We start from the raw sequence: 57,671 nt of genomic DNA on the forward strand, positions 1-57,671 counted from the left end.
CGGCTCGGGGGCGAAGAGCCACTCCTTCTGCGCGATGTACTCCTTGAAGATGTCGGTCTGCAGGGTGCCGTCCAGCTTGGACAGGTCGGCGCCCTGCCGCTCGGCGGCGACCAGGTACATGCAGAAGACCGGGACGGCCGGGCCCGAGATGGTCATCGAGGTGGTGGTGCCGGCCAGGTCGATGCCGTCGAAGAGGTTCTCCATGTCGACGGCCGAGTCGACGGCGACCCCGCAGTGCCCGACCTCGCCGAGCGACTGGGCGTCGTCGGAGTCGCGTCCCATCAGGGTCGGCATGTCGAAGGCGACGGAGAGGCCGCCACCGCCGGCGCCGAGGATCATCTTGTAGCGCTCGTTGGTCTGCTGGGCGTTGCCGAAGCCGGCGAACTGCCGGATGGTCCAGGTCCGGCCCCGGTAGCCGGTCGGATAGAGACCCCGGGTGTACGGGTACTCGCCCGGCCAGCCGATCCGCTCGAAGCCGGGGTGGTCGGTGCCGGCTGGCGGTCCGTAGACCGGTTCGACGGGCATGCCGGACAGGGTGGTGAAGTCGGCGTCGCGTTTGCGGGCCGTGTCATACCGGGCCTGCCAACGGGCCCGGCCGGCATCGATCTCGTCGGCGTTCATCCGGAGTGCTCCTCCTCGAGTCCTCGACTGCAGGTCGAGCATAGAGGGCGTTCCTGAACGATCGCTAAGCCAGCATGCCGGTCAGGACCTTCCGCCACCGGATCGGCGGAGATCCGGGGGCGAAAGGTCCCAGAACAATGGCAATTAGGTAACTGGCCGACCTACCGGCGTACCGGCTCAGGCTCCGGCTGCCGGCGCCGGCAGTTCGATGTCGTCGACGTTCACGTTCACCTCGGTCACCTGGAGGCCGTACTTCTCGACCGCCTCGATCACCTTGACCCGTACCGCCTCGGTCACCTCGCCCACGACCTGGCCAGCCTCGATCACGATGACGATGTTGATGACGGCGGCGGTGCCCTTCACCTCCACCGAGACGCCGCGTCCGGCGTCCCCCACCTCGTCCAGCCCGACCCGGTCCAGCACGCTGTTGAAGAACCGGGACACGTCCCCACCGAGATCGGCGACGCCCGGCACCTCGCGGGCCGCCGTACCGGCGATCTTCTCCACGACCTCCTCGGAGATCGCGGTGGTGCCGCGCGGCGCCGCAGTGGCCTCCGCTGCGGTCCCGGCGTCGCCCGTGGTGTTCTGCACAACCTCGCTCATGCTTGCTTCTCCCCTGGTCTCGGCGCCGACCCGGCGCCCTGCGCGATCAGGGAGCCTACTCGCCAGTCCCCGGGCACGGAGTCACCTGACGGACAGTGTCCACCTGGGACGGAGCTGTCCTGGCAGGTCCGGGACCGTCCTCAGGCGCCGGTCGGCGCCGCCCGCCCCGGTGCCGGCGCCCCGACGCGGACGCCGACGGCCCGGACCGGACGAGTTCGGCGGCACCGTCCAACAGGGCGGTTCGGCGTCGCGGGTGCCGCCGCCTCCACCTCAGCCGGCGGCGCGCTGGTCCAGCTCCGCGAGCAGGTCACCGGCGGCGGCGTACGGATCCAGCGAACCGTCGGCGACCTTGGCGGCGAGGGTGGCGAGTCCGGTGCCGGCGTGCAACGAGCCGATCCGGGCCCGCAACACACCGAGCGCGATCGCCTCCACCTCGGCGGCGGCCCGCGCCTCGCGGCGACGCCGCAGTTCGTCGTGCTCGACCAGCCAGGCCCGGTGCCGTTCGACCGCGCCGAGGATGTCGTCGATCCCCTCGGGGCGGGCCGCGACCGCGCGGACCACCTGCGGACGCCACTGCCCGGGGCCACGCTCGCCGAGGGCGATCATCCCCTGGATGTCGCGGACCGTGGCGTCGGCGCCGTCCCGGTCGGCCTTGTTGATGACAAAGACGTCGGCGATCTCCAGGATGCCCGCCTTGACCGCCTGGATCGCGTCGCCCATGCCGGGCGCGAGCAGCACCAGCGTGGTGTCCGCGAGCGAGGCGACCTCGACCTCGGCCTGTCCGACGCCGACCGTCTCGACCAGCACCACGTCGCAGCCGGCCCCCTCCAGCACCCGTACCGCCTGGGGCGTCGCCGCGGCCAGTCCGCCGAGGTGCCCCCGGCTGGACATGGACCGGATGAAGACACCCGGGTCGGTGGCGTGCTCCTGCATCCGTACCCGGTCGCCGAGGATCGCCCCGCCGGTGAACGGACTCGACGGGTCGACGGCGAGCACCCCGACCCGGCGGCCCTCGGCCCGCAGGGACCGGACCAGCTCGTTGGTGGTGGTCGACTTGCCCACCCCGGGCGCGCCGGTCAGCCCGATCACCTGGGCCCGCCCGGTGTACGGCGCGAGTGCCGCGGCCACCTGCGGCAGCAGTTCGTCGCCGGACTCGACCAGGGTGATCAGACGCGCCACCGCCCGGGCATCACCGTCGCGTGCCCGGGCGACCAGCAGCGGTACGTCGCGACCGCGTCGCACCGTCACTTTCGCTCGCCGGCACCGCTCGGTACGTGAATGATCAACGCGTCGCCCTGGCCACCGCCGCCGCAGAGCGCCGCCGCGCCGGTGCCGCCGCCCCGCCGACGCAGCTCCAACGCGAGCGTCAGGACCAGCCGCGCGCCGGACATGCCGATCGGGTGACCGAGGGCGATCGCGCCGCCGTTGACGTTGACGATCTCGTCACTGATCCCCAGGTCACGGGTGGACTTGATGCCGACCGCCGCGAACGCCTCGTTGATCTCGACAAGGTCCAGGTCGGCGATGCCGAGACCGGCCTTGCGCAGCGCCTGGTTGATCGCGTTGGACGGCTGCGAGTGCAGCGAGTTGTCCGGGCCGGCCACGTTGCCGTGTGCGCCGATCTCGGCCAGCCAGGTGACCCCGAGCTCGATCGCCTTGGCCTTGCTCATCACCACGACCGCCGCCGCGCCGTCCGAGATCGGCGAGGAACTGCCCGCGGTGATCGTGCCGTCCGGGGTGAAGGCGGGCCGCAGCCGGGCCAGCGTCTCGACCGTCGTCTCCGGGCGGATCCCCTCGTCGGCGCTGATCACCAGCGGGTCACCCTTGCGCTGCGGCAGGTGGATCGGGACGATCTCGTCGGCGAAGATGCCGTTCTTCTGTGCGGCGGCGGCCCGCTGGTGGCTGGCCGCCGCGAAGGCGTCCTGCTCCTGCCGGGTGATGCCGTGCCGGGCCCCGTGCCGCTCGGTCGACTCCCCCATCGCGCAGCAGTCCCAGGGATCGGTGAGCCCGTCCAGCGCCATGTGGTCCTTGACCACCACGTCGCCGTACTTGTAGCCGGCGCGCTGGTTGAGGAGCAGGTGCGGGGCGTTGGTCATCGACTCCATGCCGCCGGCCACCACCACGTCGAACTCACCGGCCCGGATCAACTGGTCGGCGAGGGCGATCGCGTCAAGCCCGGAGAGACAGACCTTGTTGATCGTCAGGGCCGGTACGGACATCGGGATGCCGGCCTCGACCGCGGCCTGGCGGGCGGGGATCTGACCGGCCCCGGCCTGGAGCACCTGCCCCATGATCACGTACTGCACCTGCTCCGGGGCCACCCCGGAACGCTCCAGGGCACCCCGGATGGCGATCCCGCCGAGCTTGGTGGCGGGCAGGTCCTTGAGGTTGCCCAGAAGCCGCCCCATCGGGGTACGCGCACCGCTGACGATCACCGAAGCCATGACTCTCCGCCTCCGAGGGGTGGGCCGATCGTGCACCTTAACGATTGTTCGGCCAGACTAGCGCCATGGCAGAAGAGCACCCCGACGAGACCGCTGCGGACTACGTCACAGACATCGGCCTCCGACGTATCGACCACGTCGGTGTAGCGGTCGCCGACCTTGACACCGCGATCGAGTTCTACCAGCGGGTCTTCGGCATGAGGTGCGTACACACCGAAGTCAACGCCGAACAGGGCGTACGCGAGGCGATGCTCCAGGTCGGGCCGACCCCCGACGGCGGCCACCTGCAGCTACTCGCACCGCTGTCATCGGAGTCGACGATCGCGAAGTTCCTCGACCGGTCCGGGCCGGGCGTGCAGCAGGTGGCGTACACGGTGGTGGACGTGGACGTGGCCAGCGCCGTCCTGCGCGAGCGGGGCATGCGCCTGCTCTTCGACACCCCGCGACGCGGCACCGCCGGCTCGCGGATCAACTTCGTGCACCCGAAGGACGCCGGCGGGGTGCTGGTCGAACTGGTGGAACCCGCCGCCCAGCACTGAACCGGCGCACGGCGCTGAACCCACGCACGGCACTGAACCGCGTACGTGCTGGGGCACCGCTGGCGGACCGGTCGGGGGGAGCCGGCCGGTCCGCCAGCGGGCTGCGGTGGGGCCGGGTCAGGCCGGCACGGTGTCGTACGAGCGGATCAGGTCGGCCGGCAGCGGCTCCAGGTCGGTCGCGCGCAGGAAGTCGCCGAGGGTGGTGCCGGTGCACTCGGAGTCGACGTTGCGCGCACCCGCGCGTACCTCGACGTCACGGCGGTTCACCGCCCGGAAGTCGATGGAGAAGCGCGTCCTGCCGGAGGTGTTCGGCACGGTGGTGTGCAGTTGTGCACCGGAGAAGAGCAGCACACCGCCGGGCGGGGTGATGACCCGGATGTCCGGCTCGCGGTTGATCTGTTCCTCGGCCTCCGGCTGCTTGCGCGTCTCCATGTCGACCTGCTGCGCGGCGGCGGTACGCCCGTGCGCCACCCACTGCGCGTAGTTGTAGTCGCGGGAACTGTTGCGCACCCCGGCGTCGAAGTACGGCGGATGGAAGGCCATCACGTTGGCCTCTTCGACGTCGTACACCGGCATCCAGAAGTTGAGCTGCGACATCGGGGCGGAGAACCAGGTGTCCCGGTGGGACTCGAACTGGAGGGTGAGGCCGGCGTTGAGGTACTCGCTGGTCATGCTCCGCAACCGGGGTACGTCGAAGTAGGTCTGCTCCAGGTCGGCGCCGAGATCGGCGAGCATGCCCCGGACCAGTTCCTTGCTACGCGGGTGGTTGATGAAGGTCGGTTTGAGGTCGGCCAGCACCCGTACGTAGTCGGGTCCGGCGAGGTGGTGTTGCGCGTCCGGCGGGAAGTGCGGCGCGAACGCCGACTCCGCCATCTCCCGGGCGAAGGCGACCAGTGCCATCGAGTGCGGGGTGGGCGAGTAGACGAACAGGTCTCCGCCGAAAAGCTTGCGCCGCCGCTCGTCGTCGGACATGGGCGAATCGAAGTACACCACCGTCATAGCGGCCTCCTGCGCGAAGGGATCCCAGCCGGGGGTCACGGTAAGCCGCACCACCGTGAACCCGAAAGGACCTCCGGGACGGACCTGAGCCGGTTGTCGACAATCCGACTTGGGCGCGACCGTCGCCGCGAAGACCGGCCGTAGGTCGCACCGGTCCGCCTACAGTCTGGCGATGCCCCCGCTCCCGTTCCGCTTCACCGCCTCGATGCCGCCGCTGAACCGGCCGGTGCCGCAGTGGCGCGACGAGATCCGCCGGATCGAACAGCTCGGCTTCAGCTCGGTGTCGGTCTCCGACCACTTCACCGGCGGCTGGGCGATGGACCCGCTGGTGGCGATGACCGTGGCGGCCGAGGCGACCACCCGGCTCCGGGTGCTCGGCATGGTCTTCTGCAACGACTTCCGGCACCCGGTGCTGCTGCACAAGTCGATGGCGAACCTCGACGTCTTCTCCGGTGGCCGGGTGGAGGTCGGGCTCGGCGCCGGCTGGCTACGCGACGACCACGACGCGGCCGGGCTCCCGTTCGACCCGGCCGGGGTACGCGTCGACCGCCTGGCCGAGGCGATCGAGGTGGTCACCGGCCTCTTCGGCGACAAGCCGGTGACCTTCACCGGCCAGCACTACCAGCTCACCGAACTCGACGGCCTGCCCAAGCCGGTGCAGCGGCCCCGGCCTCCCCTGTTGGTCGGTGGTGGCAGCCGTCGGGTGCTCGAACTGGCCGGCCGCACGGCCGACATCGTCGGGGTCAACCCACGGCTCGCGCCGGACGTGGACCCGCTCGCCGCCGTCGCCGAGATGAGCCCGGAGCGGATGGACCGGAAGGTGGCCTGGGCCCGGGACGCCGCGCTCGCCGCCGGCCGCGATCCGGGCGCGCTCGAGTTCCAGTTGCGGATGTTCGACGTACGGGTGAACCACCGAGGGGTCGAGCACCGCTCCACGTCGAGCCACGCCGCACTCGCCGACCCGGCCGCGCTCGCCGCCTCCCCGTCGGTGCTGCACGGCGAGGTCGAGGAGTGTGTGGAGAAGTTGCTCGCCCTGCGCGAGCGGTACGGCATCAACTACCTGCACCTCGGCGGCAACCTGGAGGCGGCGGCCCCGATCGTGGCGCGGCTCGCCGGCCGCTGATCCGCCGACCGGTGACCTGGTACGTGACAACTATTCCGGTGATCGACTGATTGCCTTTCCACCGGTTCGATCGAGGTCTATTCGCTCGTTCAGGCAAACGTCGGTGTCCGTTGGGACCTACGACGGGAAAGGAACGGCACCTGGTCTCGTCGATCCCCGCCGGGCAGCCGGAACACCCGTCGCCGACCCCGGGAGCTGGCAAGATCACGCCAGCGTACGCCAGGCCGGGCGTCCCTCGTTGACCATGTGAACGGCGCGTGATAACGCCGGTCAGCTCTTGCGAAGGCCCCCGGTGTGTCTGCAAGTATGTCCCAATGCCCCAGCAGCAGTCCTCCCCTCTTACGTTCTTCGAGAACGCGAACTCTCAGCCCGACTTCACGGTCGCCCTTCGTGGCTACGACCGGGAGCAGGTCAACGGCCACCTCGGGCGGCTGACCGCGGCGCTGGCCCAGTCCGAGCAGGCACGCGCCGAGGCCGAGCAGCGGATGAACGACGCCCAGCGTCGGCTCCGCCAGGCCGAACAGCGCCTCACCTCGGTCGAGCAGAAGCTCACCGACACCAACAAGCAGCTTGAAGAGAACAGCCGGCCCACCCTCTCGGGGCTCGGCACTCGGGTCGAGCAGATCCTCCGGCTCGCCGAGGAGCAGGCGAACGACCACCGCAGCGAGGCCAAGCGCGAATCCGAGGGCATCCTCTCGGCCGCCCGGCTCGAGGCCCGTGAGATCACTGACAAGGCGCGGGCTGAGGCTGCCGCGATGAAGGCGACCGCCGAGCGGGAGGCGGGCGCCGTCCGTACCACCGCCGAGCGGGAAGCCGCCGAGGTCCGGGTGCAGGCCCGTCGCGAGGCCGACACGCTGCGTGCGGACGCGGATCGGGAGACCAAGCAGCTTCGTACGGTCACCGCGCACGAGGTGGCCGAGCTGAAGTCCACGGTCGAGCGCGAGGTCGCCACCCTGCGGGCGACCGCCGAGCGGGAGATCACCCAGCAGCGCGCGAAGGCCGCTCGGGAGGCCGAGGAGAAGCGCGCCGAGGCGACGAAGCTGCTCACCGATGCCCGCGACAAGCGGGACAAGGACCTGCAGGCGTTGGAACTCCAACTGGCCGAGCGCCGGGAGAAGTCCGAGCGCGAGGAGTCGGAGCGGCACGCCGCCCAGGTGGCGCAGACCCAGAAGCTGGTCGGCGAGGCCGAACAGCGGGCTCGTGCGGCCCAGGAACGGGCCAAGGAGATCGAGCAGCGCGCCGAGGCGCGGCGAATCGAGTCCGAGCGCAGCGCGCAGGAGACCGTGGAGAAGGCGAAGGCGCTGGCCGACAAGACCCTGAACGAGGCGCGGGCCGAGTCGAACCGGCTGCTCAACGAGGCGCGTACCGAGGCGGACCTGACCACGCAGGCGGCTCGCCGCGAGGTCGAGGACCTGACCCGGCAGAAGGACGCGGTCACCTCCCAGCTCGGGCAGATGCTGTCCGGCCTGGCCGGGATCGTGCCGACCGCGCCGCCGAAGGCGGAGGTCAAGCAGGACGACGCCGAGGAGCGGAAGACCGCGGACACGGCGAGCTGACCTGGTTCATCCGGCGGTCGCCGGACTGGTCGGACGGATTGTCGGGCCGGCTCCGTCCCGTTCCTCGGGACGGAGCCGCCGAGCGGGGCAGGAGAGTACGTGGGGCCGTACCGGACATGACCGGTACGGCCCTGCGGCCTGTCCGGGTTCAGCCGCGCGCTGGCGGGCAAGAACGACCCACCCTACCGAATCGGGCAGACGGTACAATAAGGAAGTAGTTACCTTCATCCCATCGGGCCGGACCGTATCGCCGCGAGACGACACAGCGCATGTGAGGATGGTGACATGTCGCACGGCGAGGAACTGTTTGCTCTTGGCGGGGAAGTGGCTACGGAGCCCAGCTTCGAGTCGGCCCTGAGGGGCTATGACAAACGGCAGGTGGACCGGTACGTCGTTCGGGCGGAGAACGAGATCACCACGCTCGCCGCCGAACGCGAACAGGCGTTCACCCAGATCCACAAGCTCGCCGGCCAGGTCGAGCAGCTACAACGAGAGCTCGCCGAGGTCCGGCGCCAGTCCGGCACGGTCGACCCGATGTCGCTACGGCACCTCGGCCCCGTCGTCGGGCAGATGCTGGCCCTGGCCGAGGAACAAGCCAAGATCGTCCAGTCGGACGCCATGCGGGTCGCCGAGGCACAGCGTACGGAGGCCGACCGCATCCTCACCGAGGCCCGCGATCACGCGGCCACCGCCCTACGCGACTTCGAACTCGCCCTCGCCGCCCGCCGCCGCGAGGAGGAACAGACCGCCGCGAACCGCAAGTCCAAGGCCGACGCGGAGGTGGCCGCCGCGACCCAGGAGGCCACCCGCCTCCGGGAGGCCGGCAAGGCCGCGCACGAGCAGGGGCACCGGGAGGGCGCGATGCTGCGCCAGGCCGGCGAGGCGGCCCTGGCCAAGGCGCGGCAGGAGAGCGAAGCCACCCTGGCCAAGGCCCGTAAGGAGAGCGAGGCGACCCGAGCCAAGGGCAAGCAGGACAGCGAGGCCGCGCTCGCCAAGGCCCGGCAGGAGAGCGAGGCCACCCTGACCAAGGCCCGCAAGGAGAGCGAGGCGACCCTCGCCAGGGCCCAGCAGGAGGCGACCCGGCTGCGCGATGCCGCCAAGGCCGCGCTTGCCAAGGCCAAGCAGGACAGCGAAGCGACCCTGGCCAAGGCCCGCCAGGACGGCGAGACCTCGCTGTCCCAGGCCCGCCAGGAGGCGACCCGGCTGCGCGACATCGCCCAGGCCACGCTCGCCAAGGCCAAGCAGGACAGCGAAGCCGCCCTGGCCAAGGCGAAACAGGACAGCGAAGCGGCCCTGGCCAAGGCGCGGCACCAGTGCGAGGCGATGACCACCAAGGCCCGGCAGGACGGCGAGGCGACCCTCGCCGAGGCCCAGCGGCAGGCCGCGCAGCTCCGCGAGGCCGGCGAGACGGCACTGGCCAAGGGACGGCAGGAGGGCGCCCGGCTGCGCGAGGCCGGCGAGGCCGCCCACGCCAAGGCCCAGCAGGCGGCGGAGCGGGTCACCGAGGAGACCGCGGAGATCGTCCGACGGTCCCGGGTGGACGCTGACGCGTACGTGGAACAGGTCCGCGCCCAGACGCAGCGGGAGCTGGACGGCTGGCGGGCCAGCGTGGACCACGAGATCGAACAGAAGCGGGCCACCATCGACGACGAGATCGCCGCCCGCTGGAGCACCGCGGAGCAGGAGCTGAACGCCCGGCGTGCCGCCTCGGAGCAGGAGTTCGCGCAGTGGCGGACCAGCATCGAGCAGCAGCACGCGACGCAGCGGGCGGAGTTGGAGCGGGAAGCCGCCGAGATCCGGCGCGTCGCCGACGAGCACGCCGTGCAGGTGCAGCAGCAGGCCGAGGAGCACCTCGCCACCGCGCGGCGGGAGGCCGAGGAGCAGGCGGCCGCTGCCCGGCGCCAGTTCGAGGAGTACACCGCCACCGCACAGCAGCACCTCGCCACCACCCAGCAGCATCTGGCCACCACCCAGCAGGAGGCCGCCGCCGGTCGGCAGCAACTGGCCGAGGTGATGCAGGAGATCGCCAAGGCCCAGCAACAACTCGCCGACCTGCGGCAGGAGACGGTCGCCTCCCGCCAGGAGGCGGACAGCATCCAGCGCCGCCTGGCCGAGGCCCACCAGCAGTTGGCCGGCGAGCAGGAGCGACTGACCGGCACCCAGCGCTCTGCCGAGCACGCGGAACAACTGGTGGCGGAGGCCGGCGCCGACGTACAGCGAGCGGCCGACAGCGCCGTCGAGCGCCCTGCGGCCCGGCCCAGTCCGACCGCACCGGCGGAGGCGCCGGTCAACGCGGACGCGATCACCAGCGACGTGAACGGCGAGCCGACCGTCGCCGCGGTTCCGGGTGAGGGGGGCCGGGAGGCGACCGCCACCAAGATCACCAGTACCGGCGACAGCGGGAAGCTCAGCGCGAAGCCGACCACCGACGAGCGGAGCGCCAAACCCACCACCGACGAGCGGAGCGCCAAACCGAAGAAGGTGTCGGTCGACGCCGAGCAGAAGGTCTCCGTCGAGTCCGAGTAACGGCCTCGTCGAGCCTGATCAGCCGGACCGCGGATGAGGGTCAGCGACAAGGCCGCGCTGGAACGCGACCCGGAGGGTTCGCGCCGGGTCAGTCTCCTGGAACTCTTCTTCGACCTGGTGTACGTCGTCGCGTTGGCGCTGATCTCGGGTCACCTCGCGACCCACCACACCTGGCTCGGCGCCCTCGAGTCGCTGCTGCTCCTGATGGGCATGTGGTGGGTCTGGTCGATCACGGCGTTCCTCACCGACCTGTACGACCCGCAGCAGATCTCGATCAAGCTGATCACCATCACGGTGATGCTGGGCAGCCTGCTGATGGCGGCGACGCTGCCCCGGGCCTTCGGCGAGTACGGCCTGGTCTTCGCGTGCGCCTATGTCGGCATCCACTTCAGCCGTGGACTCTTCCTCGTCCCACTGCTGCGGGGACAGCAGGCACAGAAACGCGCGATCCGGATCTTCTTCTGGTTCGCCCTCTCCGCCGTACCGTGGATCATGGGTGGGTTCGCCGACGACCCCGGCCTCCGGGCCGGGCTCTGGGGGCTGGCGCTGGCGATCGACTACGGCGCGTTCAGCCTGGGTTATCCCACCCCGCTGCTCGGCCGGCTACCGAAGACGCAGTACAACGTCACCGCGGAGCACCTCGCGGAGCGCTACCAGCAGTTCATCATCATCGCCCTCGGTGACGGAATCCTGGTCATCGGGTTGACCTTCAGCAAGACCGAATTCGATCTCGGCCGGTCCCTGGCCTTCATCGTCGCGTTCACCAGTTCCCTGTTGCTCTGGCGGATCTACTCCCACCGGGCCGGCGAGGTGCTGCCACTGGCGATCGAGTCGGTCGTCGAGACGCGGCGGTTCTTCCGGGTCGCCCCGTACACCCACCTGGCCATGGTGGCCGGGATCGTCATCACCGCGGCCAGTTTCGAGATCATCCTTCAGGACCCGCTCGGTCACACCAACTGGGGAATGGTCCTCGTCCTGCTCGGCGGCCCCGCCCTCTTCGTGCTCGGACGCTCCCGGTTCGAGTACGAGGTCTTCGGCCGGGTCTCCAAGTCCAGGATCGTCGCGCTGCTGATCCTCACCGCGCTCACCCCCGCGATGATCCTGCTGCCGCCGGTGGCGATCGCCGCCGCCGCGACGGTCGTCCTGGCCGGGATGGCGGTGTCGGACACCGCACGCAGCTGGGGGCGGGTGCCGGAGACGCCGTCGCCGCCAGCCTGAGCAGCACCGGTCCGAGCGGGTACGGGCGGATACGGGCGGCCCGGCGGGGGCCGCGTTGGCCGGTTACCGATAACCTGCCGGAACAGCGAACGCGAGGCGGGAGGGGCCGGTGGCGGCGGAAGAACCGGAGGCGGGAACCACCGAGGACGAACGGGTCACACCGACGCCGGAACAACGCCGGGCCGGCGAGCCGGCGGCGGCCACCCGGACGGGCATCCTCGCGTCGGCCGCCCCTGCGGCGGAGCCGACCGACGGCTCGGACCGCACCGGCACCGGCACCGGCACGGAGCGCAACGACTCAGAACAGAATGGCCCGGAGGATCGGGAGTACGCCCGGGGCCGGTTCGGGCAGCCCGGCCGGCCGCTGCGCCGCAGCCCGTTCCTCATCGGCTTCACCGGTGGGCTGGGAGTGCTGCTGGCGTACGCCACCTTCCTCGCCGTCCGCGGCGCGGCCTCGATGCTGATCCTGATCTTCATCGCCCTCTTCCTCGCCATCGGGCTCAACCCCGCCGTGGCCCGGCTGCGCAAGTGGGGACTGGCGCACGGACTCGCCGTGACGGTGGTCGCGCTGACCGTGCTGCTGGTGCTCGCCGGTGGCATCCTCGCGCTGGTCCCGCCGGTGGTGACGCAGACCGGGCAGTTCCTCGAACAGGTGCCCGTGTACGTCGAGGAGCTGCGTCGCAACGCGACGGTGAACGAGTTGGTCGAGCGGTACGACCTGGTGAACCGGATCCAGGCGGCGGCGAATCCGGAGACGATCGGCCAGGCGGTCGGTGGTGTGTTCGGCGGTGCCCAGTTCATCTTCGGCGCCATCTTCAACGTGCTGACCGTGCTGGTCCTGACCATCTACTTCATGTCAGCCTTCGACCGGCTGAAGACCCTCGGCTACTCCCTGGTGCCCGCCTCACGCCGGCAGCGGGTCAGCCTGATCACGGATGAGATCCTCGCCAAGGTTGGCGCGTACATGGTCGGCGCGCTGGCGATCGCCGTACTGGCGGGGCTCTGTACGTTCGTCTTCGCCATGATCGTCGGGTTGGCGTACCCCTTCGCGCTCGCCGTCGTGGTGGCCGTCTGCGACCTGGTGCCGCAGATCGGCGCCACCCTCGGCGCGGTCATCGTCAGCCTGGTGGGATTCGCCACCGATCTGCCGGCGGGAATCGCCTGCCTCGTCTTCTTCGTCATCTACCAGCAACTCGAGAATTACCTGATCTACCCCAAGGTGATGGAGCGGTCGGTCAAGGTGAACGACGTGGCGGCGATCGTCGCGGCCCTGGTGGGAGTCGCTCTCTTCGGTGTGATCGGTGCCCTCGTGGCGATTCCGGCGATGGCGGCGATTCAGCTGATCCTGCGGGAGGTCGTGCTGCCACGTCAGCAGATACGGTGACCGGTCCCCATTGTCAGTCCACAATTTGTCACAACGAACAATTCCGTCTCTTCCAAACCCGCTTGTAGGATCATTCACGATCTCTGAGGGGGGCATCGATGACTGGTGACGAATCTTTACCACCGGTCCCCCCGCCCGCTGCCGACGAATCGGATCCGGTGACCGCGTCCACGGCGGACGGGGCGGTGCCGGCGCGTTCACCCCGGCGCGGCCCACTGCTCGTCGTGGTCATCGGTATCTGCCTCGCCGTGGTCGCCGGCACCGGCTACCTGATCGTGAGCCTCGCCGGTCCGGGACGGGACGCACCGCTGGTGATCGACCAGCCGAACACCGTGCTCTGGGGTCAGACCATCAGCCGCCCGATCGAGATCGCGGCGGACCACGTCACTCTCCGCATGCTCACGGTCGCCACCGGCGGCGATGCCGCCGTCCGGATCCGCGCCGGGATACGCGACACGGTCATCGAGGACACCCGGATCGAGTGCGCCGAGGAGCACACCGACGGCATCGTTCCCGGCGGCTACTCCGCCTTGCGGGTGCGGGTCGACGGGTGCCGGCAGCCGTTCCGGCAGAGTCCGGACGCTCCGGCCAGCATCGTCGACTCCACCGCCAACGGCCGGCCCTACACTCCCGGACGTTCGGTCGCCGCCACGCCGACGCCGAAGGACTTCGGCACCGATCCGCCCTCGGCCGAGAACGCCGCCGGCGCCCCCACCCCGATGAGCTACTGGCCCGCCGCCGAGAGCACCGGCGTACCGGCCGGCACGGTGCTGCGGGAGTCCGGTTCGCTGGACCTGCGTAAGCCGGGCGAGGTGATCAGCAACCTGAACATCACCGGCTGCGTCACCGTACGGGCGGCGAACGTGGTCCTGCGCAATTCGCGGATCACCTGCGACAGCGCCACATTCTCGATCCGGACGTACGAGTCGGCCAGCAACCTGGTGGTCGAGGACGTCGAGATCAACGGCATGGGCCGAAACTCGTCGGCGGTCTGCTGCGCCAACTACACCCTGCGCCGGGTCAACATCCACAATGTGATCGACGGTCCCCGGCTCAGCGCGAACACCACCATCGTCGATTCCTGGATCCACGATCTCGTCCGGGTGCCGGACTCACACAACGACACCTTGCAGACCACCGGCGGCGACAACATCGTGGTCCGCCACAACCGGCTCGAACCACACCGGCCCGGTACCCAGGATCCGCTGAACGCGTGCCTGATGATCGGCTCCACCACCAGCGACTCGGTGACGAACCTGCTGGTCGAGGAGAACTACTGCGACGGGGGAAACTACTCGATCGGGGTACGGGACGACCTGGTCGCGTCGAACATCGTGATCCGGGGCAACCGGTTCGGCCGCAACTTCCGGTACGGCGTCATCGCCCGCTCGGACCAGGCCGGGATCAGCTGGGACCGGGGCAGCAACGTCTGGTTCGACAGCGGCCAACCGGTCGTACCGTGAGCCCGCCGCGAGGCCGCTCGCCCCGGCCCGGCGTCAGTCGCTGATCGAGCGGTCGTCGGCGGTGTCCCGGTACGGGGTCAGCACCGCCGGCTCACGTAGCCGCTTGCGCTTGATCCGGCGGACCGTACCGACGGTCGACTGGAGCTTCTCCCGGGTGGAGAGGTGCCGGAACCACATCCGGGCCATCGGCAGCCGGCGCAGCCGAGGGGTCATCAGCCCGGCGGCCCGGAGCGTGCTCATCCGCCCCCAGACCGCACCCCGGGCACGGAGCAGGTTCGGCTGCGAGGCCGGCAGGATCTCCGCCGCCACCGGTTCCAGCACCAGCGCGCCGGCCGCGATCGCCGCCTCGACCAGGCGTACGCCCCGTTCGGTCCGGGCCAGCACGAGGGAGCGCCCCGGGTCGTCACCGGTCGGGCGGTACCACGGGTCACCGACCGCCACGTCGGCGAACTCACCGGTGTGGTCGGCGCAGAGGTAGCAGCGCCACTGTCGGTGCTTCTGCAGGATGTCGCCCCAGGACTGCTCGTAGGTGAGCGTCCGCAACTCCCCCGGCGGGTCGTCCACGGTCCGGGTCCGGGCCAGCCCTGGCCAGCCGTTGCCCCGGTAGTGCACCGACTCCACGCGGTCCGGGTCGGTCACCCCGAGCTGACGCATCATTTCCAGGGTGCCGGCGGTGCTCGGGGTGCCGGCACAGAAGACCGCGATGGTGAGGCCGACCCGGGCGTCCAGGGCGGGGCGTACCTGCCGGGCCATCCGAACCGCCGCGACGTCACAGGGTTTGCCGATGAAGACGCAGGGCGCCTCGGCCGACTCGATCAGGTCGAGCCGGTCGGCCGGGCTGGCCGGGGCGTACCGGGAGCCGGCGGCGGCGAGCAGTTCCTCGCGGCTGCGCGACAACCGGGTCTCGTTCAGGTACGGCACGTCCGCGCGGGCGCCGATGTGCAGCGTCCCGGCCATCGCCTCCTGCTCCAGGCAGTACGCGGCCAGCGCGGTGGCCACCCCGCCGCTGGAACCGGCGAATCGGATCTTCGGGTCGGCGGCGTACCCTTCCCAGATCTTCCGGACCGGCCCCAGGCCGCCCGCAGCTCCGGGATCTCCCCGGGCGCGGGCGCACTCGCCTGGTGCTCCAGCTTCACGCCGGGGCAGCAGGCCAGGGCAGCGGCGGCGCCGGTCCCGGAGCTGCTGCCGACCGGGGTGATCGGGATCGGCCGCCGACCCTGGTCGAGCACGTCGACCATGCGGATCTCGTCCGGGGCCAGGTAGGCGCAGACGCCGCAGCCGGTGCAGAGCTTGTGCGCGGCCACGTCGTGCACCGTCTGGGGCCGCGTCATCGGCGTGCTCCCGCGCCGCGCCGCGCCCGCTCGGCACGGGCCACGGCGACGATCTCGTCCATCTGCTCGCCGGCGCGGGCGACCGCCACCGGTATCCGTTCGGCGAGTTCGACGGCGGTGTCGGCCCGGGAGGTCCAGGACCGCCAGAGGGCGTCCAGCAGGTCGTCGTCGGCGAGCTTGCGGGCGTCGGCCACGTGCCGTTCCTGGCCCACGCTGGCGAAGACGCCCCTCGCCTTGAGGCTGTACGCGATGTTCGCCACCGGCACGCCGGTGGAGAGCGCGGCGATGGTGGCGTGCATCCGCATCCCGCAGAACCAGTCGGTCCGGGCGATCACCCACTTGGTCTGGTGCGGGTCCAGGCCGGGCGGGCTGACGGTGACCCGGTCGCCGTACCGCCCGACGAGAGCGGCGTGCAGCCGCTCGCTCGCGGCGGTGTCGTCGTCGGTCCCCTGGGGCGTACGCACGTGCGGCACGATGATCACGCGGGTGTCCGCCTCGTCGAGCAGGCGCTCGCAGATCCGGCGGGCCACCTCGGCGCTGTCGGCGGCGAGGCCGAACTGGGCCCTGCCCTCGGCCCGCGCCATCAGCCCGCTGACGTTGATGCCGACGACCGGGCCGCTGGCGGCGGCGAACCACCGCTCCAGCGTCTCCAGCGCGGGTTGGTCCGGCGGGCGCTGTTCCAGCGCGAAGGCCACGTCGACCCCCTCGCGGTGCCGGGTCGGGTCCAGATCGGCGCCGAGCAGTTCGCCCAGGGCCGCGTAGCTCTCCGGGTCACGGGCCCACGCCATCGCGGCACCCCGGGCGAGCGCGGCGGCCTCGGCCCGGATCCGGTCGGAGCGGAACGGCCCGTAGGTCTGCGGCAGCAGCACCAGCGGCCGGCGGCGCAGCAGGGTGAGGCGTTTGGGCCAGGCCACGGTACGGAACCGGTGCTCGCCGTAGATGTCGCTGAAGCTGTCCCCGCCGCTGACGTCGAGCACCACGTCGGCCCGGTCGATCCGGGCGACACCGGAGTTGCCGAACCCGCCGAGCGCCGCGCTGACCCGCATGTTGAGGTACGACTCGGGCCGGTGGTACCGACGGGAGTGCCGGGCGCCGGCGAGTGAGATCGACACCGGCCGACCACCGACGAAGGCGTGCCCGGACCGCTGGCCCCAGCCGTCGTCGAAGACGGTGATGTCGGCCTGTGGCTCCCGGGCCAGCAGTCCGCCGAGGGTCGCCGCCCGCAACGCCCCCACGCCCAGGTTGAGATGGGAGCCCGGTACGCCGAACAGGCAGGCGGACAGCACCTCGCCGCTCATCGGGCCGGCTCGCTGTGCTGGGTCATATCTCGATTACCGCTTTCTCACACCGGAACGCCTCGGCGTACCGGGATCGGCATTCCATGCCCCGCAGCCGGGCCAGCCCGAGGAAGACCTCGTCGTCCCACCAGTCCCGATCCTTCTGGGAGGGGTAACTGGTGTGTAGCAACTCCACCTTGCGCCGGGCCTGCTCGTCGGTGAGCGGCAGGTAAATGTTGCGCCGGCCCAGGTCACCGTCCCACTTGGGGATTTCATAGTGCAACACCGACGCGCGGCGAAACGAGGTGGGTACCAGTTCGGCCAGGGTGCGATGGTCCTGATGGGCATCGTCCGCCCCCGGCGCCAGGACCAGATCAGGACTGGTCGCGGCGGCAGCCGCGTCAATAGCCCGCTTGGCCTGTTCCCAGTGCGCGGGCACCCGGCCGTCGGGGAGTTGGTGCAGGTCGAAGTCGAGCTGGGCGTCGGGCAGGAAGGCGGCAGCGGCGGCGCGGGCCTCCGCCTGCCGGTTCGGCGTACCGGTGAGCAGCAGGTAGTGCACCCGGAGCCCGGGGTTGACCGCACCGAGTGCCAGCAGCAGGCCACCGGCGCCGATCTCGATGTCGTCCGGGTGCGCCCCGACCAGGACCAGCGAGCGGACCGAACCCAGTCGCAACGACGCCATCAGCGGATCAGGGCGTGGCTGCCGGTCGCGACCGGGGTGTCGATCCGGGCTCCGAGCGGTGCCGGGATCGGCGCCCCGCTGTGCCGGTTGGCGTCCCAGAGCATCCAGGGACAGCTGGCGGAGTGGTAGAGCTCTTCCAGCTCGGCCCGGTCCTTGAAGGTGTCGGCGGCCCGCCAGAAGCCGGTGTAGCGCTGTGCCATCAGGCGCCGTTGCGGCAGCAGCCGGTCGAACGCGTGCGGCACCATGTCCTCGCCCTCACGCAGCTCGTCGAAGATCTCCGGGCGCAGGATGAAGTAGCCGCCGTTCTCCCACTGCATCAGTTCGCGGATCGGCCGGACCCGGCTCACCTGGTCGGACTCGTCGATGTCGATCACGTGGTGGGTCGACTGCACCGGTACGGCGAGCAGGCTGGCCGTGGCGGTCGAGCCCCGGAACCGGTCGATCATCGCGGGTAGGGGCGCGTCGGTGAGGGTGTCGGCGTAGTTGGCCAGGAACATCTCCTCGCCGTCGACGTGCCGACGGACCCGCATCAGCCGCTCACCGATCGAGGCGCCGAGCCCGGTGTCGATGAAGGTGATGTTCCAGTCGGTGATGTCGGTGGCGAAGAGGCGTACGTCCCGGCCGCCCATGGTGAGGGTGAAGTCGTTGGAGAGCGTCTCGTCGTAGTGCAGGAAGTAGTCCTTCACCGCGGCGGCGCCGTACCCGAGACAGAGAATAAAGTCAGTATGTCCGAAGTGGGCGTAATAACGCATGACGTGCCAGAGCAGCGGCCTATCACCGATCATCGCCATCGGTTTGGGCGCCGAGGCGGCACCCTCCCGCATCCGCATGCCCAGTCCGCCGCAGAACAGGACGACCTTCATCAGACCACCTCAAGCTCCGGGATGGGGTAGACCAACCGGCCGCCCCACTCACGGACGTACGCCAGTTGGCTGGAGATCTCGGTACGCAGGTTCCACGGCAGCACCAGGACGTAGTCGGGACGGTCCTGGGCCAACCGCTCGGGCGCGTGGATCGGAATGTGCGTGCCGGGGAGGAACCTGCCCTGCTTGTACGGACTCCGGTCGACCGTGTACGCCAGCAGGTCGGATCGGATACCGCAGTGGTTGAGCAGCGTATTGCCCTTGCCCGGAGCCCCGTACCCGACCACCCGCTTGCCCTCCGCCCGCGCGGTGAGCAGGAAGTCGAGCAGGTTCCGCTTGATCATGAAGACCGCCTCGGCGAAGCCGCGATGCCCGTCGAGAGTGTGCAGACCGGCCTCGGCCTCCGCCTCCAGCACCGACTTGACGTTGCTCGACGGTTCCCAGCCGAGACCCGACCCGGTCGGGCCGAGATTGTCCGCCGCGGCCGGTCGGGCGTGCACCCGTAGCGACCCCCCGTGCGAGGAGAGCTCCTCGACGTCGGCCACGGCCAGACCCGCCGTGGCCAGCGCCCGCTGCGCGGTGAGCAGTGAGAGGTACTGGTAGTGCTCGTGGTAGATCGTGTCGTACTGCCGGCGTTCGATCAGACGCAGCAGGTGCGGAAACTCCAACGTGACCAGTCCGGTCGGCTTGACCAGCGCGGCCAGCCCGGCGGTGAAGCCGATCAGGTCCGGCACGTGGGCGTAGACGTTGTTGCCGGCCACCAGGTCGGCCCGGCCGTACCGGCCGGCGAGGTCCGCACCGGTCTCGGCCCCGAGAAAGTACGTCTCGGTGCGGATGCCCTTACCCCGGGCCACCTCGGCGATGTTCGCCGCCGGCTCGACGCCGAGCACCGGGATGTCCCGGGCGACGAAGTGCTGGAGCAGATAGCCGTCGTTGCTCGCCACCTCGGTGACGAGACTTTCCGGGCCGAGGCCGAGTGTCTCGGTCATCGTGTCGGCGTACCGCTTGGCGTGCGCCACCCACGAATCCGAATAGGAGGAGAAATAGGCGTAGTCGGAGAAAATGTCCTCTCCGGGCACGTACGCCGGCAGTTGCACAAGCAGACAACTGGAACAGATCCGCACATGCAAGGGGTAGAACGTCTCAGCACTGTCCAACCGGTCGGCAGGCAGGTAACTCTCGCAGAGCGGAGACATGCCGAGGTCGACGAAGGTCTCGGTCAATCCCGTGCCGCAGAGCCGACATTCCGCAATGGTCATGCCATCCACCCCGAATATTCGCCCACATCCGCGCGGCGCCCGCCGGCACGCTTCGGACACGCTAGTTCCAGCGATTAGGGGCCGGGGTGTTCAGTAAAAAGTCCGACACTACTCGTTCATGATCAGCGACCGCTCATAAACTCTGCTTCTCACCCCCGCGGACCCTCGGGAGCTTTGCCGTGCGCGTTCTCGTCACCGGTCATCACGGCTACCTCGGCAGCGTGCTCACTCCGCTGCTCCAGGCGGCGGGCCACGAGGTCACCGGCCTCGACACCGACCTCTACGCCGACTGCCTGCTCGGCCCGGCGCCGGCCGAGGTACCCAACCTCCGGCTGGACCTGCGCGACGTACGGCCGGAGCACCTCACCGGTTTCGACGCGGTCTGCCATCTGGCGGCCCTCTGCAACGACCCGATCGGCAACCTCAACGCCGAGTTGACGTACGACATCAACCACCGGGCCACGGTGCGGCTGGCCGAGGCGGCGAAGGCGGCCGGGGTGACCCGGTTCCTCTTCTCCTCCTCGTGCAGCCTCTACGGCGCCGGGCTGGACGACCGTCCGTTGGACGAACAGGCGGGCTTCGCACCGGTCACCCCGTACGGCGAGTCGAAGATCTTTTCGGAGCAGGGGCTGACGGCCCTCGCCGACGACGACTTCTCCCCCGTCTTCCTGCGCAACGCCACCGCGTACGGCTTCTCCCCGCGCCTGCGGGGCGACCTGGTGGTCAACGACCTGACCGCGAGCGCCCTGCTCACCGGCGAGGTCCGGCTCCTCTCCGACGGCACCGCCTGGCGTCCCCTGGTGCACGCCGAGGACATCTGCGCCGCCTTCCTGGCACTGTTGGAGGCGCCCCGCGAGCAGGTCCACGCGAAGGCGTACAACATCGGCGTGAGCAGCGAAAACTACCTGATCCGGGAGGTCGCGGAACTGGTCGCCGAGGTGGTGGACGGTTCCACCGTCACGTTCGCCGGTGGCGCCTCGGCCGACTCCCGCAACTACCGGGTCAGCTGCGACCTGATCGCCGCCGAGGTGCCCGGTTTCCAGCCCCGGTGGACCGTGCGCAAGGGGATCGAGGAGCTGGTCGAGGCGTACCAGCGGCACGGCCTGACGATCGAGGTGTTCCGCGGCGAGCGACACCAGCGGCTGCGCCGGATCCAGGCCCTTCAGGGGGCCGGCCGGCTCGACCAGGAACTGCGCTGGACCGCTGGCGTCCCGGCGTGAGCCGGATCTGCGACGCGTGCGGCAGCGCCGCTCTCGTCCCCTTCGCCGACCTGGGCCCGATCCCGGTCTTCTGTGGGGTGCACTGGGCCAGTCGGGACGAGGCGCTCGCCTCGCCGCTGGGCGACATGCGACTGGGCTACTGCCCGGAGTGCGCGTACGTGCGCAACCTCGCCTTCGACCCGACGGCGCTGGTCTACGACACCACCATGGACACCAACCTGCACCACTCGCCGGCCTTCCAGACCTTCTCCGCCGAACTGGTCAAGCACCTGGCGTCGCGGTATCCGCTGGCCGGCGCGACCGTGCTCGACATCGGCTGCGGCCAGGGTGAGTTCCTCCGTGAGCTGTGCCATGTCGCCGGCTGCCGGGGCCACGGCTACGACGCGATGTACGCCGGACCGGTCGGACCGGACCCGTCCGGAGCGGTCCTCCACTCCGGGCACGCGCCGCTTGACGAGACCACGCCGACGTTCGACTTCGTCACCTCCCGGCACTGGTTCGAGCACCTGGACGACCCGCACGGCTTCCTCGTACGCCTGCGCGAACTCGCCGGCGACCGGCCGGTACGCGGCTACCTGGAGGTGCCGGACGCCTGCTACGACCTCGCCACGGCCGGCTGGGAGGTGATCTATCCGCACGTCTCCTACTTCGACGCGTACTCGCTGTGCCGGATCGTGGAACGGGCGGGTTGGCAGGTGGCGGAGACCGGTCCACTCTTCTCCGGCATGTTCCGGTTCGTGGAGATCGCGGTGAACGTGCCGGCGAGCGCCACCGGCCGGAAACTTCCCGGTCCAGCCGATCGGGACCGCCAACTGGAGTCGATCGCCGGATTCGACAACCGGCACGCGGCCGAACGGGAACACTGGCGCTCCACCATCGACCGGTTGCTCGCCGCCGGCGACCAGCCGGTGCTCTGGGGTGCCGGTTCGCGCGGCGTGCAGTTCCTGCACCTGGCCGACCCGGACGGGCGACTCGCCGCGGTGGTCGACGTCAACCCACGCAAATGGGGCAGATACCTGCCGGTGACCGGACACCAGGTAGGCTCCCCTGCGAGCCTGACCGACCTGGGCACGCGATCGGTGATCATCACCAACCCCGCGTACCGGAACGAGATCGGCACCGCGCTCCGCGAACTGGGCGTCAACGCCGAACTGCTGGTCGCCTGAGGCGACGGACAGATGGTCCCGACCGACAGGCACCCGTTCCACACCACACACCTTGTCGACGATCACTCGCAGCTGAGGAGAGTGATGGACGGAGCGCCCCGGGTGAGTCTCGGCGTTCCCCTCTACAACGCCGAGCGGTACCTCGAAAGCTGCCTGGACGCGCTGCTCGCGCAGGACTACCAGGACTTCGAGATCATCGTGAGCGACAACGCCTCCACCGACCGGACCTGGGAGATCTGCCAGCGTTACGCGGCCGTCGACCCACGATTCCGGCTGTTCCGGAACCCACGCAACTTCGGCGGCCACGTCAACTACGCCCGGGTCGCCGAACTCGCCCGGGGCGAACTGTTCAAGTGGGTCGCGTACGACGACGTCTGTCTGCCGACATTTCTCAGCACCTGCGTCGAGGCCCTGGACGCCGCAGGGTCACAGGCAGTGCTCGCCTATCCTCGTACCGTGCTGATCGACGAGGCGGGGACGGTGATCGGCCCGTACGCCGACCGGCTGAACCTGCGCGACCACCGCCCGTGGCGGCGGGTCGCCGGGGTCGCTCTCAACATCAACCTGTGTCATGCCCACTTCGGGGTCTTCCGCCTCTCCGCACTGCGCCGCACCGGGATGATCCGCCCCTTCCTCTCCTCCGACTACACCCTCGTCGCCGAGGTCGCCCGACTCGGTGAGATCCACGAGGTGGACCGGCCACTCTTCCTGCGCCGGATGCACGGCGCCTCCAGCCGGCAGGCCAAGGACGCCACGCCCGCCTCCGCCCTCTCCTGGTACGCCCAGGACAGCGGCAAGGTCCGGGCGCCCCGGCAGCGGATGCTGCTGGAGACGTTCCGCACACTCCTGAGCGGGGACGATCCGTTCGGCACCAGAATCAGCTCGGCCTGCGCGTTCCTCGGTGCCTGGTGGGCCCGGCGGGTACGGGTGTTCCTCGGCCGGTGGCGCCGCCGCCTGAGCCGACGTTCACGCACCAGCACCGCAAAGGGAAACGCCTAGTGGTCGACACCACCCCCGAAACGACGACCGGGTCCGCCCCCGCACCCACCCGCGGCCGGGTACGGTCGGCGATCGGCTGGTCGTACCTGCTCACCGCCGGCCGGGTCGGTTCGTCGGTCATCGTCACCTTCCTGCTCGCGAAGCTCCTCGGGCCGCACGAGTTCGGCCTGGTGGCGATGGCCACGGTCTTCATCCTCATCGCCCAGACGATCATCCAGCAGGGGCTGGTCTCCGCGATCGTGCAGCGGGACAAGCTCACCCCGGAACACCTTGACGCAGCCTTCGGCGTCACCCTGCTCGGCGGCCTCGGCGTCGGCGCGCTCACCGCGCTGCTCAGCCCGGTCTGGTCTCTGATCAACGGCGACCCGGACGGGTTGACCGAGGTCTGCCTCGCACTCTCCCCGCTGGTCCTGCTGCAGGGGCTGGCCATCGTGCCGGAGGCGGTGCTCCGCCGCGAGTTGCAGTTCCGCTCGGTCGCCATCCGTACGCTGCTGGCCGCCGCGATCAGCGGCATCCTCGGCATCTCGCTCGCCCTGGCCGGGGCGGGCATCTGGGCGCTGGTGGCACAACAGCTCGCCACCAGCGTGGTCAGCCTGATCGTGCTCTGGGTGGTCTGCCCGTGGCGGCCCAGCCGCCGGCCCCGGCTCGGCGCCATCCGCGACCTCTGGGCCTTCTCCGCCCACTCGGCGAACGCCGGGCTCGGCCTGATGCTCAGCTCCAAGGCCGACGTGATCTTCACCGGTATCTTCTTCGGCACCGGCGCCACCGGCATCTACCGGCTCGCCTCCCGGCTGCCGGACATGCTGGTCGACGTCACCGTCCGCTCACTGCAACAGGTCGCCCTGCCGTCGCTGTCCCGGCTCCAGGACGACCGGCGCGCGTTCGCCCTCCACCTCACCAAACTCCAGCACCTCGGCGCGATCGCCGGGCTGCCGGTGCTCGGCGTGCTGACGGCGACCGCGCACCCGCTGGTCGGCTTCCTCGGCCCGGAGTGGGCCGGCACCGAGATCCCGCTGCGGCTGCTCTGCCTCTTCGGCGCGATCAACGTGTTCGGCGTCCTGCTCGGCCCGGCACTCCAGGCGATCGGGCAGCCGGCGAAGCTCGCCGCGATCCTCTGGACCCGGGGCATCCTCGGTGTGGCGACCCTGGCCGCGGTCGGCTTCCTGCTCAACGGGCGCGACGACGTCGCCGAGGCGAGCGCCGTCGCACTCGCCGGGATCGGCATGCAGCTCGTGGTCAACGTCATCTCCATCTGGGTGACCCTGCGCCGGGCGATCGGCGCCTCGATCATCCGCTTCCTCGCCCCGACCCTGCCGGCCCTGCTGGCGGCGGGCGCCGCGGCGTTGACCCCGCTCGCCACCGACCGGATCGGGGTGAACCAGCTCAACCCGTTGCTCGGGGTCTTCGTACTCGGCGCCACGGCCGGCCTGATCGCCGCGACGGTGCTCCTGAGCATCGACCGCCGCGCCCGTCAACTGATCCTCGACCGGCTCCACCGCCGCCCCTGACCCACGCCTCACCGGCCGGACACCAGAAGCGATCGGTGTCAGAATGCCGGTCAGGCAATCCCCACGGGTACGTCCGACAACGTAGGAAGGGGCCCTTCCTCTACCGGAAACGATAGGAAGGGCCCCTTCCTATCACGGGGTGGGGCGGAAGACGATTGCCTTGCCGTTGGCGAGGATGGGCTGGTTGAGGGAGTGCTGCACGGCTGCCGTGCCGGCCGGGTTCTCGATGCCGACGGTGGCGCCGCCGCCCAGCTCCGCGGGTTTCGTGGTGGCCAGGTCGGCGTAGTTGAAGGCGATCTCACCGTTCACCGAGAGGATCGCCTCCAGGGTGACCCGGGCCGACGAGGAGCCGTACATCCCGATGTTGCGCCACTCGATCACGAACTTCCGGTCCGCGCCGGACCCGACCTCGGCGGTCCGGATGGTGGTGTCCGCACGAATCACCAGGTCGTCCCAGAACGGGTAGAGCGCGGCGTTCGGCAGTCCCGCATCCGGCAGCCCGGTGTTGATCGGCTGGGCGCCACTGGGGTTGACGAAGGAGGCGAACCCGTTGCTGGAGATCCAGATCGAGTTCTGGTTCTGCCCGTAGAACGGGAAGGCGAACGGCAGGCTCACCTGCGCCACCGCGTCGTCCCCGGTCAACGGCACCAGGGTGCCCTCAGCCGGTACGAACGCCCGCGTCTCGACCGACGTGGTGTAGTCGCCGTCCCCGCCCGGCGGTTGCACCGGTGGCGCGGTCATCGCCAGGTTGACGGTGTGCGTACCACCGGCTGTGACGGTCACCGAACCCGATCCGGTCAGGTCACCGGAAGCCGTGCCGGCGACCGTGTAGCTGCCCGGCGTCACTCCGGTCAGGGTGTACGTCCCGTTCGTCGCGGTGGTCGCCGTCCGCCCGCCCGGTGACAGGGTCACCGTGGCCCCGGAGACCGGCGTACCCCCGACCGCCCTGGTCACCGTACCGGTCACCGTGCCAGTGGTCGGCGGCTGCGGCGGCTCCGGCGGAGGTCCCCCGTCGGGCGAAGTGAAGATGACGGCCTTGTTGTTGGCCAGCAGCGGCTGGTTGATGCCGTACTGCACCGCGACCGTGCCGGCCGCGTTCTCGATCCCGACCGTGGCGCCGCCACCCAGCTCGGCCGGCTTCGACGCGGCCAGGTCGAGATAGTTGAAGGTGATCTGCCCGGTCTCGGAGATGATCGCCTCGAAGGTGACCCGCGCCGAGGATGAGCCGTACATCCCGACGTTGCGCCACTCGACCACGTACCGCCGATCCGGCGCGCTGCCGATCACCCCGGTACGGACGCTGGAGTCGGCCCGCATCACCAGGTCGTCCCAGAACGGGTAGATCGAGGCGTTCGGCACCGTCGGGTCCGGGATCGGGGAGTTCACACCCCAGGCCGGGCCGGGGTTGACGAAGGAGATCTTCCCGTTCGTGTCGATCCAGGCGCTGGTGTAGCTCTGGCCGTAGAACGGGACCGGGAACGGAAGCGTCACCTGGGTGATCGCGTCGTCTCCGGTGAGCGGCAGCACCGTGTCGTCGACCCGTTCGAAGGTACGACCGGTGGCGGTGGTGCAGGTGTACCCGAAGGTGTCACCGCAGTCGCCACCGCCGTAGTCGGCGCCGTAGGTGGCGGTGTACGTGGTGGCGTTCGCCGGTGCGGTCACCACGTGGGTGCGGGCACCGCCGTCCGACCATCGGTCGAAGTCGAAGGTCGACGCGCCGACCGTCTGCGGGGTGGGTGCGCTCACCGTGTTGGTCGAGCCGACGATGACCTGCCGGGTCGCCGGGGTGGTCACGTCCGCGCCGTTGAGGTTGAGGGTCAGTCCGCTGGGGCTGCTGGCCAGTTGGAGATCGACCGTACGCGGGTCGAGCCGCACCGTCGTGCTGCCGGTCAGCCCGCCGCTGTCCGTCGCGGTCAAGGTCAGTTCCAGGTACGACGGGTACTCGTGGTCCGGTGCCACGAAGGAACTGGCGGCAACTCCGCCGATGTTCTGCACCGGGTGGGTGTGGCAGTTGTCCGCGGCGTAGCAGTGCCGGTTGATCAGTTCCCAGTGCAGGGCCGAGGCCGGCAGGTTCCCCTCCTGCGGGTCGGTGGCGTGTCCGGAGAAGTTCACCGTCTGCCCCACCTGCCAGTTGAAGGAACTGGCCGGGGTGTCGATCACCGGTACCGGCGCGTTGGTGCCGACCCGGATCTGGAGCGTCCTGGTGTCGCTGGAACCGCCGATGTCGGCGACCCTCAGCCGGGCCGTGTACGTGCCGACGCTGGTGTACGTGAAGCTGGCCGTGGCGCCGGTCGCGTCGACCGTGCCGTCGTTGGTGAAGTCCCACTGGTAGTTGAGGATGTCGCCGGGGTCCGAGTCGGTCGAGCCGCTCGCGTCGAAGTTCACCTGCAGCGGCGCGTTGCCCGAGACCGGGTTGGCGGTGACGACCGCGACCGGTGGCTGGTTGCCGGCGCTGTAGTGGAAGCGACGTACCGTGCCGCCGGTCAGGTCCACGTAGTAGAGGTCCTGGTCCGGTCCGACCTCCAGGTCGACCGGGCCGGAGACGGTGCTGGAGAACGGGATGATGCTGGCCGGGTCGGGCAGGCCGTTGGAGCCGGCGCGCATCGTCCAGATGCACTCGCGGGAGTAGTCGGCGAAAAAGAGCGCTCCGGCGTACGCGGCCGGGTAGTTCCCGCCGCTGGCGGGGTAGAACGCCACCCCGGACGGGGCGGATCCACCGGTCGGGCAGCCGTCGCCCGGCGACACGACCTGACTGTGCGCGTAGGTGTAGTACGGCGGGGTGACCGTGCCCGCGGGTGCGCTGTAGAGGCTCTCGCAGAGCGTCAGGTTCGCCGAGTTGTAGCCGCTCTGCGGGTTGTTCCCCTCGTAGCAGGGCCAGCCGTAGTTACGGACCGGGCCGGCCGCCGGGTCGGGGATCCGGTTGATCTCCTCCCAGGTACGCCAGCCGACGTCGCCGACCCAGATCTCGCTGGTGCCGGGCCGGAAGGTCCAGCGGGTGGGGTTACGCAGGCCGTGCGCCAGGATCCGCCGGTTGTTCGGGTCGGGGCTGGCGGCCAACGGGTTGTCCGGCATCGCCGCACCGGTGGCCGGGTTGATCCGGATCAGGGTGCCGGAGAGTCCGGTCGGGTCGCCGGAGGTACGGATGTCCTGGGACCGCAGCGCGCCCCCCTCGGAGGTGGGCGGGGTCATCGGCCCGCCCACCGGGGACGGCGGGTCACCGCAGGGGTTGCTCGGGTTGCCGGCCTGGCCGTAGTCGGTGAAGGTGGCCGAGGCCCCCTCGCCGCCGGTGACGTAGAGCGCGCCGTCCGGGCCGAAGTTCAACTCGCCGATCGAGTGTGACTCGATCTGCTGGCACCAGTCGTGCAGCAGCACCTGCTCGGTGCCGGTCATCACGTTGCCGTCGGCGCGCAGCCGGGAAACCCGGGCGCTGGTCGGACAGTTGCCGGTGACCGCGCAGGTGTCGTTGTACGTGGGCGCGCTGCCGCCGATCCGCCCGTCGTAGCTGTAGCTGACGTAGACGTACGGGTCGGCCGGGAAGCTCGGGGCCAGGGCGAGCCCGATCAGGCCGAGGTCCTCGAAGTCGTACACGTTCGTACGGAGGTCGGCGAAGATCGTGGCGCTGGTGTCCGAGGTGCTGTCGAAAACCTTGATCTGGCCATTCTTCTGGGCGACGAATACCCGTCCGTCCGGCGAGAAGACCACTTTGGTCGGTCGAGTCAGTCCGGTGAAGACGACCTGTTCGGTAAAGCCCGCCGGCACGGCTGCGGCGGCTTTGTCGGTATCGAACGACAGACCGGTGAACGCGGGCAGACTCAGGCCCAGTGCGAGCACCATTGACAGTGCGCGCCGGAATTGCTGCGGCATCACTGCTCTCCTTACTTACGGCGCGGTACCGAGGTGCCCGCAGGACATACACGAATACAAAATCGGGTGCTCGGGCCGCAGTCAGGGTGCCAGTTCCGCGAGGCGATGCCCGCCCCCTTAGCGGCCCGTGTTGGCACCCGGTCAGCCGAACCGCATCATCCGATCGACCGTCGTGAAAGGTGGGTCAGGCCGGGACCGCGCCACTGTATCGACACGCAAGTGTCCGATGCGGACGGTGCCGTCATCGGGCCAACCCCGACCACCACGCTACTCACCGTGTTGCGAGTAACATGTTTCCGTGATGTCCCGGTACCCCGATCCCCTGGATGCCGAAACGTCTGAACCCCGCTGACCTCGGATTATCTGCATTCGAAGGGTCCGGGAAGCCCCACTGCCCCTGGGCCCGAATCGCCATGGGTCGCCCACCGCATCCACGATTGGCGATTCCCTGTCGGCCGGTCGGTAACCGCCGAAATGGTGCCGTCTAAGAATTACCGGAACGCTTCCCGCCGGGCTGTCGGTTCGCCGACCGCCGGGGGCAGCCGACCGGGTCGACTTAACGACCGGTCAGCTGCCCGCACCAGACGATCAACCACCGCTGGTCGGCCGCCCGATCAGGAGATCGGGTGGAAGACGATCGCCGTACCGTTGGCCAGGGTGGGCTGGTCGACGGAGTGCTGCACGGCCGCCGTACCGGCCGGGTTCTCGATCCCGACCGTGGCGCCGCCGCCCAGCTCGGCCGGCTTGGTGGTGGCCAGGTCGGCGTAGTTGAAGGCGATCTCACCGTTCGCGGAGAGGATCGCCTCCACCGTGATCCGGGCCGACGAGGAGCCGTACATCCCGATGTTGCGCCACTCGATCACGAACTTCCGGTCCGCGCCGGACCCGACCTCGGCGGTCCGGACCGTGGTGTCCGCACGGATCACCAGGTCGTCCCAGAACGGGTAGAGCGCGGCATTCGGCAGTCCCGCACCCGGCAGCCCGGTGTTGATCGGCTGGGCGCCGGACGGATCGGCGAAGGAGACGAACCCGTTGCTGGAGACCCACGCCGAGCTGTGGTTCTGCCCGTAGAACGGGAAGGAGAACGGCAGGCTCACCTGCGCCACCGACTCGTCCCCGGTCAACGGCACCAGCGCACCCTCCGCCGGTACGAACGGCCGGGACTCGGTCGTCTTCGCGTACCCGGGCTCCTCCGTCGGCAGCACGACCAGGGCGAGGTTGGCGGCGTGCGTACCACCGGCCGTCACGGTGACCTGGGCCGAACCGGTGAGCAGCCCGCCGAGCGCCGAGCCGGCGACGGTGTAACCGCCGGGCGTCACCGCACTCAGGCTGTACGACCCGTCCACCCCGGTCGTCGCCGTCCGGCCCCCCGGCGACAGGGTCACCGTCGCCCCCGCCACCGGCAGGCCGGTCGCCAGCGCCGTGACCGTGCCGGAGAGAGTGCCGGTGGTCGGCGGCGGCGTCGCGCCGGGCGGGGTGAAGACCACCGAGGTGCCGTTGCGCAGCACCGGCTGGTTGATCGAGTAGCCGAGCGCCACCGCCCCGGTGCCGTCCTCGATCGCGACCGTCGCCGAGTCGCCCTGCTCCCGCCCGTTCCCCGCCAGGTCCGCGTAGCTGAAGGTGATCTCACCCTGCTCACTGAGCACCGCGGCGAACGTGACCCGGGCCGACGAGGATCCGTACACGCCGCTGTTGCGCCACTCGACCACGAAACGCCGGTTCGGCGCCGTGCCGTACACACCGGTACGCACCGTCGAGTCGGCCCGTTGCACGAGGTCGTCCCAGAAGGGGTAGATCGCGCCGTTCGGCAGGACGGCGTCGGGCACCGGCCCGTTCACCGGCGCCGCCGCCCCCGGGTCGGAGAAGGAGAGGAAGCCGTTGGTGGAGACCCAGGCGGTGCCGTGCGTCTCGCCGTACAGCCGGAATCCGAACGGCAGGTTCACCTCGGCGACATCCTCGTCGCCGGTGAGCGGCAGCACCGTCTCCCCGGCCGGCTGGAACGGTCGTTCCGTGGTGGTGGTGCAGGTGTAGCCGAAGCTGTCGGCGCAGCCGGCGGCGCTGGTGTAGGCCGCCGTGAAGGTGGTCGCGCCGGCCGGCGCGGTGATCACGTGCGTCGCCGCGCCACCGTCGGACCAGTTGGCGAAGGTGTGCGTCTGCGCGTTGGCGCTCTGTGGGCTCGGTGCGCTCACCGTGTTGGTCGAACCGACGATCACGGTACGGGTGAACGGCGTCGTCCCGGCCGACGCACCGACGCTGAGCTGGAGTCCGGCCGGTTCACTGGCGAAGGTCAGGTCTACCGTCCGCGGGTCCAACCGGCGGACCACCGTGTGCGTGAGCCCGTCGGCGTCCCGCGCGGTCAGCTCCAACTCCAGGTACGAGGGGTAGTCGTGGTCCGGTGCCACGAACGACCCGGCGGCCACCCCGGTCCACTCCTGGAGCTGGTGGGTGTGGCAGTTGCCCACCGTCTCGCAGTGCTCCATCCGCAGCCGCCAGCTCAGACCGCTCGCCGGCAACGTGCCCTGCTGCGGGTCGTTGGCGTGGCCGCTGAAGCTGAGCGTGTCGCCCACCGCCCAGGTGGTGCCAGCGACCGGGGAGTCGACCACGGCGGTCGGGGCGGTGTTGCCGGGCTGGATCGCGACGGTGGTGCTGGCCGTGACGCCCAGCGTGTCGGTGACGGTCAACCGGGCCGTGTACGTCCCGCCGGCCGGATAGGTGAAACTGGCGGTCGGCGTGGTCGCGTCGACCGCGCCGTCGTTGGTGAAGTCCCACTTGTAGGTGAGCCGCCCCTCGTCCGCCGGGTCGGGGTCGGTCGATCCGGTGCCGTCGAAGCTGACGGTCAGCGGCGCGGTGCCCGAGGTGGGCTGGGCGTTGATCACCGCGGTCGGCGGCTGGTTGCCGGGGAAGTAACGGATCCGGCGCACCGTGCCGCCGCCCAGGTCGACGTAGTAGAGCTCGTTGCCCGGCCCGATGGCCAGGTCGGTCGGGTTCGCGGCGGCCTGCCCGAACGCCTCGATGTTGGTCGGGCTGGGTAGCCCGCCGGGAGTGGTCGGGCGCATCGCGTAGATGCAGTTGCGCGAGTAGTCGGCGAAGAAGAGCGCCCCGGCGTACGCGGCCGGGTAGTTGCCCCCGCTGGTCGGGTAGAAGGCCAGGCCGGAGATGGCGTCGCCACCAGAGCCGCAGTTCTCCCCCGGCACCACCGCCCCGGTGTGGTTGTACGTGAAGTAGGGCGCGTTCTGACCGGTGCCGCTGTAGAGGCTCTCGCAGAGGTTCAGGTTGGCGTTGTCGTAGCTCGACATCCGGGCGGCGCCCTCGTAACAGGGCCAGCCGAAGTTGGTCGTCCCGGCGGTCGGGCTGACCAGCCGGTCGATCTCCTCCCAGACGTTCCAGCCGACGTCACCGAGCCACACCTCGTTCGTGCCGGGGCGCATGGTGAACCGGAACGGGTTACGCATTCCCAGCCCGACGATCCGGCGGGCGTTCAGGTCGGCCGAACCGATCAGCGGGTTGCCCGGCGCGGCGGCGCCGGTGGCCGGGTCGAGCCGGAGCACCGTCCCGTCCAGCCCGGTCGGGTCACCGGTGGTCCGTACGTCCTGGGCGCGCAGCGCACCTCCCTGGGCACCCGGCGGGGTCATCGAACCACCCGGCGGGTCGCCGCAGGGGTTGACCGGGTTGCCGAGCTGGCCGTAGTCGGTGGCGCTGAAGCTGGCGCCGTCGCCCGCGCTGGCGTAGAGCATGCCGTCGGCGCCGAAGCGCAGGTCACCGACGGAGTGACTGGGGTACTGCTGGCACCAGTCGTGGATCAGCACCTGCTCGCTGCCGGTCATCACGTTGCCGTTGGCCTGCAACCGGGAGAGCCGGCCGGTGACCAGGCAGCGGCCGTTGTTGGCGTCACCGCAGGTGTCGTTCCAGACCGGGGCGGTCTGGCCGGGCGGCGCGTCGTAGGTGTAGAGCACGTACACCCACGGGGTGGCCGGGAAGTCGGGCGGCAGCGCCAGCCCGAGCAGGCCCCGGTCCCACTGGTTGTGCACGTTTGTGGAGAGGTCGGCGAAGATGGTCGGGGTCGGGTCGGCCAGGTCGTCGAAGACCTTGATCCGCCCGCCCTTCTCGGTCACGAAGACCCGCCCGTCCGGGGCGAACTCGATGTTCGTCGGCTGGCTGAGACCGCTGAAGACGATCTGCTCCTGGAATCCACTGGGCAGCGTGACCGCCTCCGCCACGGTTGCCCGCAACGGTGCCAGCACGCTGCCCAGCAGGACTCCGACCAGTCCCAAGCGCATGATTCGACGCAGGCGCGTCATCGCACCCCTCCCCACACCCCCACCGGGGTACGCGCACCGCGTACCGGGTGCGGTCCCCGGTGCCAGCCGGGCGACCGCAGGCACAGGGTAGCCATCCCATCAACAATTACAAATGGCTTCTTCTGACCGTCGACTCAGCGCGACCGACCGGCACTTTCACCGGGCACATGTTTCAGCAGGCTAACGGGGGAGGGCAGCGGAGGCGCCCACCCGCAACGTAACCGTACGTACTGATGAAGTCCGGATGAACGCATGAAAGAGCAATCGGCCGATCGGCCTCCGCCTTGTAATTAAGTCGACATCACTCGCGAATCGCCGCTGCTTGCCCATCCCGCGTCGGTAGGGAAATGTCTTCGTAGAACAATCTCCCGGTAGCCGGGAACTCTTCCGGTCGCGGCGTCCACACGCCGCGACCTTCCATCGAAAACATCGTCCGAGCTGCGCGGATCGGAGTTGGGGATGGCCAGCCGACGTCCACATGTCGTCATCGTCGTGGTCAATCTGCCTGTCGAACGGGACCGCCGGGTGATCCGGGAGTGCCTGGCCCTCGAGGCGGCCGGGTACCGGGTCACCGTGATCTGCCCACGCGGCCCGGGGCGGTTGACCATGCTGCCCGGGTCCGTCGACACCGCGATCCGGTCGTTCCCACAGCCACTGGCCGGCACCGGCGTGCTCTCCTTCGCCGCCGAGTTCGCCTGGGCGCTGCTCGCGGTCACCACCCGGCTGCTCGGGATCATGCTGCGCTCGCGGGTCGACGCGGTGCAGGCGTGCAACCCGCCGGACGTGTTCTGGGTCGTCGCGCTCCTGATGCGGGCGCTCGGTCGCCCGTTCGTCTTCGACCACCATGACCTGAGTCCCGAACTGTACGAGTGCAAGACGGACCATCCCCGACCAGCCGTACTGCGCGTTCTGCGGCTGTTCGAGAAGCTCTCCTGGCGTTGTGCCTCGGCCGTGGTCTCCACCAACGAGTCGTACCGCGAGCTGGCCATCACCAGGGGTGGCTGCGATCCGGCACGGGTGGTGGTGGTCCGGAATGGACCGACTCTGGCCGAGGTGGGACCGATCAGGACGGAATCGGTCGAGCCGGAACTGGCCGAAACAGGTCCGACCACTGTCACAAATCGTCAGACAATTGTTTACCTCGGTGTCATAAATCCGCAGGACCACGTCGAAGCCGCCGTACTGGCCGCCGAGCACCTGGTCGGACTCCGTGGCGGTGAGGACTGGCAACTGGTGGTCGCCGGTGACGGAGAGTGCCTGCCCGGGTTGCGCGAACTCGCCGACCAGCGGGGCATCTCCGATGTCGTGACGTTCACCGGTTGGCTGGAAGGCGACGAGGTCGACGCCCTCCTACGGTCGGCGTCGATCGCCATCCAGCCGGATCCGCCCACCCGAATGGCCGAATTGTCGACCATGGCGAAGACCGTGGAATACGTTGCCCGCGGCCTTCCAGTGGTCGCCGTCGACCTGCTGGAGACCCGGCGTACCGCCGAGGACGCGGCCAGCTACGTGCCGAACGGCACCCCGGACGAACTCGCCAAGGCCCTTGACCAGCTACTCGGCGACGACGCCGCGAGAAACGCGATGGGCGTGGTCGCCCGGCGACGGTTCACCGAACAGCTAGCCTGGGACCACCAGGCCAAGTCGTACATCAGACTCTGGGATCAGCTACTTCGGCGCAATCCAACGGGTTACAACTCGGTTTCGGACGAAACCGGGACGGATGCCGCGCGCCAGACCCGGCCCCAGCATGGTACGAAAGAGGCGGTCCCGTGAGTCCGGACCAACCTCACCAATTCTCTGACGCATCCGTTCGCGCACCTAAAGGGGTCGATTGATGGACCTTCTCGACCTGCTGAAACTCATGTTTCGGCGATGGTATGTCACGACGCCGGTCGTGGTCCTGACCCTCGCGGCCGCATTCACGCTCGGTGCCGCGATCCAGCCCGAATACAAGACCTCGGCGGCGGTGCTCCTGGTGCCACCGACCACCAGCCCGGCCGCGCCCGCGCCCAACGCCAGCCCTCAGCCGGGCAACCCGTGGCTGCGGGTCGGCGAGAACTCGATGGCCCAGGCCGTCCAGATCTCGATCTCCGCGCACGAGGCACGGGCCAAGGTGCAGGCCGCCGGCGGCAATCCCGATTACGAGGTCGGGCTGGTCAACCGCAGCCCCATCCTGACCATCGACGTGACCGCGGCCAGCCACGGAGAAGCGCTGGCCACCGTCACCGCCGTGACCAAGCTGGTCGGCGAAGAGGTGGCCGGCAAGCAGGCCGAGTACAAGCCGAAGGCCGGCGAGCAGATCACCACGCAGGTGCTCGACCCGGGCCTGAACATCGTCCAGTCCCGCTCCAACGTGCTCCGGGCCCAGATCGTGGTGGTCGCCATCGGTCTGCTGCTCGCCGCCGCCGCCTCGGTCGGCTACGACGCCATCGTCCGTCGGCGGGACCGCGCCCGGCTCGCCGATCGGCACGGCGGTCGTCCGTCGATGGCGTGGAACGCCGGACAGGCCACGGTCGGTGCCGCCCGGCGGCCGATCCCCGGGCCGAAGGGTGGCTCCGACTCCGGCGACGCCACCCAGGTGGTCGGCAACCTCGGCGGCCAGGGCAATCCCAGCGCCGGCGAGCGGTCGGGCGGCGCACCGCAGCAGGTCTCGGCGGACTTCGTCCGGGCGCCGCAGTCCGACGACACGATCCTGCTCACCGCGGTCCGCCGTCCCGCCGACGACACGGGCAAATAACCACGGCCCGATGACGTACCGACGGAGCGGATGACGTGCCCACGTACCTTTCCTCGCGACGATCCGCCACCGTGTACGACGGGGTGACCCCCCGCGTACGCCATTTCCCGGACGCGACCGCGGCTTTGATCGCCTCCGTTCTCCTCTCCTACCTGCTGCCCGCGCGACTGATCTTTCCGCCGCTGACCACGCTCGGCCGGCCCGGCGTGATCATCGGGTTCTTCCTGATCGTCTGGTGGGCCCTGACCCGGATGCACCCCACCCTGGTCACGCGGGGCCAGCAGCCGATGCGCTGGGCCCTGGCGCTCTACCTGGCCACCATGGGCGTGTCGTACATCGCCGGTGAGGCCCGGGGCATGTCGGTGCTGGAGGCGAACAGCGCGGACCGGACCATCCTGATGGCGTTGGCCGGGGCGGGCGTGCTGCTCGCGGCGGCGGACGGGGTGCTCACCCGCGAACGGATCGACCACGTACTGCGCTCCCTGGCCTGGGGCTCGACCGTGATGGCGCTCTTCGCGCTGGCCCAGTTCATCCTCCGGGTGGATTTCACCACCTACCTCAAGCTGCCGCCCCTGCTGGTCTTCCAGAAGGACCTGATCGGCTTCGACGCCCGAGGGGGCGGTGGCCTGGTCCGGGTCGCCGGCACCGCCGGGCACTACATCGAGTTCAGCGTGCTGATGGTGATCGGGCTGGTGGTGGCGATCCACTACGCCCGTTTCTCGGACAACCGGCGCGGTCGGCAGATCTACGGCGCCCTGGCGATGATCCAGGCAGCGGTCATCCCGATCTCGCTCTCCCGGACCGGAGTGCTCGCCCTCGCCGCCGCGATCCTGCTCTTCATCCTGGTCTGGCCGCTGCGGACCACGTTCAACGTCCTGGTGATCGGGTTCTTCCTCGCCGCGCTGATCCAGGTCGGCAAACCCGGCCTGCTGGCAACCCTGCGGGCGCTGCTCTTCGCGGGCGAGAACGACCCGAGCGTGCAGGGGCGGCTGGAGGACTACGCCTTCGTCGCGCCGTACATCAAGGAACGGCTCTGGTTCGGTCGCGGCGTCGGCACCTGGCTACCCGAGCTGTACCAACTCCTCGACAACCAGTGGCTGGTCACCCTCGTCAGCACCGGCATCGTCGGGGTGGCCGGGCTGGCGCTCTTCTTCCTGATCGGCATCGTCGTCGCCGGCCGGGTCCGCCGGTTCGCGTCGAGCGAGCGGGACCGCGATCTGGCGGCCGTACTGGCGGTGACGATCGGCGTGGCGGCTGTCTCCGCCTTCACCTTCGACGCGCTCTACTTCACCACCTACTTCATCACGGTGCACCTGCTGCTCGGCCTCGCCGGGGCGCTGTGGCGGCTGACCCGGGCCGAGCGCATCAACTCCAGCGGGGCGTCATGACCGAACGAACCACCGAGGTGTACGCGTGACCGGTATCGACATTCTCATGATCACGTACGACCGGCCGGAGTACGTCCGGCTCTCCCTGCCGCACCTGCTGGCGAGCTGCCCGCCCGACGCCCGGGTCTGGCTCTGGCACAACGGCACCGACCAGCCCACCCTGGACGCGGTGGAGGAACTGCGCGATCACCCGAGGGTGCACCGGTTCCACCACAGCCCGGTCAACGCCGGCCTGCGCGAACCGACCAACTGGCTCTGGCAGGAGGCGACCGGGGACCTGCTGAGCAAGGTGGACGACGACTGCCTGCCCGACCCCGGTTGGCTGCACACCCTGCGCCAGGCCCAGGACGACGTACCCGAATTCGGGGTGATCGGCACCTGGCGCTTCCCGGACGAGGACGTGGACGACGAACTGGTCGCCGCCAAGCTGGCCGACTACCCGAACGGGCACCGGCTGATGCGCAACCACTGGGTGCAGGGCAGCGGCTATCTGCTCAAGCGCGAAATGGTCCGCCAGGTCGGCCCGCTGACCGAGCAGGACACCTTCACCACCTGGTGCCTGCGCGGGGCCCGGCTCGGCTGGATCAACGGGTGGTACCACCCCTTCCTGCCCGAGGACCACATGGACGACCCGCGCAGCCCGCACACCATCTACCTGACCGACGAGGACTTCATGGCCCGCCGGCCGCTCTCGGCCAAGCGGACCGGGGTCACCACCGTGGCCGAGTGGACCGAACAGATGCGCCACTCCGCCCGGGTGGTCCAGGCCGCCTCGCTGGACCTGCGCGAATACCAGGGTTGGCGGCGCCGACGGCGTACCGTCACGCGCCGGATCCGGCTCGCCCTGACCGGGCGGGCGCCCTGGTGACCAGCGTGGTGATAGCCGCACACAACGAGGCGGCGGTGCTTCCCCGATGCCTGCGCCAACTGCTCGACGGTGCCGAACCGGGAGAGTTCGAGGTGGTGGTCGTGGCGAACGGCTGCACGGACGCGACCGCCGAGCTGGCCCGGTCGATCCCCGGCGTACAGGTGCTTGAACTGGTCGAGGCCTCCAAGTCGGCGGCGCTGAACGCCGGTGACGCGGCGGCGACCCGCTTCCCCCGGATCTACCTCGACGCGGACATCCCGCTCTCCGCCGACGGAGCCCGCAAGCTCGCCGCCGCGACCACCGCCGCCCCCGGCGGCGGTGGCCTGCTCGCGGCGGCACCGGCCCGGCGGCTGGACACCACCGGCCGGCCCCTGCTGGTACGCGCCTACTACGCGGTCAACTCGCGACTACCAGCCTTCCGGGACGCGCTCTTCGGGCGGGGCGCGATCGTGCTCTCCGCCGCCGGGCGGGCCCGCTTCGATCGGTTCCCCGACCAGATCGCCGACGACCTCTTCCTCGACTCGCTTTTCGAGGTGGGTGAGAAGCGGGAGGTCGCCGAGGTGACCCTCGTGGTCGCGACCCCCCGGCGGACCGGGGACCTGCTTCGCCGACTCGGCCGGGTACGTGCCGGCAACACCGCGATGCGCGCCACCGACACCCGGGTACGCCGAGCCCGCCGCGCGTCCTGGCTGGTCGACGTGGTGCTGCCACGACCGTGGCTGCTGCCGGCCGGGGTCTGCTACGCGGCGCTCACCATCGCGGCCGGGATCTCCAGCCGCCGGGCGAGCCAGGGGGCCTGGGGTCGGGACGAGTCAAGCCGGGTGCCGGCGGAAGGAGCCCCCCGATGACAAGCGGTCCGACAACCCCGGCGGTCAGCGTCGTCATCGTCTCCTACCAGACCCGTGACCTGATCCGGCGTGCCCTGAGCACCCTCCGTACGGCGAGTCCGGCCGGGTCGTACGAGGTGATCGTGGTCGACAACGCCTCCACCGACGGCTCCGCCGAGGCGGTGGAGAACGAGTTCCCCGAGGCACGAGTGGTACGGCTGACCCGCAACGTCGGTTTCGGCCGGGCCGTCAACGTGGGTGCGTCCCGCGCCCGGGGCACCTGGATCCTGCTGCTCAACCCGGACACCGAATTGGTCGGGGACGTGATCGGCGAGTTCGTGGCGTACGCCCGGGCCAACCCGGAACACCGGGTCTACACCGGACGGACTCTGCACGACGACCGGACCGACGACGGGCGCTCGGCGTTCGCCCTCCCCTCGCTCTGGGGCTACGTCTGCTTCGCCACCGGGCTCTCCACCGTGTTCCGCCGCTCCCGGCTGTTCAACCCCGAGGAGCTACCGGGGCTGGACCGATCGATGCCGGCGCGAGTGCCGGCGGCCTCCGGCTGCCTGATGTTGTTGCAGCGGTCGCTCTTCGCCGAACTGGGCGGGTTCCTGCCGGACTACTTCATGTACAGCGAGGACATCGACCTGTGCCACCGGGCCACCCTGCTCGGCGCCTCCCCGGTGCTGGTGCCGGGTGCCCGGGTGGTGCACGTCGGTGGCGCCTCGTCGACCGGGGTCAACAAACGGATCATGCTGCTCCAGGGCAAGACCACGTACCTGAGGCTGCGTTGGACCCCACGCCGGGCGGCGGCCGGGCGGGCGTTGCTCGCCGCCGGAGTGGCGGTACGCGCCGCCGGCGCCCGGCTCACCGGCCGGGCCGGTTACTGGCGCCAGGTCTGGGCCGCGCGCCGTACCTGGCTGGCTGGTTGGCCACCGCCGACGCAGTTGCCGGCGGTGGAGGTCGCCGGTCCGGCTCAGTCCGCCACGCCGGGCGTCTGAGCGGCCTGTCCCAGCCCCGCCGGCCGCTCACCAAAGGCGGCAACCGTACGGTCGGCGTACGCGCTGGCGTCGCCGTACGTCATCGGACCGTCCCAGGTGGACGGCAGTGGCACCGGTACGGCCGGATTGACCCGCCGGACCACCTCGTCGAGCACGGTTTCGGCGTCGCCGACCCAGAGGTGCTTGGCGCCGGGCACCCCGACGACCTCGGCCTGCCCGATGGCGGCGAAGCGGTGGCGTGCCTCGTCCGGCCGGAGGTAGTCGTCGAACTCCGGCACCAGCGCGGTCAACGGCTTGCCGGACTCGGCCCAGACGGTCAGGTCCTCGGGCGTGGAGAAGCGCAGCGGCGGGGAGAGCAGGATGGCCCCGGTCACGCCCGGTTCGCAACCGTACTTGAGGGTCAGGTCGGTCCCGAAGGACCAGCCGAGCAGCCAGATGTCGGGGAGATCGGCGAATTCCGCGTACTCGATCGCGGCGGCCACGTCGAACCGTTCGGCGATGCCGTTGCCGAACTCGCCCTCGCTGGTGCCCTGCACGCTGCTGGTGCCACGGGTGTTGAACCGGAGCACGGCCAGGTCAGCGAGGGCGGGTAGCCGCCAGGCGGCCTTGCGCAGCACGTGGCTGTCCATCATCCCGCCGTGTGTCGGGAGCGGGTGCAGGCAGATCAGGGTGGCGACCGGCGGTCGGTCGGCCGGCAGGGCCAGCTCACCGACGAGGCGCAGCCCATCGGCGGTCTGCAGTTCGATCTTCTCCCGCCGGGCGGGAAGGATGGACGACGCGCGGATCGCTGTGCTCACCGTCCCAGTCTCGCGCGTGGACGGCGATCGCGCCGGCCGGGACGGTTCGAGGTGACAAAGATCCCCCCACCGCGCGGCACCGCCACGCCACCGCTCAGCCCCCGGTTAGGCCCGGGTTAGGCGCCGGTTAGGAAGGGCCCCTTGTACAACGGAAAGCGATAACAAGGGGCCCTTCCTTGCACCGGTCAGCCGTAGCGGGGGGCGCTGCGGGAACGTTGGATGTTCGGCGCACGGCGGTCCCGCGCGCGCCAGCAGCCGCTGTGCCAGTGCCGGCGGTCGGTGAGGTCGCCGCGACCGTCGGCCGGCCACGCCACCAGGTGCGCCGTGCCGGGCGGGATCTCCTGCTCGCAGCCGGGACAGCGGTACGTTTTGACCGCACCGCCGGCGGTGATGGCCCGCACCTGCCAGTCGCCGTCCTGCCAGCTCTGCACTGCCTCGACGCCACGCCGCGCCCGCTCGCCGTCCATTGGGGCGGCGTCGGTCGAGCGGGGGCGATTACGACGGGGACTCACATTCAGAAGAATACGATGCCGCCCGGGCGGGAGACAGTATGTACCTCCGCGCCCCGTATTCCTAACACAAGACGAATGTCAGATCACGGTCAGTAAGTTCTGGTTGTCCCCATAAACGCTCTAACGTCCGTGAATAGAGGTTCGGCTCTGCGGGGGCCGACCCGTGCGGCGAGGAGATTTTCATGTGGGGAAAGCGCGTAGCCGTGGTGGCCGTCGCGGCGACCGTGGCTGCTCTGGGTGCGGTGGCGCCCGTTGCCTGGGCCGGGGGGCCAGGTGAGCCGATGTTCGGCGACCTGAACCGCGACGGTGTGGTCGACCAGGCAATGCTCGACACCGCCCCGTCCGTCAACCGCGCCCCGTTACTCGACTGCACGGTCTCCGTACGCCTCGGTAAGTCCGGCGGCGGTTACCTGCCACCGACCGAGTACCCGTACCTGACGCTCGACGGGCCGGAGCCCAACTGCCCGGACCTGGGTGTCGCGGTCGACCTGGGCGGAGACAACGACATCGAACTCGTCCTGGCCTGGTTCGCCGGCCGCCCCTACCCGCTCGAACACGACCTGCTGGTGCTGGAGAGCTTCAAGCCCTCCGGCGGCTTCGAGGCGATCTTCCAGCCCAGCTTCATGGGGCTGGCCGACTTCAACGGCGACGGCCGCCAGGACGTCTACCAGTGGACCGACCAGGGGGCCGGGTTCGCCACCTACCTCAACACACCCGTGGGCGGCCTGACCCCGGGCCCGGTCGCCTGGTGCTCCGGTCGGCCGCAGTACCAACTGGCCGACTTCAACGGCAACCGGGCGATGGACGTGGTGATCGCGTACGTCGAGGGCTGCGCCGACTACTTCTCCGGGGTGGTGGTGATCCGGGACGACGGGATGGCCTGGCATCTTCAGGGCGACCCGTACGGCGACCACCTCTGGACCGTGAAGGTGCAGTACACCAACGCCGACCGCATCCCCGACGTGGTCACCAAGAACACCGTGACCGGTGAGATCACCTACTTCGTCGGCAACGGCGACGGCAGCTTCCTCAAGACACCGAAGGCAGTGTCGGACCGGGCCTCGGTGAGCCGCAGCAAGAAGACGAGCATCCCGGTGATCACCAACGACGCCGCCACCAAGCAGGCGAAGATCACCATCGTCACCCCGCCGAAGTACGGCACCGTACGGATCACCAGTGACCGCACCGTGGTCTTCACGCCGAGCAGCAAGCCGGGCAAGACCGACCGCTTCGTCTACCGGTTGACCGACCACGGCCGCAGTTCCGAGGCCGGAGTCTCCCTCAGGATCAGTTGAACGACGGGCACCGGGGGGTACGGGGCGCCTCGCCCCGTACCCCCGCGCTCCCGTCCACACCACCGGCGGCGCACCCGTCGACCCCAGGACAGAGCACACCCGTCGACCCCGAACAGGACGTACCCGTGCACCCCGACAACCGGCGACCGATCGCGGTCGACGTACCGGCCGATACCCGGCCGACCGCCCGGTCAGGTCGAAAGACAGATCACCGTCACCGCGTTCCGGATCGACCCGCGACCCGGCATCGTCTGTTAGCAGCCGGCGCTCCGAGCCGGCACCACCCGGCACCGACCCGCCTCAGGCACGGTCGATGTCCGGGCCCGAGCCGGTCCGGCAGACCGGCATCGTCGGGCAAGCGGCTGGCCAGGAAGGCTGGTCTGAAGGCGGGGAGGCAACATCATGTGGAGGAAACGCATCAGCGCCCTGGCGGTCGCGACTGCGCTGGCCGTGGTCGGCGCGGCGCCGTCGGCCTGGGCTGGTGGCCAGGGCGATCCGCTCTACGGTGACCTGAACGGCGACGGCGTGGTCGACCGCGCCGTGCTGGCCGGTGGCGGTGCGGACGAGTGTGGTGTCCAGGTCTCACTCGGCGACGGCGCGGGCGGATACGGTGCTCCCACCACGTACACCTACGACACCCCCGGCGAGTACGGCTACTGCCCCGACATGGGCGTCGTCGTCGACCTCGGCGGCGACGGCACGGTGGAACTCGTGCTCGCCTGGTTCGACGGCCGGCCGCCGGGAGTGGAGACCGACCTGCTGGTGCTCCGGGACTACCAACCGGCGGGCGGCTTCGACGCGATCTACCAGCCGAGCTACATCGGGCTGGCGGACTTCAACGGCGACGGCCGCCAGGACGTCTACCAGTGGACCGACCAGGGGGACGGCTTCCTCACCTTCCTGAACACCGCCTCCGGGCAACTGGTACGCGGCCCGATCGAATGGTGCAGCGGCTGGCCCGCGTACGAGTTCGCCGACTTCAACCGCAACGGCGCCACCGACGTGCTGATCGCCTACTTCGAGGGCTGCGGCGAGAACTTCACCGGTGTGGTCGTGCTGCTCGACAACGGCACCGCGGTGGAACTGGAGGGTGACCCCTGGGGTGACTCGTACTGGGCCGCGACGGTGGTCGACGCGAACGCCGACGGCATCCCGGACGTGCGTACCACCAACGAGAGCACCGGCGAGGTCACCCACTTCATCGGCAACGGGCGGGGCGGGTTCGGCGCGGCGCCGCTCGCCGACGACGACACCGCCTCGACCAAGGGCACCAAGAAGGTCGACATCCCGGTGCTGGCGAACGACCTCTACACCAGCGCCACGAAGATCACCATCGTCACGCCGCCGAAGTACGGCAAGCTCCAGATCACCAGTCGTCGTACGGTGCTCTACACGCCGAACGGCCAGCACACGCAGAGCGACAAGTTCGTCTACCGGCTGACCGCCGACGGCAAGACCGACATCGCCGGGGTGACCGTACGGGTCAAGAGCTGACCGTCGCCTCCCGGAAGCCCCGGCCGGTCGCCCGGCCGAGGTGACCTGCGGTGACCAACTGCTCCAACAGCGGCGCGGGGGCCAGACCCGGTTCCCGCGCCGCCCCGTAGAGGCCCCGCTGGATCTTCAGCGCCACGTCCAGTCCCACCTGGTCGAGCAGCGCGAACGGACCGACCGGATAGCCGCAGCCGAGCCGCATGGCGTGGTCGACGTCCTCGACGGTCGCGTAGGACGCCTCCAGCATCCGGATCGCGTCGTTCAGGTACGGGAAGAGCAGCGCGTCGACCACGAACCCGGGCCGGTCGGCGCAGACCACCGTGGTCAGACCGAGCACCGAGGCGACCGTACGCGCGACAGCGGTGGCCTCCGCCGAGGTCCGGACGGTAAGCACGATCTCCGCGAGTTGCCGCTCCCCGACCGGGCGGGGAAAGTGCAGCCCGATCACGTCGGCCGGACGACCGGTCGCCATCGCGAGGTCGATCACCGGGAGTACCGAGGTGGTGGTGGCGAGCACCGCACCGGGTCGGCAGACCTGGTCGAGCCGGGCGAAGAGGGACCGCTTGGTCTCCAGGTCGTCGACGACCGCCTCGACCACGAGGTCGACCTCGGCCAGCCGGGCCAGTTCCGCCTCGTCGGTGGTGACCTCGACGACCCGGTAGCCGGCGGCGACAAAACCCTCGGCCAGGGTGGTGGCGAGTGGTCCCGGACCGACCAGACCGACCGTGCGCGCGGCGTCGACGTCGGTCGGCTCCACCGGCGGCGGGGTCAGTTCGTCCGGTACGACGGTGCCCGAGCCGGGGCGAAGGTAGGTGTAGAAGCCGCGGCCGGTCTTGCGGCCGAGCAGGCCCGCGGTGACCATCTGCCGAATCAGCGGGACCGGGGCGTGCCGGCGGTTGCGTCCGCCGCGCCGGTACATGGTCTCCAGGATCTCGTACGCGGTGTCGAGCCCGATCAGGTCGAGCAGGGCGAGCGGGCCCATCGGCAGGCCGGCACCGAGGCGCATGGCCGCGTCGAGGTCCTCGCGGGTCACGTACCGGGACTCGAAAAGTTCCACCGCCTGGTTCAGGTAGCCGAAGAGCAGGGCGTTCGCGATGAAACCCGCGCGGTCGCCGATGGTGACGTCGACCTTGCCGAGCCGGCCGCAGAGCGCCTCGACGTCGGCGACCACCTCGGGTGCGGTGACCACCGTCCGAATAACCTCGACCAGCTTCATCACCGGCGCCGGGTTGAAGAAGTGCAGCCCGACGACCTGCTGTGGCCGGGTCGTCGCGACCGCGATCTCGGTGACGCTCAGCGATGAGGTGTTGGTGGCGAGGATCGTGTCCGGCCGGCAGATCCGGTCGAGTTCGCCGAAGAGCCGCCGCTTGAGCTCGAGGCGCTCGGGCACCGCCTCGATGACCAGGTCGACGTCGTCGAGCACGGCCAGGCCGACGGCGAAGGTGACCCGGCCCAGCAGAGCGTCGCGCGCTTCGGTGGCGAGCTTGCCCCGGGCGACAGCCCGGTCGGTGGATCCGGTCAGGTTGGCCCGTCCCCGCTCCAGTGCCTCCTCGGAGATCTCCACCGCGAGCACCTCGACGCCGTTGCGGGCGAAGACCTCGACGATGCCCGCGCCCATGGTGCCGAGTCCGATGACGCCGACGCTGGTGATCTCGCGTGCCACAGCCGCCTCCGCCGCTCCCGGGCCGCCCGTGGGTGAACGGCCGCTAAGTTTTCTGCGCGCGAGTGTGCCATGTCAGCCGGCGACGCGGACCGCCGACTCGATCGCGGCGGCACCGGTGTCGCCGAGGGCGATGGTGTAGTGGTTCACCCCGGGCACCGTCTCCTCGCGCACACCGGGCAACCAGTGCGTCGCGTACCCGTCCGGGTAAAGGGGTTTGTCCGGCTCGTCGAGCAAACCCCGGGGCGCGCGCAGGAAGACCGCCGGCACCGGCAGCGGTGTCGGCTCGACGCCGGGGTACGCGTACTGGTCCCGGGCGTCCCGGACCGCCGCCGGCAGCCGGCAGGAGGGCTGGAGTTCGGGGGCCACGCCAACCAGGTCGTAGTCGACGTACCGGAGCATCGCCGGGGTCCAGTCGGCGAAGGCGGGATGCTCGCGCCACATCTGCCGATAGGACTCGCGGTCCGGGAAGGTCATGCTCAACCGGGTGAAGGCCGGTCCCACCGTCGCCGCTATCGCCGCCGAGATGGCCTGCTCGTCGGCGGTGCTGTCGAGTCCGGGCGGGGCGGGCAGCAGTGCGCCGCCGTCGACCAGCACCAGGCGCCGGACCAGTTCCGGGTGACGGTGGGCCAGCTCGATGGCGACGAATCCGCCCATCGAGTGGCCGAGCACGACCACCGGGCCGCCGCCGTACGCCTCGATCACCCGGACCAGGTCGGCCGCGTGCCGGGCCATGCCGTACGGGCCGGGCAGGTCCCGGCTGCCGCCCCGGCCGCGCAGGTCGACCGCGACCAGCCGGTGGTCGACGCCGAGCCGCTCCCCCACCACCGACCAGGCCAGGTGGGAGGAGGTGATGCCGTGTACGGCGAGCAGCACGGGTCCGCTGTTGTGTCCCCACTCGCCGACGGTCAACTCTCCGCCGTCGACCGGCACCGTCCGCCGCAGGTACGGCACGGCCCGGTCCGCTCCGTCGTGGCCGCCGCTCATCCGATCAGGTCCAGCAGTGCGGCGGCGAACTCGGTGGGGCGCTCCACGTGCGGGGAGTGCCCGCACTCGGGGTAGACGACCTCGCGGTACGTCCCGCCCGCGGCGGCGTAGCGGTCCAGCACGGCCCGGGTCTGGCCGACCATCGGCTGCGGCGGGCACGTGACGGCACCCGGCCACCCGGGGACCAGGCCAAGCGAGCCGAGGTACGCCAGGTCGAAGAGGGAGGTGTCCGAGACGATCGCGTCGACGTCGCCGCGTACCCAGGTGATCGGGGGTTTGACGGGCACGGCGACCAGGTCGTCGGCGACCCGGAAGTGGTTCGGCGCCATGGTGTTCAGCACGCCGCGACGCCCCGGTGCGGTTCCCGGCCAGGTTACGGTCGCGGCGGCGTCGCCGGGGTAGTTCGCCTCGCCGGTTGCGGTGCTGAGCATGCTCTCCAGCAGCAGGTCCTCGTCGTCGCCGAGGCTGGCCGGGTCGGCCACGTACACGGTCCGCATGACGTTGCGCGGGCTGGTCGGCGTCTGGGCGCCCCGGTCCTTGGCCGCCAGCCGGGCGACGAAGTCGGGGTTGGCCGTACCGGCGCCGGTGCCGGCGAAGTCCGCGCTGATCGGGGTCCCGTCCTCGTCCCGGGTGCCACCGAAGCCGTAGGGCGAGACCGGTGCCTCCAGCAGCAGCGCGCGGATCCGGTCCGGGTGGTCGATCAGCAGTTGCATGGCGACGCCGCCGCCCATCGAGTGTGCGGCCACCACCGGCCGGGCGCCGGGCGCACCGAAGAGGCCCGGGGCGTCGAAGAGCGCGGCGATGTCGTCGGCGAAGTCACGCAGGCCCCGGGTGGCGTCGACCGGTGCGGCCTCGGTCGCGCCGTAGCCGCGCAGGTCGGGCGCGACCACACGAAGGGTGGGCGGCAGGTGGCGCAGGAGTGGACGCCAGAAGTCGGCGGACGAGCAGTTCCCGTGGATCAGCAGCACCGGGCTGCCGTCCGCCGGCCCGGCGACGAGCACGTTCTGGGTGATGCCCCGGGCGACGATGTTCACCTGTTCGGTTTCCATCCCCGCGATGGTGCCACTGTGCGTCTGGTCGGGCAGTGTGGCATCCCCACATAAGCCGGCGGCCCCGATATGGCGGTACGACCTGCCGTGGCGTACCAGGACGATCAGCGCATTTCACTCAGTTCAGCACCAGGTACGCCCAAGCCGCCCATCCGGCCAACACCGCTCCGCCGCCGAAGAACCAGAGCAGCCGACCGGGACCACGTCCGGTCGCCATCGCCTGGGTCGGTGCGCCGAGCGCGGCGGCGGTCGCCCGGGCCGATGCCTGCGACGGCTGGTCGGCAGGCCGGAACGCGGGCGGCGGCGAGGACTGCGTGTACCGGATCGCGCCGACCGGGTCGGTGAGCGCCGCCGCCGGGTCGAAGAAGCGCAGTTCCACGTTCCCGACCCGGATCCGGTCGCCGTCGCGCAGCTCCATCGGGCGGGAGATCCGCTGGTCGTTGAGCCAGGTGCCGTTGGTGGAACCGGTGTCGACCAGCAGGGCGCGCCCCTGCGCCAGGTCCAGCATGGCGTGCCGCCGACTCACCTTCCGGTCGTCGATGACGATGTCGACGCCCTCCTCACGGCCGATCCTGCGGGTGCCGGGACGCAGCCGGAAACTGGCCCCCCGCATAGGTCCGTTGACCACCGTCAGCAGTGGCAACAGGTGCAACTCGTCCGACATCGACTCTCCGCACAGCTCGCTCACTCCGACCAACCTCCCCCCGGATGCCGGTCTCCACGCCCCCCTCGGCGCCCAGAGTCAGCCTGACATCGAGCGGCTCCCATCTCCATTAACCGCAGGATGGAGTTGCTCGTCCGGTAGGTGAATTCGGGTGACCGGTTCGGTCGGAGTGCAAGCCGTTCGATGCGTGCCATCGGGGCGGGTCCGGACAGACGCGGCGCTTCGCCGGCTACCCGTGAGTAATCCTCAGGTTTAGACTCCGGCCATGACGGCTCCGCACGCTCCCGGCGTACCCGTGGTCGACCACGGCGAGTTGATCTCCACGCATCCCGCCAGCGGCGCGGAGGTGGGCCGCTTTCCGGTAGCCAGCGCCGACGATCTGATCCAACGGGTGACCCGGGCGCGGACCGCCGCGACCTGGTGGGCCGGGCTCGGCTTCACCGGGCGCCGCGCCCGGCTGCTGCGCTGGCGCTCCCGGCTCGCGCACCGGGTCGAGGAGCTCGCCGACCTGGTGCACGACGAGACCGGCAAGCCGCTCGCCGATGCCGTCGTCGAGATCGCCTCCGCGATCGAGCACGTCGACTGGGCCGCACGCAATGCCAAACGGGTGCTCGGTCCCCGCCGGGTCCGCTCCCGACTCATCGTGGCCGAGTTCGCCGCCCGGCTCGAATACCAGCCGTACGGCGTCGTCGGCGTGATCGGCCCGTGGAACTACCCGGTACTGACCCCGCTCGGATCGATCGCGTACGCGCTCGCCGCCGGAAACACGGTGGTGCTCAAGCCGAGCGAGTACACCCCCGCCGTCGGCCAGTGGCTCGTCGACAGCCTCGGCGAGGTGGTGCCCGAGCAACCCGTACTCCAGGTGGTGCACGGACTCGGGGACGTCGGCGCGGCGCTATGCCGGTCCGGAGTGAACAAGGTCGCCTTCACCGGCTCGACCGCTACCGCACGCAAGGTGATGGCCGCCTGCGCCGAGACACTGACGCCGGTCCTGCTCGAAGCGGGCGGCAAGGACGCGATGATCGTGGACGGTGACGCCGACCTGGACGCCGCCGCCGACGCCGCCGTCTGGGGGGCGCTGACCAACGCGGGGCAGACCTGTATCGGAATCGAACGGGTCTACGCGGTCGAGGAGATATACAACGACTTCGTGGCCAAGGTGGTGACGAGGGCGGAAAAGCTCACCGTGGGCTCCGAACCCGACGCCCATCTCGGTCCGATCACCATGCCGACCCAGGTCGAGGTGATCCGGCGACACATCGATGACGCTCTAGCTCGGGGAGGGCGCGCGGTGCTCGGCGGACCGGATGCGGTGCAGCCCCCGTACGTCCGGCCGACCATCCTGGTCGACGTGCCCGAGGACGCCCTGGCGATCCGCGAGGAAACCTTCGGCCCGACCCTCACCATCACCCGGGTTGAGGACGCCGACGCAGCGGTGAACAGGGCAAACGCGGTTCCGTACGGGCTCGGTGGCGCGGTCTTCGGCAAGCGTCGACCGGTCGAGATCGCCCGTCGACTGCGCTCCGGGATGGTCGCGGTGAACTCGGCGCTCAGCTTCGCCGGCATGTCCACGCTGCCCTTCGGTGGGGTGGGCGACTCCGGCTTCGGTCGGGTCCACGGCGACGACGGACTGCGCGAGTTCGGCCGGGCGAAGGCGATCACCGTACGACGTGGACCATCGCTGCTGCCGGCGATGACCTTCTCCCGAACCCCGGCACAGGTCGCGAAAATCGCAAAAGCCGTCAAAATTATGTACGGCCGGTGATCCTTACCCATCCGATCGTGGTGGAGGAATAGGCGTTTCAGATATACCGGCTCAAGCTGACGTACCCCTACATTCCGTCAAGTGGGGATACACGCATTGCGATCTCGCCTGGTCGAGAACGAGGATTCGTTTGCCGCCCGCAGGCGCAGCAAGCGGGCGACCTGGCTGGTCGAGACGTTTCCCGACCTGGCCCAGATGTCCATCATCGACCTCGGCGGTCGGGTGGAGACCTGGGCCCGAGCGGTGGTACGCCCGAAACACGTACACGTGGTCAACCTGGAGGCACCGCCACCGGAGATCCCCGACTGGGCGGAGGTCGACTACGGCGACGCCTGTGCGCTACCTCCGACGATCTCCCACCGCCGGTACGACCTGGTCTTCTCCAACTCCGTGCTGGAGCACGTCGGCGGGCACGAACGGCGAGTCCGGTTCGCCGAGTCGGTGCACCTGCTCAGCGACGCGCACTGGGTGCAGACCCCGTACCGCTACTTCCCGATCGAGCCACACTGGATCGCCCCCGGCATGCAGTTCCTACCGGTCCGGTTCCGTACGCTGGTCGCCCGCCGCTGGCCGCTGGCCCACTCGCCGGCGAAGACGCACGAGGCCGCGATCCAGCAGGTGCTCTGGACCGAACTGGTGGACCGGTCCCAGATGCGGCACTACTTCCCACAGTCCCAGATCCGGGTCGAGCGCCTCGCCACCCTCCCCAAGTCCCTCATCGCCGTCCTCGGCTCCCCGTAAGGAAGGGCCCCTTGTTATCGCTTTTTGTATAGGAAGGGGCCCTTCCTAACACCCCCGCGCGGCTGGAGCGGCGCGGCGAAGGTCAGCGGTGGATGTGTACCCGCTCCGGCTGCCCGGTCGAGTGGAGGTGCCGAAGACCACGGCCGTGCCACCTGGAGCCGACGGCTAGAAGAGGGTCAGCTCGTCGCGCTCGATGCCGCGCAGGCGGTCGTAGTTGACGGCGACGCAGCGGATGCCCCGGTCATTGGCGAGCACCCGGGCCTGCGGCTTGATCTCCTGGGCGGCGAAGACACCCTGGACCGGGGCGAGCAGTGGATCGCGGTTGAGTAGTTCCAGGTAGCGGGTCAGTTGCTCCACGCCGTCGATGTCACCGCGCCGCTTCACCTCCACCGCCACGGTGCCCGAGGCGCCGTCGCGGCAGAGCAGGTCGACCGGACCGATCGCGGTCGGGTACTCCCGACGGATCAACGTGAAGCCGTCGCCGAGCGTGGTCGGGTTCGCCGCCAACAGCTCCTGCAGGTGCGCCTCCACCCCGTCCTTGCGCAGGCCGGGATCGACCCCGAGTTCGTACGAGGTGTCCTGGAAGACCTCCTCCAGGGTGATCCGCAGTTCCTCACCGGCCTTGTTGACGACCCGCCACACACCGGGGGCCTCTTCCAGCCGGCACGGCGGGCTCATCCAGTTGAGTGGCTTGTAGGCCCGGTCGTCGGCGTGGATCGACACCGACCCGTCCGCCTTGACCATCAACAACCGGGTGGCCAGCGGCAGGTGCGCCGAAAGTCGTCCCACGTAGTCCACCGCGCATCGCGCTATCACCAACCGCACCCGACGAGGGTAGCGGAGCCGGCAGCCGGTCCCCGCCGCGCACGCCGGAAGCCGGCCAGGAAGCGAAGGCCGTCGTACGGGAGCCATCGAGCGAACGCCGTCGAGCGAAAGTCGTACGGCGGTGAGATGCTGACGCCGTGCTGGAAGCCCTCACCGGTACGGGCCTTGCCGCTTCGGCCGGCCTGAATGCCTACATTCCCCTGTTGACGATGGGACTGCTGTCCCGCTTCACCGGTCTGATCGACCTGCCCAGCGGTTGGCAGTGGCTCTCCAACGGCTGGGTGATCGCGATCCTGATCGTGCTGCTGGCGGTCGAGTTCGTGGCCGACAAGGTGCCGGTGGTCGACCACGTCAACGATCTTGTGCAGACGGTGGTCCGGCCGACCGCGGGCGGACTGGTGTTCAGTGCGGGGTCGAGCTCGGAGACGGTGACGGTCACCGACCCGGGCAGCTTCTTCTCCTCCAACCAGTGGGTGCCGATCGTCACCGGAGTGGTGATCGCGTTCGGCGTACACGCGGTCAAGTCGGCTGCCCGGCCGGTGATCAACGCGGGCACCGCCGGGATCGGCGCTCCGGTGGCCAGCACCGTGGAGGACGTGACCAGCGTGGCGATGTCGCTCGTGGCGATCATCCTTCCGGTGCTGGTGCTGCTCTTCCTGGCCGGCTTCGCGATCCTGCTGCCCTGGACGCTGCGCCGCCGGCGGGAGCGCAAGCGGGAACGGGAGACGGCCCGCGCCGCCGGCTACCGCGTCTGAGCTGCGACTTTGCCGGCAGGAGCGACTGGATTCCGGGAGCCGGGCCGGCCTCCCACGGTCGGGTGACGTCTCGGCTTCCGGTCAATGAGGTTCCCTCACGTCTGACATGATCAGCGACGTGAGCCGAGCCCGGTCCCGTCTGCTGATCGGCGCGCTGGTCGCGGCGGCCGTGCTCGGCACCACCACCAGCGCGATAGCGCTGGGCGTCGCGCTGTCGCCGCCCGGCCGTGGGTCGGTGTCCGCCGACGCCCCGTCCGAGGTGAGCCATCCACCCGGCCCGGCCGGCACCCCGACCCCGGTGGCGAGCAGCCCGAACGGGACCGGCACCACCGAACCAGGCAGACCCGCCACCACCGAACCGGGCAGGACCTCCCCCACCCCGTCGGCCGGCAGCGGGGGCACTCCGCCGGACCGCGGTGTCCCCGGCGCCACCAGGGCGGGCACCAGGCCGCCGGTGGTCGACCACGGTCCGCGTACGGGGAACCGGGTCGCTCTCACCTTCGACGCGGACATGACCGACTCGATGCTCTACAGCCTGCGTACGGGCAGGGTGAAGTCGTACGCCAACCTGCGCATCGTCGAGTTGCTGGAGCGGGAGCAGCTGCCGGCCACCTTCTTCCTGACCGGCAAGTGGGTCGAGCGCTACCCGGAACTGACCCGCCGGCTGGCTGGCAATCCCCGGTTCGAACTGGCGAACCACACGTACGGGCATCTGGCGTTCACCGGCAACTGCTACGACCTCCCCCGGGTGCCGAGCCGGAACATGACCGAGGACGTGGCGAAGACGTTCCGGGTGATCGAGCCGTACGGCGGGCGGCAGACCCGCTACTTCCGATTCCCCGGGCTCTGCCACGACGGGGAGGCGCTGGCCGCCCTCGCGCCGCTCGGCGTGACCGTGGTCGACGGAGACGTGGTCAGCGGCGACCCGTTCGCCACCGCCTGGCAGCCGATCGTGCGGGCGGTACTCGACCAGGTACGTCCCGGTTCAGTGGTGATCATGCACGTGACCGAGGCGAACGCGGCGATGACCGACGAGGCGCTGCCACACATCCTGGCCGGACTGCGGGAACGGGGCCTGGTCCCGGCCACGCTCTCCGAGGTACTGGCCGAATCCTGAGACGCCCCACGGCCGGCCGGTACCGTGACACCGCGAACCGAACGGATCTTCCCACCCGCCGTGCCCAATTGACCCGGCTCACTCCCCCCGGACCCCGGATCCCCACCGGGCGGTACCGGCGCGCATAGTGGTCGGCATGAGTGACCAGCCCGCGATCTCCGTACGAGGTCTGCGCAAGTCGTACGGCGAGCACGCCGCCGTCGCCGGTCTGGACCTGACGGTGCGTACCGGCGAGGTCTTCGCCCTGCTCGGCCCGAACGGCGCCGGCAAGACGACCACGGTGGAGATCCTGGAGGGCTACCGGCGGCGCGACGGTGGCGAGGTCAGCGTGCTCGGTGTCGACCCGGACACCGCCGGCCGGGACTGGCGCTCCCGGGTCGGAATCGTGCTCCAGGGCACCGGCGAGTTCGACGACCTGACCGTGGGCGAGGTGGTGGACCACTTCGCCGCGTTCTACCCGGCGCCGGAGGCCCCGGACCGGGTGATCGGTCGGGTCGGACTGACCGACAAGGTCAATGCCCGCACGCACACCCTTTCCGGCGGACAGAAGCGCCGCCTCGACGTGGCGCTCGGCATCGTCGGCCGGCCCGAACTGCTCTTCCTCGACGAGCCGACGACCGGGTTCGACCCGGAGGCTCGGCGCGAGTTCTGGGAACTGATCCGTGACCTCTCGGCCGGCGGCACCACCATCGTGCTGACCACCCACTATCTGGACGAGGCGGAGTCACTCGCCGACCGGGTGGGCGTGATCGCCGCCGGTCAACTGGTCGAGGTGGCCACCCCGGCCGAGCTGGGCAACCGGCAGCAGGCGCTGCCGATGGTCTCCTGGCGTACGCCGGACGGGACGCCGCAACAGGCGGAGAGCGCGACGCCGACGGCCTTGATCGCGGAGTTGGCCGGGCGGTACGGCGGCGAGGTTCCGGGGCTCACGGTGACCCGCCCGACCCTGGAAGACGTCTACCTGCGGATGATCGGACAGTGATGAGCACGACCACGGAAGCGACCCGGGTCGCGGCGCCCCGTCGCCTCGGTCCAGCGACGCTGGGCCTGCGCCAGGGGCGGCTGGAGCTGCGACAGTTCCTGCGTAGCCGGGAGTCGGTGGTCTTCACCATGCTCTTCCCGGTGGTGCTGATCCTGATTTTCGCGTCGATCTTCAAGGGTGAGATCGGCGGTGGGGTGCGGTTCACCCAATACTTTGTCACCGGCATGATCGCCACCGGGCTGATGACCGTCGGTTTCCAGAGTCTGGCCATCCAGATTCCGATCGAGCGGGACCGGGGCGTACTCAAGCGCCTGCGTGGTACACCGATGCCGAAGTGGGTCTACTTCGCCGGCAAGGTGATCATGGTCGCGGTGATCGGGGTCGCCGAGACGGTCCTGCTGCTCGCCGTCGCCGTCCTCCTGTTCGACCTGCGACTGCCCGACACCGGCGCCAAGTGGCTCACCTTCGCCTGGGTCGCCGCGCTCGGCATCACCGCCTGCACGCTCTGCGGGATCGCCTTCTCGTCGCTGGCCCGCAGCGGCCGCAGCGCGCCGAGCACGGTCACCCCGGTCGCCCTGATCCTCCAGTTCATCTCCGGGGTCTTCTTCGTCTTCACCGACCTGCCGACCTGGATGCAGCAGGTGGCGGCGATCTTCCCACTGAAGTGGATGTGCCAGGGCCTGCGTTCGGTCTTCCTGCCCGCCTCGTTCGGCGCCCAGGAACCCGCCGGCTCGTACGAGTTGGGCAAGGTGGCCCTGGTTCTCGCCGCCTGGTGCATCGTCGGCCTGGTGCTCTGCCTCCGCACCTTCCGCTGGACCACCCGGCGCGACGGCTGACCACCTGACGCGACGACGCCCGCGACGACGCCCGGAAGCCGAGAAGGTGGTGGCCCGCCGGGCCCGGCGGAGAGATCAAGCCTGACAGTGAGGATGTAAGGGCGGGTCACCCGGTTGGTCTGACCCAAAGCCTGACCGACGATCACTGTCCTTGGGCGGATTCGTCGACCGGTCCGGGTGACCCGCTACCGCACTCACCACCTGGGCGGATGTGACCTGATAGGAGCCTGTGCGAGAGGCACCCATCACTGTCTTGTCCACCGTCGCGGCGGTGCGTGCCGACCCTTGTCCGGTGCGAGCGAACGGGACGACACCCCAGCATGACAGCCAAGAAGCGTCAGATCACCGGTGGAATCGACACCCACGGCAGAACCCACCACGCCGCCGTGGTCGACCAGACCGGCCGGGTACTCAACGACCAGCAGTTCCCCGCCACCGCAGCCGGCTACCACGACCTCCTGGCCTGGCTCCGATCACACGGCCGGGTAACCAAGGTTGGTATCGAGGGCACCGGCGCCTACGGCGCCGGCCTGGCCCGCTACCTGACCAGCCAGAACATCACCCTGGTCGAAGTCGACCGACCCGACCGCAAAACCCGCCGCACGAAGGGCAAGTCCGACCCGATCGACGCGATCGCCGCCGCCCGAGCCGCCCTGTCCGGACAAGCCAACGGCACCCCCAAGACCCGCACCGGCCCCGTCGAAGCGATCCGCACCCTACGAGTCGCCCGCAGCGGCGCAGTCAAGGCCCGCACCGCCGCACTCAACCAACTCCACGGCCTCATCGCCTCCGCCCCCCCCCGAAGAACTCCGCGCCAACCTCACCGGCCTGCACGGCCAGGCCCTGATCACCGCCTGCACCACCCTGACCACCGACGACACCCCGACAAGTGATCCGATCCAGGCCACCCGAGCGGCACTCCACTCGATCGCCACCCGGGTCCAGACCCTGACCACCGAGATCACCCAACTCGAACACCGACTCCACCCCATCGTGGCCACCACCGCCCCACGCCTGAACGCGCTCCTCGGCGTCGGCCCCGACGTCGCCGGGCAACTCCTAGCCACCGCCGGAGACAACCCCGACCGGCTCCACAGCGAAGCCGCCCTAGCCCACCTCTGCGGCGCCGCACCCATCCCCGCCAGCTCCGGACGCACCAACCGGCACCGACTCAACCGAGGCGGGGACCGCGCCGCAAACAAAGCGCTCTACACCATCGCGCTCTGCCGCCTACGCCACGATCCCCGCACCCGCGCCTACACCGAACGACGCACCACCCAAGGCCTCAGCAAAAAAGAGATCATCCGCTGCCTCAAGCGCTACATCATCCGAGAAGTCCACACCGCCCTACTCGCAGACCTCGCCGCACTCACCACTTGACACTCCATAGGAGCATCCGCTCGGAGCCGGGCCCGGCGAGCCACCGCCCCCACCGGCAGCTCAGTACGAGTAGAACCCCTGGCCGGTCTTGCGGCCCAGGTCGCCTGCGGCGACCATGCGCTGGAGCAGCTCCGGTGGGAAGAATTTCTCGTCACCGGTGTCGGTGTAGATGTTCTTCGTCGCGTGCAGCAGCACGTCCGCTCCGGTCAGGTCGGTGGTGGCGAGCGGGCCCATGGCGTGCCCGAAGCCGAGCTTGCAGGCGGTGTCCAGGTCCTCGGCCGAGACCACCCCGGACTCGACCAGCTTGACCGCCTCCATCACCAGCGCGGTGATCAACCTGGTGGTGACGAAGCCGGCGATGTCCCGGTTGACCACGACGCAGGTCTTGCCGATCTCCTCGGCGAAGACACGGGCGGTGGCAAGCGTTTCGTCACTGGTCTTGTAGCCGCGCACCAGCTCGCAGAGCTGCATCATCGGCACCGGGGAGAAGAAGTGGGTGCCGACGACGGACTCCGGCCGCTGGGTCACCGCGGCGATCTGGGTGACCGGAATGGCCGAGGTGTTGGTGGCGAGCACCGCGTCGGGCCGGCAGATCCGGTCCAGCTCGCGGAAGACCTCCTGCTTGAGTTCCAGGCGCTCGAAGACCGCCTCGACGACCAGGTCAGCGTCGGCTGCGGCGCCCAGGTCGGTGGTCGTGGTGATCCGGGCGAGAGTCGCCTCCACCTCGCCGGCCTCGATCCTGCCCTTGCTCGCGAACTTCTCCAGCGAGCCACGGATGCCGTCCAGCCCGCGCCTGGTCGCCGCGTCGTCCAGGTCACGGAGCGTCACCTGCCAGCCCGCCTGCGCCGCTACCTGGGCAATGCCCGAGCCCATCAAACCGGCCCCGATGATCGCGAGTCGACCCGCCATCCTCCTGCTCCCTCCCCTGGTACCCCTGCCGTCAACCGCACTCTATCCGTCCACCTGAACGACACCTAAGGAGAGGCGACGGAGGTCGATCCGGGTGGCGGGCCAGCCGGTCGGAGCCGGCGTCAGTGGGTGCGGG

General features: G+C 70.1%; 46 protein-coding genes and 1 pseudogene (1 of these 47 only partly in view). 26 read left to right on the forward strand and 21 right to left on the reverse strand.

The window, feature by feature from the left end; all coding sequences use genetic code 11:
* From icmA to BDK92_RS11535, 4 genes are all read right to left on the reverse strand, one after another.
* Positions 1–621 carry the 5' end (the start) of a coenzyme B12-dependent isobutyryl-CoA mutase large subunit gene (icmA, locus tag BDK92_RS11520; protein ID WP_121156706.1) on the reverse strand. Its footprint begins 1,068 nt before the window's first position, so only the first 621 of its 1,689 coding nucleotides appear in the window; it begins with the start codon at positions 619–621; its stop codon lies beyond the left edge, outside the window.
* A 177-nt stretch (positions 622–798) separates the two neighbouring features.
* Positions 799–1,224 (reverse strand): Asp23/Gls24 family envelope stress response protein, encoded by a 426-nt coding sequence (locus BDK92_RS11525; RefSeq protein WP_121156707.1) that lies wholly within the window; start codon positions 1,222–1,224, stop codon positions 799–801.
* A 270-nt stretch (positions 1,225–1,494) separates the two neighbouring features.
* Positions 1,495–2,472 (reverse strand): methylmalonyl Co-A mutase-associated GTPase MeaB, encoded by a 978-nt coding sequence (meaB, locus tag BDK92_RS11530; RefSeq protein ID WP_121156708.1) that lies wholly within the window; start codon positions 2,470–2,472, stop codon positions 1,495–1,497.
* Positions 2,469–3,668, reverse strand: a complete 1,200-nt coding sequence (locus BDK92_RS11535; protein ID WP_121156709.1) for an acetyl-CoA C-acetyltransferase — start codon at positions 3,666–3,668, stop codon at positions 2,469–2,471. The genes meaB and BDK92_RS11535 overlap by 4 nt, the downstream gene beginning before the upstream one ends.
* A 65-nt stretch (positions 3,669–3,733) precedes the next feature.
* Here BDK92_RS11535 and mce point away from each other — a divergent pair, with 65 nt between their 5' ends.
* Positions 3,734–4,207 (forward strand): methylmalonyl-CoA epimerase, encoded by a 474-nt coding sequence (gene mce / locus BDK92_RS11540; RefSeq protein WP_121156710.1) that lies wholly within the window; start codon positions 3,734–3,736, stop codon positions 4,205–4,207.
* Positions 4,208–4,324: 117 nt separating this feature from the next.
* Here mce and BDK92_RS11545 read toward each other — a convergent pair whose 3' ends face one another.
* Positions 4,325–5,206, reverse strand: a complete 882-nt coding sequence (locus BDK92_RS11545) for a phytanoyl-CoA dioxygenase family protein (protein ID WP_121161994.1) — start codon at positions 5,204–5,206, stop codon at positions 4,325–4,327.
* A 172-nt stretch (positions 5,207–5,378) separates the two neighbouring features.
* Here BDK92_RS11545 and BDK92_RS11550 point away from each other — a divergent pair, with 172 nt between their 5' ends.
* The 6 genes from BDK92_RS11550 to BDK92_RS11575 all read left to right on the forward strand — a co-directional run bounded on the left by BDK92_RS11550 (position 5,379) and on the right by BDK92_RS11575 (position 14,476).
* The gene (locus BDK92_RS11550) at positions 5,379–6,329 is read left to right on the forward strand and encodes a TIGR03621 family F420-dependent LLM class oxidoreductase (protein ID WP_147456960.1); all 951 of its coding nucleotides are present in this window, start codon (positions 5,379–5,381) and stop codon (positions 6,327–6,329) included.
* Between the two features lie 314 nt (positions 6,330–6,643).
* Entirely contained in the window at positions 6,644–7,885 is a 1,242-nt protein-coding gene (locus tag BDK92_RS11555) for a coiled-coil domain-containing protein (RefSeq protein WP_121156712.1), read from the forward strand.
* Positions 7,886–8,170: 285 nt separating this feature from the next.
* Positions 8,171–10,411: a hypothetical protein gene (locus BDK92_RS11560; RefSeq protein WP_121156713.1), complete on the forward strand. Its 2,241-nt coding sequence runs from the start codon at positions 8,171–8,173 to the stop codon at positions 10,409–10,411.
* Positions 10,412–10,444: 33 nt separating this feature from the next.
* Positions 10,445–11,629 (forward strand): low temperature requirement protein A, encoded by a 1,185-nt coding sequence (locus BDK92_RS11565; protein WP_121156714.1) that lies wholly within the window; start codon positions 10,445–10,447, stop codon positions 11,627–11,629.
* Positions 11,630–11,738: 109 nt separating this feature from the next.
* Entirely contained in the window at positions 11,739–13,013 is a 1,275-nt protein-coding gene (locus BDK92_RS11570; RefSeq protein WP_246016970.1) for an AI-2E family transporter, read from the forward strand.
* Between the two features lie 158 nt (positions 13,014–13,171).
* The gene (locus BDK92_RS11575; RefSeq protein WP_121156715.1) at positions 13,172–14,476 is read left to right on the forward strand and encodes a right-handed parallel beta-helix repeat-containing protein; all 1,305 of its coding nucleotides are present in this window, start codon (positions 13,172–13,174) and stop codon (positions 14,474–14,476) included.
* A gap of 33 nt (positions 14,477–14,509) precedes the next feature.
* Here the strand turns inward: BDK92_RS11575 and BDK92_RS11580 are convergent, their stop codons facing one another.
* From BDK92_RS11580 to BDK92_RS11600, 6 genes are read right to left on the reverse strand one after another with little or no spacing between them, the layout of a single operon-like run.
* Positions 14,510–15,475, reverse strand: coding sequence for a Coenzyme F420 hydrogenase/dehydrogenase, beta subunit C-terminal domain (locus tag BDK92_RS11580; protein ID WP_211349186.1), 966 nt, complete (start codon positions 15,473–15,475; stop codon positions 14,510–14,512).
* Entirely contained in the window at positions 15,385–15,807 is a 423-nt protein-coding gene (locus BDK92_RS39660; RefSeq protein ID WP_211349187.1) for a ferredoxin, read from the reverse strand. Before BDK92_RS39660 ends, BDK92_RS11580 begins: the two co-directional genes overlap by 91 nt.
* The gene (locus BDK92_RS11585) at positions 15,804–17,105 is read right to left on the reverse strand and encodes a polysaccharide pyruvyl transferase family protein (protein WP_121156716.1); all 1,302 of its coding nucleotides are present in this window, start codon (positions 17,103–17,105) and stop codon (positions 15,804–15,806) included. The genes BDK92_RS39660 and BDK92_RS11585 overlap by 4 nt, the downstream gene beginning before the upstream one ends.
* Positions 17,106–17,127: 22 nt before the next feature.
* Positions 17,128–17,766, reverse strand: a complete 639-nt coding sequence (locus BDK92_RS11590) for a PIG-L deacetylase family protein (protein WP_121156717.1) — start codon at positions 17,764–17,766, stop codon at positions 17,128–17,130.
* Complete coding sequence (locus BDK92_RS11595) at positions 17,766–18,629, reverse strand: glycosyltransferase family protein (protein ID WP_246016971.1); 864 nt, start codon at positions 18,627–18,629, stop codon at positions 17,766–17,768. Before BDK92_RS11595 ends, BDK92_RS11590 begins: the two co-directional genes overlap by 1 nt.
* A complete protein-coding gene (locus BDK92_RS11600; RefSeq protein WP_121161998.1) occupies positions 18,629–19,888 on the reverse strand; it encodes a class I SAM-dependent methyltransferase in 1,260 nt (419 codons plus the stop codon). The genes BDK92_RS11595 and BDK92_RS11600 overlap by 1 nt, the downstream gene beginning before the upstream one ends.
* Before the next feature lie 179 nt (positions 19,889–20,067).
* On the opposite strand from BDK92_RS11600, the gene BDK92_RS11605 reads away from it, so the two are divergent.
* The 4 genes from BDK92_RS11605 (at position 20,068) to BDK92_RS11620 (ending at position 24,781) form a co-directional block, all read left to right on the forward strand.
* Entirely contained in the window at positions 20,068–21,108 is a 1,041-nt protein-coding gene (locus BDK92_RS11605; RefSeq protein WP_121156718.1) for an NAD-dependent epimerase/dehydratase family protein, read from the forward strand.
* Positions 21,105–22,274, forward strand: a complete 1,170-nt coding sequence (locus tag BDK92_RS11610) for a class I SAM-dependent methyltransferase (protein WP_170208552.1) — start codon at positions 21,105–21,107, stop codon at positions 22,272–22,274. Before BDK92_RS11605 ends, BDK92_RS11610 begins: the two co-directional genes overlap by 4 nt.
* An 84-nt stretch (positions 22,275–22,358) precedes the next feature.
* Entirely contained in the window at positions 22,359–23,273 is a 915-nt protein-coding gene (locus BDK92_RS11615) for a glycosyltransferase family 2 protein (RefSeq protein WP_170208553.1), read from the forward strand.
* The gene (locus BDK92_RS11620; RefSeq protein WP_170208554.1) at positions 23,273–24,781 is read left to right on the forward strand and encodes a lipopolysaccharide biosynthesis protein; all 1,509 of its coding nucleotides are present in this window, start codon (positions 23,273–23,275) and stop codon (positions 24,779–24,781) included. The genes BDK92_RS11615 and BDK92_RS11620 overlap by 1 nt, the downstream gene beginning before the upstream one ends.
* 132 nt (positions 24,782–24,913) lie before the next feature.
* On the opposite strand, the gene BDK92_RS11625 is transcribed toward BDK92_RS11620, so the two are convergent.
* Positions 24,914–28,645: a PQQ-dependent sugar dehydrogenase gene (locus BDK92_RS11625; protein WP_147456961.1), complete on the reverse strand. Its 3,732-nt coding sequence runs from the start codon at positions 28,643–28,645 to the stop codon at positions 24,914–24,916.
* A 614-nt stretch (positions 28,646–29,259) separates the two neighbouring features.
* Positions 29,260–32,943, reverse strand: a complete 3,684-nt coding sequence (locus tag BDK92_RS11630) for a PQQ-dependent sugar dehydrogenase (RefSeq protein ID WP_147456962.1) — start codon at positions 32,941–32,943, stop codon at positions 29,260–29,262.
* A gap of 459 nt (positions 32,944–33,402) precedes the next feature.
* On the opposite strand from BDK92_RS11630, the gene BDK92_RS11635 reads away from it, so the two are divergent.
* From BDK92_RS11635 to BDK92_RS11660, 6 genes are all read left to right on the forward strand, one after another.
* Positions 33,403–34,719 (forward strand): glycosyltransferase family 4 protein, encoded by a 1,317-nt coding sequence (locus tag BDK92_RS11635; protein WP_121156724.1) that lies wholly within the window; start codon positions 33,403–33,405, stop codon positions 34,717–34,719.
* Positions 34,720–34,780: 61 nt separating this feature from the next.
* Positions 34,781–35,683 (forward strand): Wzz/FepE/Etk N-terminal domain-containing protein, encoded by a 903-nt coding sequence (locus BDK92_RS11640; protein WP_121156725.1) that lies wholly within the window; start codon positions 34,781–34,783, stop codon positions 35,681–35,683.
* 35 nt (positions 35,684–35,718) lie between these two features.
* Complete coding sequence (locus BDK92_RS11645; protein ID WP_147456963.1) at positions 35,719–37,071, forward strand: O-antigen ligase family protein; 1,353 nt, start codon at positions 35,719–35,721, stop codon at positions 37,069–37,071.
* 25 nt (positions 37,072–37,096) lie between these two features.
* A complete protein-coding gene (locus BDK92_RS11650) occupies positions 37,097–37,939 on the forward strand; it encodes a glycosyltransferase family 2 protein (RefSeq protein WP_121156727.1) in 843 nt (280 codons plus the stop codon).
* Entirely contained in the window at positions 37,936–38,787 is an 852-nt protein-coding gene (locus BDK92_RS11655; protein ID WP_121156728.1) for a glycosyltransferase, read from the forward strand. Before BDK92_RS11650 ends, BDK92_RS11655 begins: the two co-directional genes overlap by 4 nt.
* Positions 38,784–39,770 (forward strand): glycosyltransferase family 2 protein, encoded by a 987-nt coding sequence (locus BDK92_RS11660; RefSeq protein WP_121156729.1) that lies wholly within the window; start codon positions 38,784–38,786, stop codon positions 39,768–39,770. The genes BDK92_RS11655 and BDK92_RS11660 overlap by 4 nt, the downstream gene beginning before the upstream one ends.
* Here BDK92_RS11660 and BDK92_RS11665 read toward each other — a convergent pair.
* Positions 39,746–40,567, reverse strand: a complete 822-nt coding sequence (locus BDK92_RS11665; protein WP_121156730.1) for an alpha/beta hydrolase — start codon at positions 40,565–40,567, stop codon at positions 39,746–39,748. The two genes, BDK92_RS11660 and BDK92_RS11665, sit on opposite strands and share 25 nt — an antisense overlap.
* 185 nt (positions 40,568–40,752) lie before the next feature.
* Positions 40,753–41,034 (reverse strand): hypothetical protein, encoded by a 282-nt coding sequence (locus BDK92_RS11670; RefSeq protein WP_211349603.1) that lies wholly within the window; start codon positions 41,032–41,034, stop codon positions 40,753–40,755.
* A 227-nt stretch (positions 41,035–41,261) separates the two neighbouring features.
* On the opposite strand from BDK92_RS11670, the gene BDK92_RS11675 reads away from it, so the two are divergent.
* Together BDK92_RS11675 and BDK92_RS11680 are read left to right on the forward strand one after the other, a co-directional pair.
* Positions 41,262–42,374 carry an Ig-like domain-containing protein gene (locus BDK92_RS11675; protein ID WP_147456964.1) on the forward strand — a complete coding sequence of 371 codons (1,113 nt, stop codon included), beginning with the start codon at positions 41,262–41,264 and terminating at the stop codon, positions 42,372–42,374.
* 402 nt (positions 42,375–42,776) lie between these two features.
* Positions 42,777–43,868, forward strand: a complete 1,092-nt coding sequence (locus tag BDK92_RS11680; RefSeq protein WP_121156733.1) for an FG-GAP-like repeat-containing protein — start codon at positions 42,777–42,779, stop codon at positions 43,866–43,868.
* On the opposite strand, the gene BDK92_RS11685 is transcribed toward BDK92_RS11680, so the two are convergent.
* The 4 genes from BDK92_RS11685 to BDK92_RS11700 all read right to left on the reverse strand — a co-directional run bounded on the left by BDK92_RS11685 (position 43,858) and on the right by BDK92_RS11700 (position 48,225).
* Positions 43,858–45,528 carry a 3-hydroxyacyl-CoA dehydrogenase family protein gene (locus BDK92_RS11685; protein ID WP_121156734.1) on the reverse strand — a complete coding sequence of 557 codons (1,671 nt, stop codon included), beginning with the start codon at positions 45,526–45,528 and terminating at the stop codon, positions 43,858–43,860. The two genes, BDK92_RS11680 and BDK92_RS11685, sit on opposite strands and share 11 nt — an antisense overlap.
* Before the next feature lie 72 nt (positions 45,529–45,600).
* A complete protein-coding gene (locus BDK92_RS11690; RefSeq protein WP_121156735.1) occupies positions 45,601–46,512 on the reverse strand; it encodes an alpha/beta hydrolase in 912 nt (303 codons plus the stop codon).
* A complete protein-coding gene (locus BDK92_RS11695; RefSeq protein ID WP_121156736.1) occupies positions 46,509–47,561 on the reverse strand; it encodes an alpha/beta hydrolase in 1,053 nt (350 codons plus the stop codon). The genes BDK92_RS11690 and BDK92_RS11695 overlap by 4 nt, the downstream gene beginning before the upstream one ends.
* 118 nt (positions 47,562–47,679) lie before the next feature.
* A complete protein-coding gene (locus tag BDK92_RS11700) occupies positions 47,680–48,225 on the reverse strand; it encodes an FHA domain-containing protein (protein ID WP_121156737.1) in 546 nt (181 codons plus the stop codon).
* Between the two features lie 265 nt (positions 48,226–48,490).
* Here BDK92_RS11700 and BDK92_RS11705 point away from each other — a divergent pair, with 265 nt between their 5' ends.
* Positions 48,491–49,990: an aldehyde dehydrogenase family protein gene (locus BDK92_RS11705; RefSeq protein WP_121156738.1), complete on the forward strand. Its 1,500-nt coding sequence runs from the start codon at positions 48,491–48,493 to the stop codon at positions 49,988–49,990.
* An 81-nt stretch (positions 49,991–50,071) separates the two neighbouring features.
* A complete protein-coding gene (locus BDK92_RS11710; protein WP_121156739.1) occupies positions 50,072–50,731 on the forward strand; it encodes a class I SAM-dependent methyltransferase in 660 nt (219 codons plus the stop codon).
* A 165-nt stretch (positions 50,732–50,896) separates the two neighbouring features.
* Here BDK92_RS11710 and nucS read toward each other — a convergent pair whose 3' ends face one another.
* Complete coding sequence (gene nucS / locus BDK92_RS11715) at positions 50,897–51,556, reverse strand: endonuclease NucS (protein ID WP_121156740.1); 660 nt, start codon at positions 51,554–51,556, stop codon at positions 50,897–50,899.
* 137 nt (positions 51,557–51,693) lie between these two features.
* Between nucS and BDK92_RS11720 the strand changes: the two genes are divergently transcribed.
* From BDK92_RS11720 to BDK92_RS41135, 5 genes and pseudogenes are all read left to right on the forward strand, one after another.
* Complete coding sequence (locus BDK92_RS11720; RefSeq protein WP_121156741.1) at positions 51,694–52,311, forward strand: DUF4126 domain-containing protein; 618 nt, start codon at positions 51,694–51,696, stop codon at positions 52,309–52,311.
* A gap of 118 nt (positions 52,312–52,429) precedes the next feature.
* Entirely contained in the window at positions 52,430–53,428 is a 999-nt protein-coding gene (locus BDK92_RS11725) for a polysaccharide deacetylase family protein (RefSeq protein WP_246016972.1), read from the forward strand.
* A gap of 136 nt (positions 53,429–53,564) precedes the next feature.
* On the forward strand, positions 53,565–54,410 hold the full coding sequence (locus BDK92_RS11730; RefSeq protein WP_121156742.1) for an ABC transporter ATP-binding protein: 846 nt from the start codon (positions 53,565–53,567) through the stop codon (positions 54,408–54,410).
* Positions 54,410–55,246: an ABC transporter permease gene (locus BDK92_RS11735; protein WP_121156743.1), complete on the forward strand. Its 837-nt coding sequence runs from the start codon at positions 54,410–54,412 to the stop codon at positions 55,244–55,246. Before BDK92_RS11730 ends, BDK92_RS11735 begins: the two co-directional genes overlap by 1 nt.
* A gap of 320 nt (positions 55,247–55,566) precedes the next feature.
* A pseudogene (locus BDK92_RS41135) lies at positions 55,567–56,626 on the forward strand (IS110 family RNA-guided transposase).
* Between the two features lie 60 nt (positions 56,627–56,686).
* Here the strand turns inward: BDK92_RS41135 and BDK92_RS11745 are convergent.
* On the reverse strand, positions 56,687–57,535 hold the full coding sequence (locus BDK92_RS11745) for a 3-hydroxyacyl-CoA dehydrogenase family protein (protein ID WP_121156744.1): 849 nt from the start codon (positions 57,533–57,535) through the stop codon (positions 56,687–56,689).
* Positions 57,536–57,671: the final 136 nt, after the last annotated feature.

Origin of the sequence: Micromonospora pisi (genome assembly GCF_003633685.1) — a bacterium.
GTDB classification, from domain to species: domain Bacteria; phylum Actinomycetota; class Actinomycetes; order Mycobacteriales; family Micromonosporaceae; genus Micromonospora_G; species Micromonospora_G pisi.

Coding starts and splice junctions, on each gene's coding strand:
- BDK92_RS11525 (WP_121156707.1), bottom strand. CDS start 1,224: ATGAGCGAGGTTGTGCAGAACACCACGGGCGACGCCGGGACCGCAGCG.
- BDK92_RS11535 (WP_121156709.1), bottom strand. CDS start 3,668: ATGGCTTCGGTGATCGTCAGCGGTGCGCGTACCCCGATGGGGCGGCTT.
- mce (WP_121156710.1), top strand. CDS start 3,734: ATGGCAGAAGAGCACCCCGACGAGACCGCTGCGGACTACGTCACAGAC.
- BDK92_RS11545 (WP_121161994.1), bottom strand. CDS start 5,206: ATGACGGTGGTGTACTTCGATTCGCCCATGTCCGACGACGAGCGGCGG.
- BDK92_RS11550 (WP_147456960.1), top strand. CDS start 5,379: ATGCCCCCGCTCCCGTTCCGCTTCACCGCCTCGATGCCGCCGCTGAAC.
- BDK92_RS11555 (WP_121156712.1), top strand. CDS start 6,644: ATGCCCCAGCAGCAGTCCTCCCCTCTTACGTTCTTCGAGAACGCGAAC.
- BDK92_RS11560 (WP_121156713.1), top strand. CDS start 8,171: ATGTCGCACGGCGAGGAACTGTTTGCTCTTGGCGGGGAAGTGGCTACG.
- BDK92_RS11565 (WP_121156714.1), top strand. CDS start 10,445: ATGAGGGTCAGCGACAAGGCCGCGCTGGAACGCGACCCGGAGGGTTCG.
- BDK92_RS39660 (WP_211349187.1), bottom strand. CDS start 15,807: ATGACGCGGCCCCAGACGGTGCACGACGTGGCCGCGCACAAGCTCTGC.
- BDK92_RS11585 (WP_121156716.1), bottom strand. CDS start 17,105: ATGAGCGGCGAGGTGCTGTCCGCCTGCCTGTTCGGCGTACCGGGCTCC.
- BDK92_RS11590 (WP_121156717.1), bottom strand. CDS start 17,766: ATGGCGTCGTTGCGACTGGGTTCGGTCCGCTCGCTGGTCCTGGTCGGG.
- BDK92_RS11595 (WP_246016971.1), bottom strand. CDS start 18,629: ATGAAGGTCGTCCTGTTCTGCGGCGGACTGGGCATGCGGATGCGGGAG.
- BDK92_RS11600 (WP_121161998.1), bottom strand. CDS start 19,888: ATGACCATTGCGGAATGTCGGCTCTGCGGCACGGGATTGACCGAGACC.
- BDK92_RS11615 (WP_170208553.1), top strand. CDS start 22,359: ATGGACGGAGCGCCCCGGGTGAGTCTCGGCGTTCCCCTCTACAACGCC.
- BDK92_RS11625 (WP_147456961.1), bottom strand. CDS start 28,645: ATGCCGCAGCAATTCCGGCGCGCACTGTCAATGGTGCTCGCACTGGGC.
- BDK92_RS11630 (WP_147456962.1), bottom strand. CDS start 32,943: ATGACGCGCCTGCGTCGAATCATGCGCTTGGGACTGGTCGGAGTCCTG.
- BDK92_RS11635 (WP_121156724.1), top strand. CDS start 33,403: ATGGCCAGCCGACGTCCACATGTCGTCATCGTCGTGGTCAATCTGCCT.
- BDK92_RS11640 (WP_121156725.1), top strand. CDS start 34,781: ATGGACCTTCTCGACCTGCTGAAACTCATGTTTCGGCGATGGTATGTC.
- BDK92_RS11660 (WP_121156729.1), top strand. CDS start 38,784: ATGACAAGCGGTCCGACAACCCCGGCGGTCAGCGTCGTCATCGTCTCC.
- BDK92_RS11670 (WP_211349603.1), bottom strand. CDS start 41,034: ATGGACGGCGAGCGGGCGCGGCGTGGCGTCGAGGCAGTGCAGAGCTGG.
- BDK92_RS11675 (WP_147456964.1), top strand. CDS start 41,262: ATGTGGGGAAAGCGCGTAGCCGTGGTGGCCGTCGCGGCGACCGTGGCT.
- BDK92_RS11680 (WP_121156733.1), top strand. CDS start 42,777: ATGTGGAGGAAACGCATCAGCGCCCTGGCGGTCGCGACTGCGCTGGCC.
- BDK92_RS11690 (WP_121156735.1), bottom strand. CDS start 46,512: ATGAGCGGCGGCCACGACGGAGCGGACCGGGCCGTGCCGTACCTGCGG.
- BDK92_RS11695 (WP_121156736.1), bottom strand. CDS start 47,561: ATGGAAACCGAACAGGTGAACATCGTCGCCCGGGGCATCACCCAGAAC.
- BDK92_RS11700 (WP_121156737.1), bottom strand. CDS start 48,225: ATGTCGGACGAGTTGCACCTGTTGCCACTGCTGACGGTGGTCAACGGA.
- BDK92_RS11705 (WP_121156738.1), top strand. CDS start 48,491: ATGACGGCTCCGCACGCTCCCGGCGTACCCGTGGTCGACCACGGCGAG.
- BDK92_RS11730 (WP_121156742.1), top strand. CDS start 53,565: ATGAGTGACCAGCCCGCGATCTCCGTACGAGGTCTGCGCAAGTCGTAC.
- BDK92_RS11735 (WP_121156743.1), top strand. CDS start 54,410: ATGAGCACGACCACGGAAGCGACCCGGGTCGCGGCGCCCCGTCGCCTC.
- BDK92_RS11745 (WP_121156744.1), bottom strand. CDS start 57,535: ATGGCGGGTCGACTCGCGATCATCGGGGCCGGTTTGATGGGCTCGGGC.